The sequence below is a fragment of the Planococcus chinensis genome, assembly GCF_042681545.1.
GTDB classification, from domain to species: Bacteria; Bacillota; Bacilli; order Bacillales_A; family Planococcaceae; genus Planococcus; species Planococcus chinensis.
The window spans coordinates 804,212-860,051 of sequence record NZ_JBHUFW010000004.1 but is presented as its reverse complement, the minus strand read 5'-3'; the positions used below and the strand labels follow the sequence as shown (position 1 = coordinate 860,051).

The following is a 55,840-nucleotide window of genomic DNA, read 5'->3' as shown; positions in this document are numbered from 1 at the left end:
TCTCCTCTGACCTTTTCATTTTAGGCTTTTTAGACAGTGCCTTTTTTTGAATGGGTTACTTCCGACAATCGCATGATATGCCGACTAATTTTATGAATACTTTTCTTACACTTTAAGTGCCCTTTTAGAAGGTAACCTGTTTTCTGAAGAATTCAAGTTTCTCACGAACTTTTTCATTACCTTTATCGTTCATATTGACCAACTTTCGAGAAAAAGGAAAAGACGAGTTATTTCACCATAGCTTCTGTTCTTAATTCCCGATGCAAAACTTCTCCGATGCGCTTCATGCCTTCAACAATTCGTTCTTCTGAAGAGTTTGAGAAGTTTAACCGAAGCGCATTTTGTTGTGAGCCGGTTGCGAAAAAGGCGTCTCCCGGCAATACAGCGACGCCGTTTTCAAGACAGGCAATCGAGACCTTTCTCGCGTTTAAATTGGCGGGAAGTTCAACCCAAATAAACAATCCCCCTTCGGGTCTCACACAGGAAACCGCCTCGGGAAAGTATTGATTGACGCAGGCAAGCATCGTGTTGCATCTGTCGTGATAAGCGGCATTGATCTTTTCAATATGCAAATCGATATCATTTTGTTCCATGTATTTAGTAGTGATCCGCTGCGCAAAGCCATCGGAATGCATATCCGCGGATTCCTTGAATCCCATGTATTTTTCGATGATCACTTCGTCGGCACAAATCCAGCCAAGCCGAAGCCCGGGTGCGAATATTTTTGAGAAAGAACTCATGTAGATGACACGGCCTTCTCTATCAAAATGCTTGATCGGCGGAATTGGAGTTCCCGAAAAGCGGATGGCACCGTAAGGATTATCTTCCAGAATCAATACATCATATTGTTGAGCCAGCTCGAGCATCCGCTTTCTTCTATCCAGGCTCAGCGTGCGGCCCGTGGGATTTTGGAAATCAGGAATCGTATAGATGAATTTTGCATGGGGATTTTCTTGAAGCCTTTTTTCCAATTGTTCCATAAGCATGCCGTTCTCATCCATCTCAACGTCTACAATATTGGCATTACAGATGTTGAAAACGTTAAGCGCCGCCAGATAGGTTGGGCTTTCGCAGATGACTGTATCCCCCTCATCCAGAAAAAGGCGTCCCGTTAGGTCAATCGCCTGCTGGGAACCGGACGTGATCATGACTTGGTTCAAATTCGCCTGGATGCCGATTGCTTTCATTCGGTCAAGCGTTTTTCGGCGGAGAGGGGCATGCCCCTCGGTCGGGCTGTATTGAAGGGAAACCGGTCCGTCTTCATTAAGAACAGCTTCACTTGCTTTTTTCAGGGCCTCCATAGGAAACAGTTCTGGTGCTGGAAGTCCACCGGCAAAAGAAATCAATTCGGGTTGTTCTGAAGCGGTTAAGATGATCCGCATATCCGAAGGTTTCATCGCGTTGGCTCTCTTGGTGAATTTATGAATCATAATGTGGTCCTCCTATATTCTGTGAAATGAAAAAAGCAACTTTAGCATATGAAAAAAACACCTGCCTTAGGCTTCTAAGAAAAAGAAAAAGGCAGGCGTTTTTCAAAACTTAATTGTAATACAGGTTCTCAGTTGGATATACCGGATCATTGGTGATATCGATTCCAAGCTTCTTAAAAGTTTGTTCGTTTTCTCTATTCAATATGACCGTGGAATGAGCTTGAGTGTCTTTTAAATTTGGCAATTGCTTATAAGCCAGCTCAGAAGTCGGATTGGTGACCGCACTGATTGCCAGTGCAATGAGCACTTCATTGGCGCTTAATGTCGGGACGCGGCTATTCAAGTCATCGGTTTTCAACCGTTGAATCGTCTGCAGAATTACCGGCGACAACAAATCAATTTCATCGGAAATATTGGTCAATTTCTTCAACCCATTCAGAATCGCGGCTGCCGAAGCATCCATCAAAGTGGTCGTTCGACCGGTAATCATCTCGCCATTCGGCAGTTCTAACGCAATTACGGCTTGTAAATTCGTGCTATCCATTTGCGCTTGGATTGATTTCGCATACTTACGGGCCGGCAATACAGGTGCCCGGTCCTCTTTCTTTAAACCGGTCTCTTCCAGAATCACTTGCATGTGGCGTACACTATCTTCATCAGCAAGCCCTTTTTTATAGTCGTTCTCTACGATGAAGCTGCGCCGAATGATTTCCTGCTTGGCAGCTTCCTGGACAACGCTATCGTCCGTGATGCCCGATTTCAGACGATTAACCCCCATATCAGTCGGTGAGCTGTAAACAGAGTCTTTGCCGGTAATCCGTTCAATAATCCGTTTGATGACAGGAAACGTCTCAATATCACGATTGTAATTAATCGCTACTTTCCCGTATGCTTCATAGTGATAATTATCAATCATATTTACGTCTTTTAAATCGACGGTAGCCGCTTCATAAGCGATGTTTACCGGGTGCTTTAACGGCAAGTTCCAAACTGGAAAAGTCTCAAACTTGGCATAGCCGACTTTATTCCCCAGTTTATTCTCATGGTACATTTGGTTAAGGCAAGTCGCAAGCTTCCCGCTGCCTGGGCCAGGGGCCGTTACTACCACGATTGGCTTTGTCGTTTTAATATAGGGATTCGTCGCAAATCCTTCTTCTCCAAGGACCGCGTCTACGTTTGTCGGATAACCTTCGATTTCGCGGTGAATACAGACGCTAATTCCGCTTCTCTCAAGCTTTGTCATAAATACTTTGACTGTTGGTTGCCCTTGATAACGAGTGATCAAGACACTATTGACAGAAATACCATATGCCCGGTATTCATCGATTAAGCGCAAGACATCTTGGTCATAAGTGATGCCATAATCTTCACGGACTTTGTTTCGTTCGATGTCTCCAGCGTACACACAGATGATGATTTCCGCTTTTTCTTTCAATGTATGCAATAGTTTGATCTTGGCATCTTCATCAAATCCAGGCAAGACACGCTTGGCATGTTTGTCGCCTATCAATTTTCCGCCAAATTCCAAGTAAAGTTTATCGTACTGCTGTACCCGTTCTAGGATGTAGGCTGATTGTTCTTGCAAATATTTCTCTGAATCAAATCCAATTTTTTTCATTAATGTAAGTCCCGCTTTCTATGCTTCAAGCTTTCTCTTAACCCAGTATTTAAAAATGCCTTAAGAGAAAAACCCAAATAAAAATTCATCTTTTATCATTATAAAGCTTTGAAAAAAAAAGACAAAGGAAACTCGGCCCAATCATTTCAATGATTGGGTTTTTCTAATATATACAGTGGCCATATCATGAATGTATTCAACCAAAATAACAAAATCTGCTCCAGAGTTTAGCAGATCCAAATCACAAACCCCTATTTACTTTGGATAGGTTTTAATAACTGAGTTAATTTTATTTATCGTCGTTAAAAACATTAGAATTTGATTTAATAACTGTGTATTTTTAGTTTTTGCCCAAAACATGCATTAGTTAGAGTTATTAAATAATATCAACCTCATTTACTTATGGTATGGTTCTCCTTCTTGTTATATCGATAACGTTCTAAAAAGCACACCTATGTAGACAAAAGAGAAAAAGCAGTGCCGACAGCACTGCTCTTCCCCTCTTTATATTTAGCTAGTAGAAATACTGCTACTTCTGATAATCCCTCATATGTAAACCACAGAAACTTATTTAGCCTCGTGGCGCCCATAACATTATAGAGACTCCAATTAAGCAAATACTTGCTCCAATCCAGTCGTATAGATCCGGGGTCTTTTTATCAACTCCCCATCCCCATAAAACGGAGAGGATGATGAACACTCCGCCATAAGAAGCATATATCCGGCCAAATGAAGAAAACGATTGGAAAGTGGCAATCACTCCGTATAAAGCTAATGCGATACCGCCGAAAATCCCTAAATACAAAGGCTTTCCTTCCCGTAGCCACAACCAAATTAAATAGCCCCCACCAATTTCAGCTATTCCTGCAATAATAAATAAGAAAATGGTATAGATCATTGCTATTACTCTCCTTACTCCATTACCTAATAAATTCTCTTTCTATTTTAATCGTAACAATAACAAATAGAGAATACTAATTGTTGCATTGGAATTAACTAGAATAACCTGATGGAATAAACTTATAAAACGTATGTAAAATTATAATTTCAAAGATGAAAAGGGAAAGAAGATGGGCTTCGACCAGCCTCTGCTTTCCCTTTTTATTTAAACAGCTTCTAAAAAACGACTATATCTTAACTATTACTTGAGACCACAAGAAAATGAAGCCCTTAATAACCCGTTCTACCAATTCTTTATTTTCAATTCGGTAAGTTTACCTTCTTTTATTCTCCTGCATCGTCCATTGCCTTACAACATATACCCTAGATCCGAAGCTGCCGTTGGATAAGCATAAATCATCTGCTTCAGGTCCTTTGTCGCCAAATCAAATTGAATCGCTGTCGCAAAATGATTGATTAATTCATCTGCTTCGTGGCTGATCAAGTGGGCCCCCAGTATTCTGTCGGTTTGTTCATCAATGATGACTTTCACCATCGCATATTTTTCGTTTGTGCGCTTGTAAGTGTACCAGTCTGATGTATCCATTTTTTTCACTTTGATTTGCTGGCCTTTGTCCCTCGCCTGTTCTTCGGTTAATCCTACAGAAGCCAGTTTCGGAAGTGTGAATACCACTGTCGGCATCACTTTGTAATTAGGCGACCGGTGATTTCCTTTGAGCAGATTCGATGCCACCACATGCGACTCCATCGATGCAATCGGGGTTAACGGAAGGCCCGCCGTTGCAGCTGCATCCCCGGCTGCGTATACTTTGGGGTTGCTGCTGCTTTGAAGGTATTCATTGACGGAAACGCCTCTTTTTTCGCGTTCCACATTGCCTTTTTCCAGCTGCAGATCTTCTAGGTCAGGCATTCGTCCTGCGCCATGCAGAACCAGGTCACCTTCCCAGTAAACCGGCTGGCCGTTATTCAACCCGGTTACGATGTAAGAGGAACCCTTCTTTTCAATCGACTTTACCTCCGTATTGAGATGCAGATGAATACCAATCTCTTTTGATTTCTCCATCAGCAACCCGACCAGTTCAGAATCAAATTGCTCAAGTGGGCGATCTCCCCGGTGGATGATATGCACTTCTGACCCTGCCCTGGCAGCGATATGGGCAAACTCAAAGGAGATGTATCCGCCGCCGATAAACACCATTTTCGCTGGAAGCTCGTCCAATTCCAGGAATTCGTCGCTATACGTGAGATGTTCCGTCCCTTCAATAGGCAATGGGGCCAGTTTGGCTCCATTCGCAATCAGAATATGCTTTCCGGTTAAGACATCTTCGCCTACTTGAATTTTCTCTTCATTCAAAAAGGAAGCTCGCCCATGAAAAGTGTGAATCCCTGCTTTTTGAAAGTTCTCCACTCGGTTATCCGGCACGGGTTCGGTAAAGGTGCGTTTAAAAGCCATCAATTCCGACCAATTGATGCTGGAACCGGAGATAATGCCGTTTCCTTTCATTCTGTCGATGCCATCAATCATTTCAGCAGCTCCCACCAGCACTTTTTTCGGATCACATCCCCTAAGTGCACAGGTGCCGCCGAAAGGCCGTGAATCAATTATTGCGACTTTCCATCCCGCATTATTGCACTTAGAAGCTGCAGCGGAACCGCCTGAACCGGTTCCTATGACAATCAAATCGAATTCTTCTTCCATTTCTCTCATCCTCTCCATGTAAAAAAAGAAATCGCTTTTCCTTTTTCCCTTCTATAGTGCTAGTCCTACTATTCCACTGCCCGTCCTGTCAAAAACCATGTGCCTTGTTTATGGTTGAATATTTTTTCCATTCTTCTGAAAACTTTTTAGAAGAATGGCAAGTTTACGGGTGCCCATTCCTCTAACCAATCGAAAAAAATAATAAATCTTCCCCAAAAAAAGAGACAAATCAAAAGCGATTTGTCCTTAAGCCCCTATTAATTCAATCTCCGTTCGATTGAATTTCATTAATCTTCTCAGTTAATTTTTTCTGTCCCATCTCTCATTTGAGACCCGTCCCTTATCTCTTTTCTGGCGATATTATCCTTGCCGATTCATTAGCCGGCACAGCAAGACAGTTTGCTGACATCCTTGTCCAACGTGATGGCGGCCAGTTTCAACCCTTCAGCCATTGTCAAATACGGTGCCATCGTATTTTTCAGATCGTCTGCGGTCAAGCCGAACTGTACGGCTAATGTGGCTCCGTAAATTACCTCTCCCGCATTTTCGGCCACGACATGTGCCCCGAGAATTTTTCTTGTTTGCTGATCGACCACCAACTTGAAGACACCGCTTGTTTCACGGTTCACCAGTGCTCTTGGTACGTTTTCAAGCGGCAGCACGGAAGTTAGCACTTCGTACCCTTCATTTCGGGCTTGTTGTTCAGTCAGTCCGATTGTTGCAATGGCTGGGGTAGTAAACGTCACGCCCGGAACAAACCGCAAATCCACTTTCTTATCTGCCGAACCCAGTGTGTTCTCAACTACAATTCCACCTTCATACGCAGCCACATAGACAAACTGCGGCCCTAAGGTCACATCTCCCGCTGCATAGATGTCGGCGTTGCTGGTCTGCAGATACTCATTGACCGCTACTTCCCCTTGCGGGCCAATCTCAACCCCGGCCTTTTCTAAATGGAGGGAATCCGTATTTGGCCGTCTTCCAGTGGCAACCAGCACTTGATCCGCTTCAATTACCTGTTCCTGACCGTTCACTTCAATATGGATTTTTTTCATATCACCGCTCTGTTCGACCTTCTTGTAGGTGACTCCCTTGATGAATTTTAGGCCATGCTTGGTTAAGGCTTCATCGGCGGCTTCCGAGATTTCCGGATCGTATTCTTTCAGCAGCCGTTCACTCCGCTGCATCATCGTCACATCGGACCCTAAGTTGTGAAACAGCTGGCCCAGTTCCATCGCAATATAACCTGAACCGATAACGGCCAATTTTTTCGGCACTTCTGTTAACTCCAAAGCGGTGGTACTTGTTAAAAATTCCACTTCGCTAAGTCCCGGAATATCCGGAATGGATGGGGCTGCCCCTGTCGAAATCAAAAATTTCGCTGCGGTATAGGCCTGGCCATTCACTTCGACTGTTTTTTCGTCTGTAAAGGCGGCTTCTCCGCGGATTAGCTCAAATCCGTATTCCTCAATCAGACCGATGTATTTTTGCTGTCTCATCCCGTCGACAAGCTCGTCTTTTTGCCCGGTCAACGCAGCCAAATCAACCGGTCCGGCGTTTGTCTTCAAACCGGCAAATGGGTTGTTGCTGGCCAAGTGATTGATTTCCCCCGCACGAAGCATCGTTTTGGAAGGAACGCAGCCAATGTTGACGCAAGTGCCGCCAACGATGCCTCGTTCGACGACCGCCACTTTTGCTCCTTTTTCAACGGCTTTGATGGCAGCAGAAAAGGCAGCTCCACCCGAACCAATAATTAGCAAGTCATAATCAAGGGACGAATTGTCCGAAATAAATTCGTTTTCTTCGGCTTCCACTGTCGCTTCCCCTGCTCGATACCCCGACTCGTTGATCGCCTGTTTCGCCTTCTCCAATTTCTCTTCAGCGATTTCAAACGTCGCCTGATTGCGGCGGTAATCGACTTCAATCCCTTTTGCTCCTGCATTTTCTAGAGCAACCGCAACATGTTCTTCACAACTTGTGCAGGTCATTCCCTGGACGTTTACGTGAACTTTTTTCATGTGAAAATTCCTCCTTTTATTCGACGGGCAGCCCTATGTCTGCAACCGCCGTCTTAATGGCATCCAAACTCGTTTTCGTCTCATCAAAAGTGACCGTCACTTCCGCCGTGCTTCCGTCAACGTGAATATCCGTTTTACCGGCACCTTCTACTTCGGCGATGGCATCTTCCACGACAGATGGCGGGCAGCAATCCATAAAAGCCGTAACCATGAATACACCTGTCCCTTCGGCTGCCGCATCCGCGTTTCCATCTTTCTGTGCGGCCGCAACACCCATTTCCACTTCATTCTCCGATTCTTCCGTTGGCGGTTGTTGAACTTCTTGCCCGTTACTGCATGCACTTATCACCAACAAAAGAGATACCATCATCATAATCCCAATTAGCTGTTTTTTCATGTAAAACCCTCCTCTTTTATATTCCACCCTCAACTATGAATAAAAACAGAAACATGCCGAAAACAAGAAACGACGTAATCCATAAACCAATGACCGAACTTTTCCTTTTCCCTTTTCTTCCATACACCTTATAAAAGGAGTAAGCAAGGAGAAAAAGCGTTAAGACGCTGAACAACAACCGGTACTTTAATGAATAGAAGGCTAATGCTCCTGCAAGACCTGTCAGTCCAAGGGGAAGAAAAATCAGCGGACCCAGGCAACAGGCAGCCATAGCAAAAGCCGAGAATACGGCAGCTAACTGCGGCACTTTTTCCTTCATGATTTTATCCTCTCCAAGCTGCAGCAATCATGTATTGGCGCGCTTTCTTTCTTTGTTTCCTTTTTTGATTCTGGATCAATTTTCCGCCAGCCCTTGAAAAGAGCAAAAACGAATAACAAACCCATCAAGATGAAAATAACATCTTTAAATTCCATGATGTACGACCCCAGTGCGGTTCATGCAAACAAGGGAAGCAGTAAAACCAAGTGGCAGGGACATGTGATTAATGCGACAAAAAACCAGCCTGAACTTTTCAATGTTTTTTTCATTCTGTTTCACCTCTTATTTCTTCATCAATGTTTCAATAATGGGGCATTCGTAGATATCCTTGTTTTCGGGACACCTTTCTTTAAGATCACTTAACATCCGTTCAATTCGCTGCAAATCTTCAATTTTCCGTTGAATGTCTTCTATCTTGAGCACCGTAAAATCATACATATCCCGACACTTTGCTTCATCGCGATCGACGACTCCAAGCAACTTATCAATCTCCTGTAGAGTAAATCCTAGTTCCTGCATCCGTTTAATGAAACTCAATCGATCGACTGTTTCCAAACCGTACATCCGATAGCCTTTTTCAGTGCGATCAGGCTCTGGAAATAAGCCGAGACGTTCATAATATCGAATGGTCTCCTTGTTCACACCGCATTTGTCAGCCAGTTCTCCGATACGCATTTGCATGCCTCTCACCTCACTTGTCATATTCCCCTCTAGTCGAGTACAGGATCTACACTTGCTTGAATACATTCCTGTCTCTTTTGAGTTGCAACGTTATGTGCAGGATTTTCCTCGATATATACAGAATAAACCCTGTACCACGGTACAAGGTCAAGTATATTGATTCTTTTTAATTTTAATTCTTCAACAAAGTGAACCTAAATGGTCCGTGTGTAAAAAAATAAAGGAAGAGAAAATGTCTCTCGGCCATCTTCTTTTTTTATCTTCTAATAACTGATCGTTATGGGAAGTATATTTATTTCAAAAAGAATGAGCTTCTTAATAGATGAAAGAGGCGATTAGGGAAGAACTGTAGAAAAAGCTGAATCTCCAATTTTTTCCGTAAGATCAGAGTTTTCTTTTTTTACACTCGTATAGTCTGAACGAAGTTTAGTAGTAGTGAAAATAAAAGCGTTCGTAAAAGTACACCTTTACGAACAAAAAGGGAGAAAAGAGGAGCTTTGATTGGCCTCTTTTCTCCCTGTGTATTCAAGCAACTTCTCATAATCCATCACATGTAAATAAATTTTGAAAAAGAAAAATTTCTCCCTCAAAGAGATAATCACGGAATAATTACTAACGAAACCGTGCGGTCAGTCCCTTCTTCCGTATCTTTCATATTATAATATTTTTCCATTAGTGTACTTAGCTCCGATTGAAAATCGTTAAAGGAATCATTTGTTAAGTTCAGTTTCACTAAGGAAAATGTGGATCGATCTGGTGACTGATTTTCAACACTGCTTTCATGATAGTTTTTATAGTTTTGTAAAATGTACATGAAAAAGTAGGTCACAAATTTTATTTTCTCGCTATAAGTAGCCGACAGCCAATCATCTTCGCTGATCTTGTAAGCTTGCGTATTCAAAGCATATAGCTTTTCTTCAACTTTTCCAATACGATTTATGCCAACGATTTTTAATAAATCATCCCCAACCATTGAATTTACGTGTCTGTATAATGTCGCTTGCGATACATCTTTTAATAATTTATTTAACTGCATAATCGACATTCCTTCATCGACATCTATTAATTCCAACGCTATTTTAAACCTGACTTGGTTTTTGAATAAATCAAATTCCATTTTATATTATCCCCTTTTTCTTTAAGCTTAGTTAGCTATTATATATTCTTTCTTCTAATTTACCAACTTCTCTTAAAATTCCAACTTGGTCTCTTCTTCAAAAAGCCATTAAAATAAAGTTCTTTCTAAATTTCTTACTAAATCATTTTTTAAATAAAATAGACTAGTTGACTTTTCAATTATCATTATCGATAATGATAATTGAAGGAGGGATTCATTTGAATACAGATATGACTGCTCTACTGGAAATTGATTGGGCACAGATTCTCCCTTTCGCCTTGCCAATTATTTTATTAAACCTATTACTGATTGGGGTCGCGCTCTATGATTGGTTCAAAAGAAAAAATCTGATTTCCTCACCGTATATTTGGTTGGTCGCCATTATATTGCTCCAATTGCTCGGACCGATATTGTATTTAGTGATTGGAAGGAGAATGATTCGAAATGATTACAGTGGTGAAGCTTCATAAGACGATCAAAAAAAGAAAAATTTTGAGTGATGTCACCTTCTCGATTGCAGAAGGCGAGTGTGTTGGTTTGTTGGGACCGAATGGCGCTGGCAAAACGACGCTCATCAAATGCATGACCGGCATTCTGCAGCATGAACAAGGGGACATTACGTTCAATTCCAACCCTATCGTGCAACATAAGAAAAATATTGGCTATCTGTCCCAACATACGGACTTCAAACCTTGGATGACCTGTGAGGAATCGCTCTTTTTCTTCGGAAAATTGTCGGGCTTGGACAAGACATTTTTAAAGGGGAATATTTCAGCGGTTTTAGAAGAAGTTGGGCTTAAGGATAAGGAAAACTACAAAGTGGAACAATTATCCGGCGGCATGAAACAGCGGCTCGGGATCGCCCAGGCCATTTTGCACCAACCGCTGTTGCTGATTTTGGATGAACCGGTTTCAGCGTTGGATCCGATTGGCAGAAATGAAGTAAAAAAGTTGATCGCTCGCTTAAAGAAGCAAACGACCATCATCATTTCGACGCATATATTGGACGACGCCAGCGAATTTTGCGACCGGTACATTATCATTAAAAATGGAATGATTGTCGGAAACATAAACGATGTACTTCAGAAATCATACCGCAAACAAATTCTAGTTAAGACGGGGAATGTCCCGCAAACAAGTGAAGCATTGAAAAGTTCTGAGGTCGAACACGTTGAATGGTTATCACCAAACACCTTTCTTTTAACGGGAGCTGAGGAATTGGATTTAAAGAAAGTCGTAAACGATTTCGCTGCAAAAGAAATGGATATTACGTCCATTGCGTTTTATGAAAGAGGGATAGAAGAAATTTTCCTGGAGATGGTATCGGACACATGACAAACTTTTATACATTAACGCGCACTGAACTAGTAGAAGCCGCAAAAGAATTTAAGTTCATCTGGTTAACGCTGTTTTTCGTGATCTTGGGCCTTACCCAACCGCTAATCACTAAATACATGGACGTTATCCTCGAAAACGTTGGCGGTGCCGACGGCATCACCATCGATCCGAACCGGCCGGTACCAAGTTCTGCCGAAGTTCTTTTGTCGACCATTTCCGGCCAATTCAATCAAATCGGACTCATCATCTTAATTATTAGTTTCATGGGGCTGATTGCAGCCGACCGCAACAGCGGCATGCAAGATTTCATATTGACCCGCCCCGTCTCCCTGCGCTCCTACCTATTGTCGAAGCTGGCGGGCCATTGGGCAGTCAGCATGTTCAGCATCTCCATTGGAGCAGCCGTTTCTTATGGTTACACCATTTTCTTATTCGGTTCTTTCTCTTTTTCAAGCTTTGGACTGTTTCTGCTGTTGTACAGTTTATGGATCCTCTTCGTGGTGAGTCTGGCCATCTTGATCAGCACCTTTGTTAAGAGCCCCATCCTTATCGCTGTCACAACAATCGCCGTTTCTATTTTCTTTATTCTGATCAAGGGGTTCAACCATTTCTTGTTCCAGCTGTCACCAGGCGGTATCTTAAACCTGGCGGAGAACCAGTTGCTGTCGGTCCGGGACTTGAATTACTTCAGTATCGCAACCTGTTTGGCATTTATTTTACTGAACCTTGCATGGGCCAGTAGGAATCTGAAAAAGTTTTAATTGAAGGAGAATCGTCTAAATGTTATTAATAAACAACCTAACCAAGTTATACAAAGGATCTGAAAAAGGCATTAGGAACTTAACTTTAGATTTGACGGAAGGCGATATTTGCGCCTTCATCGGCATGAACGGAGCTGGAAAAACAACTGCCATCAAATCCATCGTGGGCATTCACAGTTTTGATCAAGGCGCTATTGAATTTGATGGCGTGAGCATAGAGAAAAACCCACGAGAATTTAAACAGATGGTCGGTTACTCACCCGACACTCCTGTGCTCTACGGGAATATGACGGGGTATTCGTACCTTGAAATAATCGGAAGCATCTATCAGATTGATAATGCGACGATAAACGAGCAATTGAACACCTTGCTGAAAAAGCTCAATTTCGGCAGTGCTATCCATGAGTTGATTTCTACCTATTCGCATGGCATGAAACAAAGACTCGTGCTTATTTCCATCCTGATGCACAATCCAAAGCTGATCATATTGGATGAACCCTTTGTCGGACTGGATCCGAACGCCACTTATTTTTTACAGGAAGAAATGAAAAAACGGGCTGCTGAAGGATCCATTGTGTTGTATTCGACCCACGTTTTAGAAGTAGCGGAAAAGCTCTGCAACAAAGTGGTCATGATCCACAACGGCGAAGTGGTCGTCAATGATACGATGATCAATCTATTGTCCGAAAGTAGCTTAGGTGAAAAATTCAGGAGCATCACAGCACATGAGTAAGCTCATCCAATTGCAAAAGTATATCTTAGCAAATGATTTTCAATTTTCCAGATTGGGATTATCCACTAACCAGGACGACCGAAAGCACGCTGTTCTTACGTTGGCAGGCTATTGTGCCGCTGTTGTCATGGCCATCGGCTATATTGTCTATATCGCTTTTGATTTGTACAGCAACGAAGAATCTACGTTGTTTTTTCCGATTCTTTCGTCCATTTTGTTTTGGACCCTGGGATTCTGGACCATCTTAAGCGGCATTAAGAAAATGATTGTTTCGTCAGATACTGAATTTATTTTCAGCCTGCCCATTCCATTGTGGCAAGCCAAGCTCTTTAATGTAATCAAACTCCTGATCCTTTATTTCTTCATTGCTGCAACTGCCATTTTTGTTGGCATCTTGTTGCATATGTTCATTATTCCCAACTTCTGGTTCGTACTATTATCCAGTCTTCTTCTTGTGGTGATACTTCCTCTACTAGTTATCACAACAACGTTCATCATTTCATTAACAGTAAAAATTCTTCTTAATTTTTTAACCATCCATAGTAATGTAATCGAAGCTTTGCTTACAATCTTTTTATTCCTTTCACCTCTTTTGTATATCACGTACAGCACTTCTTCATTGGATTACAAAGATATTTTTTCTATTAGTTCCCCACTCTACTTGTTCGGCATCATTAGCAACTCTACACCAGAATTCGGATTCTTTAACTCAGTGAGCTTACTAACAATAACCCTCGTTCTTGTTTTCATAACAGGATACATATTTACTAAAAGGCATGCTTTCTTAGCTGCAAGCTACTCTACTTCGTCAAAAAGAAAAGCACGTGATTCCAGCACGTTTTCTTCCAATAGTTTATTTAAAAATCTATTCTCAAAAGAGCTGAAACTATATCTATCATCTATCACCTATGTCAGCAATACAGTGCTTACACCTGCGCTATTACTAATGGGCAGCCTGGCTTATTTGTTCAATATTTCCTCTCTTTTGTATGACTACACCTTGGAACTGTCCTTCATCACGATGTCAAGCAAGTATATCTTCATTCTATTTACGACTGTATGTATTCTTTTGACCACAACCACGTCTTCAAGCCTATCTTTTGAAGGCCAAAGCATCTGGATTTTGTTGACGTCTCCGCTCTCTTTGATGGAACTTGCAAAAGCCAAGATGGCATTAAACGTGCTGCTTTTTGTACCAGGATTAGCTTGTGCTATTTTGGTCTATACTCAAAATTTCAGTTCATCGCTATTGGATTCACTGCTCTTCATTTCTTTTACACTCACTAGTTTACTGCTTATTAGCATGTTAGGCTTCTTTGTCAATTTGAAATTCCCTAATTACAACTGGTCCAGTGAGATGGAAGTAATCAAGCAGGGTAAATCCACTATAATCACCGCTATTATCAGTTCATTTCTTATCTCAATCACGGCGATTTTGATTCTACTAGATTTCAATTTCACATTCCAACTTCTCGTATTGGTCAATGTCTGTATAATTATAGTTTTAATTTACAAGCTAAGGGAAAGCTCGTTACTTATGGAATAAAGCAATTGGCACCAGAACCTTCGGAGTCCCTTCTCTCTTAATGTGGCTTTTGGGAGATGTACTTGGTATTCTTGCTTCTTCCCTTTACTCGGACTGTTTGGGCAGTAGGTAACCTCATTGTAAGTACTTATAATTATAGAAGGGAGATATTCAGTGGTTTTCTGAATGTCTCCCTTCTATATGTGCAGCTTCCGATAATCTGATGATATGTAAACCTAGTATTATAAAGATTTAAAAATTATTGAGATCCACCTTATTCAGTTTATTTTTAAGAAACAGTTTCTGTTTTTATACGAACTTTGAACGTTTTAGGTTGAGATGAATCCAATGAACTCACTTCCTCCTACTTTTTATGGTATCCTCTTACTAACTAAAAGGAAAAGGTTCATTCCTCCCTTTAATCGAATTCACATAAACCAACAGGAATAGGAGGAAAAAAATGCATTCGTTAGACCATGTACTGTGTGAAAAGAGATCTTATACGCGAGAGTTTGCTTCCCACCATCATGAGTTCGGGCAGTTTCTTTTTCCATTGCAGGGTTCTTTAGACATCAAGACGTTGGGGCAAGAGATCAATCTTAACTCAGATCATTGTTTCTTCCTGCCACCTCGGTTAGAACATGACTACCGGTCCAGAGACCGGAATGAATTTTTAATCTTGGATGTCCCAGTACATTACCTACCAGAGCATACTTCTAATATGCATGTTGAATTAGACACTCAGTGGTCGGCTATCCGTTATTTGTTGTTAGAAGAGGCAAATATTCCGGACAACACCACTTCCTTGATGAATTTAGCCCGCTATGTTGTCGGGAAACTCCAAACCTCGAATCCTGCATCAATTGACTATATCCATAACCACTTTAAAGAACCGATTACGCTGGAGACTTTAGCGGCAATCGAACATTACCACCCTGTTTATTATTCGTCCTGGTTCAAGAAAAGAACCGGAAAAAGCGTGAAACATTATATAGCCGAACTGCGGCTACACGAAGCAAAAAACTTATTGATATCCACCAGCTGGTCCATGTCAAAAATCAGTGAAGAACTGGGCTTCGAGAATTCTTCCTCATTCACCAGATGGTTCGGAAATAGCGAAGGCATAGCGCCACAGAAGTACCGCATTCTTAATAATGGATAAAAAGGACCTTAAACTTGGCAAAGAAGATTCTTAGGTATTCTTCTAAAATGAGTTTAATGTCCTTTTATCTTTAGAGTGAGGTGAGCAAATGAAGGTGAATTCGTCAATCATTATGATTTTACTGGCTGCCATGCTTTGGGGAACCACAGGAACAACGCAGGCGCTTGCGCCAGAAACAGCCCATCCGATTGCAATCGGTGCTACTCGCTTGGCTGTCGGTGGTCTCTTTTTGCTGAGTCTTGTTCTTGCAGCAGGAAAATTGAATTTCAAGAATTGGCCGATCAAGACGACGATACTGGCTTCTTTGAGCATGGCGTTGTATCAACCGTTGTTCTTTTCGGCTGTTCTCATGACAGGGGTGGCCATCGGAACCGTGGTCACCATAGGGAGCGCACCGATTTTCTCCGGCTTCATTGAATGGGTTTTTCTGAAAAAAAGACCCACTGCCATTTGGTGGGTTTCCACCTTTCTCTCCATTTTAGGTTGTCTGTTGTTGTTGATGAATCAGGAATCGGTCTATATCAATCCCGTGGGCATCGTATTGGCTTTGGGGGCTGGGATATCGTTTGCCAGTTACACGCTTGTAAGCAGAGAATTGGTTGAAGCCTATTCTCCCTTATCGGTAGTAGCTGTGGTTTTCACGCTCAGTGCACTGCTGTTATCTCCCCTACTCTTTGTCTTTGATATGTCTTGGATAACGAGTGTGCGGGGTGCGGGGATAAGCCTTCACCTTGGAATCGTTGCCACCGGGATTGCCTATTTCTTATTTGCCAAAGGTCTTTCCCGTGTTTCTTCATCAACAGCCGTTACCCTTTCGCTGGCAGAACCATTAACCGCAGCCTTATTGGGCGTTTTTGTAGTCGGAGAGCGCTTAAACGCCTTTTCATGGTTGGGAATATCCCTCTTGCTTCTTGGTATTGGACTGTTGATCTGGTCGTCCAAGAATACCAGTGGCCAACAAGCACTTGAAGCGGTTCAGAAATGAGAGGCATTAAAAATGATAGAGAGGTTGTTCGTTTACTATGACTAAAATTGAGGATTTTTTCAAATTGGATATGCGTGTTGGGACGGTAATTGACGCTACCCCTTTTCTGGAAGCAAGAAAACCGGCGATAAAACTGCAAATTGATTTTGGCGAAGAGATCGGCATCAAACATTCTTCTGCCCAAATTACAAAGCGATATTCTCCCGAGCATCTTTGTGGACGTCAGGTAGTTGGGGTTGTGAACCTTCCTCCTATGCGTGTAGCCGGATTCAAATCGGAGGTACTGGTAATAGGCGGTGTCCCGGAAGAAGGCGACGTCATTTTGTTAAAGCCCGATGAGCCAATCACAAATGGAACACGCATCTCCTGATTGGTGATTTTGAAATAAGGTTGGGTTATCCATAACCTGTAACAGACAATCCTATACGGTAATCAAAGAGCGCGATTCCAAATGGAATTGCGCTCTTTGATTTAAAGTTTAAAACTCATTCTTAAATATGCCTATCAAGAATAATAGCGTTCGTAAAAGTACACGTTTATGAACGCTTTGGAAAGGGTTGAAAATGGACAAAAAGAGCGTTCGTAGATGTGTCAAATCACTTTACGAACGTCCGCGAATTTACATGCACTTTTCCGGACACTTTTCGCGTATAGTTAAGAATATAAACGTCGTTCTACCTATTCCATTTATCGATACGGCGCAATGCAGGGAACTTGGAATTTCAATAAAAAATAAATACCATACTTGCTATAAAATATAAACTCACTAAAAGATATGATAAAGAGTCTTAGGAGGCCTTTAATGACGGAAATATTCATCACGCTTCTGGAATTCTTGCTGCTTCTTGCCGCAAACATATTGATCGGGGCACTCGGATTTATTCCAAGTTTTATCATGACCGCTGTGAACATTAAAAGTTTTGGCCTCCAAGGCGGCGCCGCACTAACCCTGCTCGGGGAAATCTTTGGGGCTTTGGCCGGTTTCCATTTGTACCGCTATGGATTCTCCAAGGCAGCGCCCTCTTGGCAGCGCCATCGCTTCTGGAACTTCTGGCACGGGCAGCCTGACAGCAGAGTGTTTAAAGCCGTTATCCTGATGCGGCTCTTGCCATTTGTGCCGTCCGGCCTTGTGACAGCCGGGGCAGCGCTGACGAACATCCGCGCCTGGCCGTTTATGGCCGCGAGCACCATCGGCAAGGTTCCGGCGGTCTTTCTTGAACTGGCTGCTGTCTACGGCTTTGTTCAGGTGGCCCCTCCCGTTCTCCAGTATGCCGCTTTTGGCGCTGTGCTTGTTTTTATCGCATGGACGTGGAACAAGCGCCGGCTGGAAACGAGTGAAACTGAATAAAAAACAAAAAATCCTCCGGGGCTTTTACAAGCCCCGGAGGATTTTTCTCTCGTTCTAATGGTGTTCATGGTAGTGAGCTTCTTCCAACTGCCCGCTGTTCTGGCAGATCGCCGCTTCGGAATGGGGATGTTCTTGGTTTTCCAATTGAATAGTGACATGCCCGATTTTCTGTTCTGCCATAGCTTCTTCAATCTGCCTTAGCAGAGGCTGGCATTCATCGAACGAGATGCCTTTTTCCACCACGACGTGACCCGACATCGCGTTCTGGCCGCTCGTGATGCTCCAGATATGCAAGTCATGGACATTCGCGATTCCCGGAATCGCTTCGATTGCCCCAATCACCTGATCGATTTCCACGTTTCGGGGCGTGCCTTCCATCAAGACATGGATGGCTTCCTTAGTGACTCGCCAGCCGCTTAGGAGCACCAGAACAGCAACGGCGATGCTCGCTAGCGGGTCTGCCAGGCTCCAGCCGAAAAATAAGATCAGCAACGCTGCTATAATCGCACCGACAGATCCGAGCATATCGCTCAGGACATGTAGAAAAGCTGCCCGGAGGTTCAAATTCTCCCGGGTGTCTCCTCCCCTCATCAAAATCCAAGCCACCAGCAGGTTGACTGCTAATCCCGCAACCGCTATGGCCAGCATCCCTTCTGACGCCACTTCCGGCGGATCCCAAAAACGCTGGAACGCTTCGTAGAAGATATAAAGCGAGATGAGCACCAGCGTTGCACCGTTAAAAACAGCTGCCAGGATTTCAAAGCGTTTATAGCCATATGTTTTTGAATAATCCGCCGCCCGTTCCCCGAGCGTGAAAGCGAGGACGCCTACTCCTAAGGAGACCGAATCGCTCAGCATATGGCCGGCATCTGCCAGAAGCGCAAGACTATTGGTCAACCAGCCGCCGATTGCTTCGACTGCCATGAAAAGCGTTGTAATGAGAAACGCGATTTTCAAAGTTCTTTTATTCTTGCCATGTGAATGATTGTGTCCGTTTCCCAAAGGGTTCCCCTCCATGGCTTTTATTCAAATTTTACCACGGGAACAGCTTTTTTTAATAGAAAAAGGCAAAGGAGAAACTGCCCTTTGCCTTCGCAACGTTATGAAGCGGCCGCCTGGAAAATGGTCACCCGGTTTCTGCCTTGCCGTTTGGATTGGTACAGCGCATTGTCTGCTTCTTCAATCAGGTGGTCGAGCGGTTTGTGGCCATCCGAGAAGCTGATTCCCATGGAGACGGTCAATTTCCCTTCCGGCTGCAAGGCTTCCCCTTCAAAATGGAAGTCCTCGATGTTCTGGCGGACGGACTCGGCCATCCGGAGAGCTTCGTGTGCATTTTCCGGATCAGCGAGGCAAATGATGAACTCTTCTCCCCCGTACCGTGCGACAAAGTCTGTTTTCCGCGTCGAATCTTTCATGATCTGTGCGATGGACCGCAAGACCGCGTCCCCTTTTTGGTGCCCGTGCGTATCGTTATAAACCTTGAAATAATCCACGTCGAGCATGACGATCGCCAGCGGTTCTTTTTGTGCCACTAAGCGGTTAATGTTGTTTTTGAAAAAGCGGATATTCGGCAAATGTGTCATCGGATCCTGATTGGAGTAGAACTCCAGCTCTTTCCGCAGGATCAAATTGCGGTTTTCGCCGTTTAGGATGAGCGCCATCGAGAGGACCGCGATTGTCGCAAACAGGAACATCGCAAGAATGATCAACGGCGTCGCCGGTGTTGTCACCAGCATCCAGACCGACTTGATGGTCTCAAAGACGAAGAAGCCGAGCATCATCCGCCGCAGGTTCAACAGGATGATGGGCTTTCCAATCGTTTTGCGGTCATGAAAAAGCGAGCCGATAATTATCGGCAGAATGATGGCTTGGATGATGCCGAGCATGACGGTCGGCCCGCCCATATATCCCCGGTAGGCGATCGGGAAAATGGCTGACAGGATGCCGAATTGCCAGCCGCCTGCAAAACTGATGAAATAAATCGGCACTTCCCGCAAATCGAGCCTCATGCCCTCAAAAGGAAATGCATTATACATGATCGAAAAAGTCAAAAAGCTAACGAATAAGGCAATCATCCACATATCGCGGATTGGGTTCGTCAAGTCGATCAAAAGGGCTTCTTTTGCTCTCAAGCCCAAATACATAAGCGCGATAATCAAAGCCATGTTTTCCAAAAAGAAAAAAAGTAACGCGTCCATCCTTACAACTCCAATGCAATCTCTTCTTCAACAGTTTATCAGGAAATCAAAAAAAAGGAATCTCATTTTACTAATAAATGGATGTTATGCAGGAGATTCTTCTTCTGATGTTGAAGACTCTGGCAAGGCCACAGAAACGCGTCTTATTTTGCCTTGAAGCACGACTGGCTGTTCACTTTGCATTGATGCACTCGATTTTCTGAAAAAGCCCTTTATAAAGAGGGGTGACTTCGACAACCGCCAACCCTGATTCCCGGATCAGCTTTAGGGCATTCCGGTTCAGCTGGCAGCCCCCTGCCACTTTTTCCCATAAGGGAGTCAGCGCATCCTGCAGCAGCGCTCCCTGCTTATTGTCGACCCGGACATGTTCAAAGAAATGGATGCACGCACCGGGCTTACTGACCCGCCGGATCTCCTGCAGCGCTTTTTCCGGTTCGGGGATCGTACAGAAAACAAGGGTCGCCACCACCTCATCAAACACATTATCCGCAAACGGCAGCCCTTCTGCTTTTGCTTCATACGTCTGAATTGGGATTTTCGCTCCTTTGGCACGCAAGATCGACGCTTCCCGCATAGCAGGATCGGGCTCAATGGCGTGGACAACATCTGCCCTTTCGTATAGCGGGAAGTTGGCGCCCGTGCCCGAGCCAATTTCCAAGACAACGCCGGAGGCCTTTCCGGCAATCGATCTCCGGATCCGCTGGATGCGGGATTTTTCCAAAGGTTTCATTCCCAAGTCATACAAGCGCGGCTTCAATCCGGCCATGTTTTCCACCTCTTTCCGAATTTTCTATAGGTATTGTTCATGAAGCGCCATCTGAAATTTCGGCTTGAATGAACATGCAAGCGTATGGATGTAACTTTCCGACCGGCCGTGATGAATACGGATCATCGCCGCCTCTTGCGGTTCTTCCGCGATTTCAATTTTCTCCACAGATCGGAGCTTTAATTGCAGCACGGACTGCTGTTCTTTTATAGCTGCTACTTCCAGCACAAACTCATTGTAAAAAGGGGATATGACCACTTTGAACGATTCGATGCCGTTATCGAACCGGAATGTGGCGGTGTCCAAGGCAAACTCGATAGTTTCGTCTTTCCGTTCAGGCGGTGCACCAAAATATTCGGCTAACTCTGTTTCATTCGGCGTTTCCATATGATCTCTCCTAGCCCTAGATATATATTAGCAGTGTTGAACAACTCTTGATTAGCTGGCGGCAGACCCCTCAAAGGCTGCCTATTCATAAGTCCTGCAGGCATACTTATGTTTCGAATAAAGTCCCTTCAAGGGCAGCCACATACCGGTCAGCAGATTTCTGCACAGCTTTGTCCGCACGGTCCGGGATCCTCCGGTTAAAGGCATCATACATCCGGTTGAACGGCACACCTTGCATGTAGGCGGCGATCCGCTGGACCGTTTGGGACGGGAGCGGGATGAAATTGGGGTAGCTGTACATGAATGTTACCCATTTTGGATCGCCCACGACACGGATGATGTCGCCGGCAAACACCACGCCTTTTCCGCTGTCCCCGTTCTGCCAATGCGCGATTGCAGCTCCTTTGAAGTGGCCGCCGATCCGGTGGAGCGTGACGCCTTCATGGAGTTCCAAACGGTCTCCTGACCAAAAGACGATGTGCTCACTCATCCTCACCACCCACCGCCGGTCGTCTTCATGGATATAGATTTTGGCATCGAACGCTTCCGCCCACTCCACCTGCGTGGAATAATAATGCGGATGGGACAAGGCGATCGCATCCACCCCGCCCATGGCTTTGATTTCTTCAATCGTTGCCGGATCCAGATACGTGACGCAATCCCATAATAGATTGAACCCTTCCGCTTTTGCCAAATAAGCCGTCTGTCCAATGGCAAATTTTGGAGTGGTACGGATGCTGTATAGTCCTTCCTCTTCGGGATGGATGGCATTGATCCAATTGCCGTTTTCGAGCATCTCTTCCAACGTGGTCCAGGTTTGGCCTCCGGGATTGACGTATTGGCGCTCCTCGTTGCAGATTGAGCATTCTGGAAGAGCTTTCTCGGACAAGCCATACTGTACTCCGCATGTTTCACAGACAAAATATTCCATTGCATTCTCTCCTTTATCTGGATTTATTTTCGCATGTTCTTGCTCTCGGGAAACCGGTGTTATGCTTTTGTGTAAAATCGTGCAAAAAAATTGTAATGAAAAGAAAAAGTTCATCTATAATATTATGTATCTAAAGGAGGTGTGCCGTTATGATTACAAGGAAAACCGTTGTGCTCCTGGGTTTTTCGCAGCTGATCTGCTGGGGGATATCCTATTATCTGATCGCCGCTTTCGGAGAAAGGATTGCAGAAGACCTCGGCTGGAGCGGCACGCTCGTATATGGCGGTTTTTCTGCAGCACTGGTTGTCATGGCCATCACGTCGCCGGCAACCGGCAGGCTGATTGATGTTCATGGCGGCCGTTTGGTCATGGCTTCTGGATCCGTATTAATGGCGGCGGGTTGCCTCGGCATCGCCTTTTCGCATTCGATTGCCGCCTATTATGTTTCATGGGTTATTCTCGGGATCGCGATGCGCCTGACTCTCTACGATGCAGCTTTTGCAGCCTTGGCCCGGATCGGCGGTGCAGGCGCGAAGCGGCCGATTTCCCAGATTACGCTCCTTGGCGGACTCGCCTCTACCGTCTTTTGGCCAATCGGCTTTTTTCTGGCCGGTGCTTTCGGCTGGCGGCAGGCCCTTTTGGTGTACGCCCTTTTTGCGCTATTGACCGTGCCGCTCCATTTGGCAATCCCTCAAGCTAAATTTGCGGAACCTCGGCATGAAGGCGGTGCAGCTCCGTCGCCCCGTCACGCCCCAGCAAAAGAAGGGCGTGAGCTGGCAATTGCCGGTGCTGTCTACGCATTCATTTTCATGGTGCTGAACTTCCTCAATTCCGGCATGTCTGCCCATATGATCAATATTTTGGCAGGCCTTGGCATTGCTGCAGCCGTCTCTGTCTGGGCATCGACTTTACGCGGCATCGGCCAGTCTTTGGCCCGGGTATGCGAAGTGCTTTTCGGTGCGCGGATCCATCCGTTCACCTTGACCATCTTTGCTTCTGCCATTTTGCCGTTTTGCTTCATCCTCGGCATCGCCAGCGGAAAAGCGGTCCTGGCGGCATTCATCTTCGCTTTTTTGTTCGGTGCAGGCAACGGATTGCTGACCATTTCCCGCGGCACCTTGCCGCTCGTGCTTTTCGACCATCAAACTTACGGGGTGTTCGTCGGCAAATTGCTGATTCCGAGTTTTCTATTGTCGGCCGCCTCCCCGATTGTCTACACCATGATCATCGAAAAATGGGGCGAGGCCGCTTCCTTAGGGTTCTCTGCATTGCTGGCTCTTCTGGTTTTTGCCGCTTCGGTCTATCTGAAAAGAAGGTTTCCTATCGCAGATTGAACGAAGCCTTTCCCCTCCTGAAGAGTCAGCTTACTTCACTCATTATAATCAAAAACACGGCCGCTATCACAGCGGAACCGAGCAGTTCATAATAATACGCTTTGGCTTTCCGGTTGGTTATCCACTCCTCGGCCGCATGGACAATCCCAAGCAGGAAAAACAAACCGAATAAAGGCGTAGCTGGATTCAATGCAGCCACCTTTTCCGTTCCTTCCACAGCACTTATATCAAACATTGCAGCTATAAAAAGGATCAGGATCATGCCGTCTATCAATATGAACCCTTTTTTCCGGTCCTGGTGGAACATGCCGATCCTTCTGGGCTTGATGCCCAGCTTTTTGTTCAAATAGAAATAGCTGATTGCTGCATAAATGATCAGCATAAAGAGCAGCCCAGTGATTGTGAATACACTCAATTCATCCCTCCGTTGTTCTTTTCCTTCTTCTTACTTTATTCCCCCATCTGCCTCTTTATTCCTGCCAAATGAAAAAAGCCCGGGGAAAGATCCCTGGGCTGAGCTTAATCCAGCTGTTAGTCAATGGATCGCGCCATTAACAGCAAGCAGTTGCTGCAGGGCTCCGGCTTATGCTGCAGACGCCGGTTTCCGGCAGTTCCAGCTCCACTTTTTGTGAAGCTTCGAGGTCGCCTGAGAGATAAGCAACGATTGAACGGACTTGTTCGTAGCCGGTTGCCATCAGGAATGTCGGTGCACGCCCATAGCTTTTCATGCCGGCAATGTAGAAGTTCTTTTCCGGTTGCCGCAGCTCGCGTTCCCCATGCGGGCGGACCGTACCGCAACTATGCAGGTTCGGGTCGATCAGCGGCGCGAGCGCTGCAGTGCTTTCTGTCACCGGGTCGATGTCCAGACGGATTTCACTCAATATCGAGAAGTCCGGCCGGCTCCCTGCATTGACAAAGAGTTTGTCGATTGCAGGGATCACAAAGCGTTCGCCTTTCCATTCTCCTTCGATGGAAATCCCTTCCCCGCTTCTTTGGACCTGTTCGATCCGGAACGGGGTATAGACGTCCACTTCCCCTGAATCCACAAGCTCGTGGATGCGTGCGCCGAGCTGCCCACGCGCTTCCAGCGCATCTTTTTCTTCTCCGCCATAGGCTTCTTCAACTCGTTTTTTCCGCAGAATCCAGCTGATTTTAACCCCTTCCAGTTCCGAAAGCTCCAAAATCGTGTTTATTCCGGAATGGCCGCCTCCGGCGACAACGATGTGCTTGCCGCTGAATCTCTCCCCTGAGAAGGTTTGATTGTCCGCTATATTGTAGACGATTTTGTCTTGCAGCTCTTTTTCCTGCTGCGTCCAGATTCCCGAAGCGTTTGCCGGATTCGGCTGGTTCCATGTCCCGCTTGTGTCGATTACCGCTTTCGCTTCGATGCGCTCCACCAAGCCATCTTCCCCTTCAAACAGGACAATAAACGGCATGCTGCTGCGTTCGCCATTCTTCATTTTGTCATGGCCTTTTTTGCCGACGCCCACCACCTTGGCATTGGTCCGGATGAACGGTTTGAGTTCAGGCACTCCTGCCAACGGGAGGAGATACGATTCAACCAGTTCATTCCCGGTCGGCAGCCTGTCTGCCTCCGGCGCCGTCCATCCTGACTTTTCGAGCAGTGCTTGTGCAGCTTTATCAATGTTGAATCGCCAAGGCGAGAACAGCCTGACGTGGCCCCATTGGCTGACGTTGTGGCCGATGGCCGGCCCGGCTTCCAGAACCATGAAGCGCTGCCCCGCTTTGGCCAAATGGGCAGCTGCCGCCAGCCCTACCGGACCTCCGCCAATGACAATGACCGGCAGATTCGATTCCGCTTTTTTCGGCAATTCGAAATGAACTGGTACAGAAACCGTTGAACAGCAAGAAGTTTGATTTTCCATTTTAATTCCCTCCTGTTTGATTACTTGATAATTGCAACTATTAATTGAATGGATTTAAAAGATCGGTTTGCAGCAAACGCTCGATTTGGCCATCGCTTCATTGAGCAGCTTTAAGGAACGCATGACCGTTTCCTGTTCGAATGCATTCATCCCTGAAAAGATCTCTTCCAGGTGCGCTTCCATTTCCCCGCCGATTTTACGGGCTGTTGCCTGGCCCGTTTCGGTCAGCGCCAAAATATAAATCCGGCGGTCTGCAGCAGAAGGCGTTTTTGTCACCAGCTTCATCTTAATTAGGGTTTGCACTTGCCGGCTGAATGTCGAGATATCCGTGCCGAGCGATTCAGCAATTTCCTGCATCGAAGGCGACTCCCTCTTTTCAATTTCATAGAGGATCTGGCTTTGGTTCATGCTGATGTCCAACTCGTCCGCTTCACAACAATTGCGGTTCAGCAATCCGAACCGCTTGAACAAACTTTGGAACACTTCTCTTTTTTCATTCATGTCGATCACCTCAAAAACAGTGTATCCTCATTACTTGCAAAATGCAACTAATAATTTGAATGTTTATTATTTTTTATTCTAATCCTACTTTCATATGTATAAGCACAGCCATTTCCCTCTGTTTCTCCGCGAAGTATACTAGCGTTAAGCAATCATTTTAGAAAAAGGAGTGGTAGAACATGAACTTGCTGAATCTTTTCCGGAAGCCGGCCGGATTAAAGGAAATAAAACCTGCAGCGCTCCTGCAAAAAATAGATGGTGCACAGAAGCCCGTCCTCATTGATGTCCGGACAGGGATGGAATATACTGCCGGGCATATCCAGGGTGCACGGTCCTTTCCGCTCGGCAAAGAAACGGTCGCCGTTGAGGGGCTAAACCCGGACACCCCCGTCGTTTTGATCTGCAAAACTGGCCACCGGAGCCAAGCTGCGGCGCACAGCCTTGCCAAGATGGGGTTCCGTGACCTCTCGCATCTTTCAGGCGGGATGGACCGGTGGAAAAAAGATAAGCTTCCGCTCGAAAAGTGAGGGGAGCTACTCGATCATTTTGATGATCCGTGCTGGATTTCCGCCAACCAAGGCATTATCTGGCACGTTTTTGGTGACAACTGCGCCAGCGGCCACCACCACGTTATGCCCGATGGTCACACCGGGAGCAATGACGCAGTTTCCTCCGAGCCAGACATTGTCCCCGATCACCACCGGTTTGCCATATTCCAGTCCGGAATTGCGGATATCTGCGTCCAAGGGATGCGTTGCTGTATAAATGCAGACGCGCGGCCCCATCATGCAATTGTCTCCGATGGTCACCTTGCAGACGTCCAAAATGATGCAATCGTAATTCGCAAAGAAGTTTTCGCCGACTTCGATATTGAAGCCGTAATCGCAATTGAAGGTCGGCTTGATTGTGAAGTTTTCACCCGTTCCCGCAAACAACCCCTTCAACAGAACACTTCTGTCCTCCACCAGCTCCCGGTTGAACTCAGACAGCACCTGACGAGCGTGCCGGTGCAGGGCTGTGAGTTCTTCGTCCTTTGCATCATACAGGCGGCCATCCAGCATTTTCTCCTTTTCTGTCATCCCTGATCCACTTCCTTTCTTTGTCCGGTTCCCTTCAAAATCTTCCGATTCAATTTGCCGATGTCTGTGTAAGGGAGTTCGCTGACGAATTCCACCGACCGCGGCAGCTGGTATGTCGCGAGCATCGGCCGCAGCCATTCTACTACCGCACGCTGATCCAGCGTGGACCCTTCGGTTTTTTGGATGAACGCTTTCACAATTGCACCGTACCGCTCTTCAGGGACACCGACCACAGCCGCATCTTTAATGGATGGATGGGCAAGGAGAGCCTGCTCGATTTCTGCCGGATAGATGTTGACGCCTCCCGAAATGATCAGGTCATCCGTTCTTCCGGCTAAATAATAAAAGCCCTTTCCGTCACGCCAGCCAAGATCGCCCGTTTGGATCCAGCCGCTTTTGCGGTTGTTCATCGACCAGCTATTTCGCACGCATAATTGGCCGATTTCACCAGGCTTTTTGGCCATTCCATTTTCAAGGACCGCCATTTGGGTCCCCCGGATGCTTTTGCCGACAGTGGCAGGGTTATTGGCCAAGTCTTGCGGACCGGCAATAAGATTCAATCCCGCTTCCGATGTTCCGTATAAATTGAACAGCACGTCCCCAAGCGAATCTGCCACTCCTTTGGCGAGTCGTGGATTCAGAACCGCCCCTCCGGAAGCGATGCATTTTAATGTCTCCAATTTTTCCGGTCCTCCCTCCAGCATTTTTCCTATCATCACCGGCACTACCGTAATGACGTCCACAGCATGCCGGTGGACCAATGTGCAGGCTGTCGCTGCGTCGAAGCGCTCAGCGATAACCACTTTTTTCCCGAGCGCCAGCATCGTGAGCAGGATGGCGATGCCGTATCCGTGGAAAATCGGCGTGGCAATATAAGCGGCTCCCCTTTTTTGGAGCTCAAGTTTTGCCATCAATTCAGAGAAAGGATTCAAGTAATGGAACAGTGACGGCCGGTGCACTGCTTCCTTCGGTTTTCCGGTTGTGCCGCCCGTCAACAGGACAATGCGGCTTGCCGATGCCCTTTTCAAGCGCGCAGAGCCTTTCCGTTCTTCCTTCGCCAATCCTTCCGCTGACAGCAGATCGGGATGCCTGCTCACCAATGTCTTTTTCCCATAAGGCGACCCGTGGACAAGTGATTGGAATTCCGCATCGTAGATCAACAGGTCAAACGCATGTTCAGCCGCCAGCGCATCGAACTGCCGCTGGCTCATATCCGGATTCAATAAATAGAGGCTTGAGCCGGTCCGTGAAGCAGCAAAAAGCGCTTGGATCATCACTGCATGGTTGCGGCAAAGAAAAGCCGTTTTGGCTCCCTTGCCCAACCCGAATGTTTCACTAAGTCCGTAGGCCAAGGTTTCACTGCGCCGCTTTAATTGGCTGTACGTCAGGCTTTCTCCTCCGGCGATCAAAGCGGTTTTGTTTCCGTAAACAAGAGCGGCCATTGTCAATAACAGCATGATATTGATGCCGTCCCGCCCTACCGAAACGATAAACCGCATGAAGCCTTTTGGCGACAGAAAACCGATTTTGCGCATCACTTTCAGGAGATCAATCGCGGCCATGGGCATTCCCTCCTTGTGCCGATGTCGGCGCATGCCGAACAAAAACCGATGCCGCTCCGGCAGCAAGCATCCACCACGGCCGGACCGTGCGCTTCTGCGTATACAGTGTTCTAGCAATGAGACCGGCCGCATGGTTGACAGTTAATGCCGGTGCGTTCCGGTAGTTCCGGGTCGGTTCGATCATCGGCGTCCGGACCAGCGGCAAATAAACGCTCGAAATTGAAATGCCCCGTTGCTTCAGTTCCGGTGCAGCTGACCTGAGCCATGTGTCAAACGCCGCTTTCGACGCCTGGTATGCCGCCCAGTCGGGCATGGGGGTCATCAACGCGTTGATCGTCGATACATTGAGGATGTGTCCGTTGTTTTTCTCCAGTAGCGGAATAGCTGATAGAAGCAGCCGGACCGGCGCAAAATAATTGATTGCCATCGTCCGGCTGAAGTCATGCGGCCGGTCCAGCGATTGGAAGATGTTGCGGTTGATCGAAAGTCCCGCATTGCTGACCATAACATCGAGGCCTTCAGGCAGCGCATGGAGCCCGGCTGACACTTTTTCAAGCCCCGCATCTTCCCGCAAATCGGCCGGGATCACCGTCACTTTCGCAGCTTTAGGGGCTATTTCTTTCTGAAGGTCCGTTAGCAGCGCTTCCCGGCGGGCCGTCAAGACAAGATGGACATCCGCATCCGCCAGCAAAAGCGCCAGTTCTTTGCCGATGCCCGAGCTTGCACCGGTGATCAGAATCGTTTTCCCATGCAGATGTTTATAAAGGCGTTCCAGATTACAGGGGATTGCGGGAAACATTGCGGCATCCAGCCATTTGCCCGATTTCATATCAACCATTCCTTTTTGGCAATTCCGCCATTTTTCAATGGAACTTTTTACAATATCTTACTGATACCAGTGTAACATTCATTCAAATGCGGTTGGTTCATTATCTTTATTGGGATAACCGCTTTTTTCGCTATTCATTTCTTCCCGGTCAAAATTTAAAAAGGAATGAAGGCTGCCTTTGGCGTCCTCATTCCTCCGTTTTATGTTTTTGCAGCATGCGCTGGTAATGGATGTAATCGAAAAAATGGGATTTTTCCAGCAGGTCATTCGTAGCCAGTTTCTCTGCGTACCTGAATACTTCATCTGCCGGTCCCGTTTCGCCGATTGCATGAAAATAGTCGTACAAGTAAGAATAGACCGCCAGCGATTCATACTCCACAGCCGGTTCGGCTGATTTGCGGTTATACCTGCCGTAAAGCTTTTTCTCCGACTTCCACTCGGCGGCGAGCCATCTGTCAAACTCCGCTGACTTCACACCGATTTTTGCCCGATTAAGCGCGATCAGCAATTGATCGATCATATGGATCTCTGCCGCTTCTATAAAGGAGCTCTTTTTATAATCGTAGTATTCCGGGAAAAAAACAGGCTCGCCGTCAGCCTGGCGCAATAGGTCCAGGGTTTCTTCCGGGACGGCTTTCCCATCGATCAAATAACTGAGTGTTATGCGTTCTGCCGGCAGTTCCAATTTCCAATCGTAGAAATCATGCAGATAGCCATCCCTTGTCTGCTTTCGCGCTATCGACTCCTCAAGCCTTTTAGCAGTCAAGGCATAGTCCTCGTTTCCAAACTTTTCACTAGCGGCTTCCAATGCACTGATGATCCGCAAGTCATCGATCAGCGCATTGACCTGCGTGCCTTCAGCCAATTGCCAGCGGATAAAAACATCGCCTTCTTTCTTAGCTGCAAAATGACGTTCAAGCTTTTCCGCTTGCTCCCTGAATGAATCTTCCTCTTCAGCTCCAACCAAGTATTCCATATAAAGCCCGATACTTTCGGATAAATGCCCGGAGCCTTCATCGTGAGCATAAGAGCGGATCAGTCCTTTTTCGTCCATAAAATCTTTTACGGTTGTCTTATATGTGGGTTCGATGCCGCACCCTCCTAACAGAACGAGCAATGCCGACAGGCAAAGCATGCTTTTCTTCATCAGCCTACGCCTTTAAAGCGCTTTGTTTTATCCCAGCTGATGGCCTGCCCTTTGAACCGGCTCCAAAGATAAAGCGCAAAACTCCGCAGCAGCAGGACGATGAACAATTGGGCATAGGTGAAATACATTATGAATACAAGCATAACATTCTTCGGCGAGACGTTTTTGTCCACGACGAGCGCGCTTAATAATTGGGTCGTGTAGACAAAATAGCTCATAAACCAAAGCATCAGCATCGGCACTTCCGCTTGCGGCAGCTTCTGCCCCGTAAGGCCCATGATGAAGAAGATATCCGAAAACAGCAGGACGACGACAAATACCAAGTAAGTCAGAACATGCTGCAACGACAGGAAAAACGTCTTGCCTTTCCAATGGCCAAATTCGCTCAGTGATTTCTCAAGCAGATAGATATTGCCCGTCAGCCACCGCGTGCGTTGTTTGATGAACGTCCGGAACTGTTCCGGCTCCTGTTCCCAAGTGCGGGATTCTGGCACGACCGGCAGAACATAGCCTGCTGCCGACAGCCGCACCGTCAATTCTGCGTCTTCCGCGAGCGCATGTTCATCGTAGCCGCCCAGCTCTTCGATGATGGATCTTTTCAACAGCATATTGGTGCCTGCCAATGACCCGAGCTTCAAGAAAGCCCACCTGCCGCATTGCATCAGCAATTGAAACACTTGAAATTCCAAAGCGATCATGCTGGTCAATAAATTGGCATCTGCATTTTTCGTCTTGACATATCCCACCGCTCCTGCAGCATTTTTCACCGCGACAGCGGCTTCCACCAATTTTTCTACCGCGTCCGGTTCTGGTTCGTTGTCTGCGTCGTAGACGACAAAATACTCCGAATCGGAAATGCCGAGCCCGTAATTCAGGACACGCGATTTGCCGGACAGTTTTCCCGGCGGCACAGGAATGTAATGGATCTTTGAAAACACCTCTGCGAATTCTTTGGCGATCGCTGCCGTACCGTCCCGTGAATTATCATCAAGCAAAAAGACTTCCATCTTTCCTTTATAGCGAAGCCGTCCCATGGCGCGGAGCGTATCCTCGAGGACGATCTCCTCATTACGCGCCGGCACCAGAACAGCAACGCTCGGGTAATTTTCCAGAGCCTGGGCTGGCTTAGAAGAAACCCGGTACCAGACACCGGAAACGGTCAGTACCGAATAAAATAAAAGAAGCAGCCAGAAGAAACCCATGATGAACATCATGAGGGCCATCATCACGCTTCACCCATCAGTCGGGCCAATTGTTTCACATCGGCCACACGTCCCGTTTCTGTGGTAAATGGCGGCTCTTGGAATGCCACATCCTTCTGCGCTTTTTCCCAAAACCGTTCCAATACTCTTTCCACGCCCTGGGCATGGGTGTTTTTCAGCAGCAAAAAGATGCTTCCGCTGTCGCTGGTGACCAGATCGAATTTATGACGGATGGTCCGGAGAGCGGCTGTTTCGAACATTTCCATCAGGTTTGTTTTGGTCCGGCGATTCGGATAGGCTAAATTGATTTTCAAAAGCCAGGCTTCCTCTCCGTTCCGTTCACTCGCTTTCAGGAGCCAAGTCGCTTGTTCTTTGAATTCGGCAACCGTAAGGACCTGAGTCTTCCCGTTGTATTTTTGCAGCAATTGCACTTGGGCCTTCAATTCACTGTTTTCATAACCGGTATTTTTAAGGATGTTCAACAGGATCCAGAACAACAGAAGAAAAGCTGTGAATAGCAAGTGGCTGTACATATACTGAACCTGTGTGGCCGATTCAAGATTCTGGTTGAATGCCTCCGCCGTCAAAAACGCACCCAAAGCCAACGCTACGATGACCGCATATAAAAAGACGAACCGTTCATGCAGCAGCGTCATCAAGAGCAGCGATAATGCGCCCACCGCCAAGGTGATTTGGTAATATGGAAACTGAAAATACATAATCGCCCATCCGCTTGCCAGCAGCCCTAAAAGAATCAAAGAAAAAACGACGTTTTTAGCCATCAAAAGAGCCCCCTTTTGTTGTTCAAATTTTTATCCATTATAAAACAAATATTTATTGTAAATATACTATAACCATGCCAACATGACTAGATAAATATTCACATATTTTAATTCTTCTTTTCTCGATATGACATTACGCCCAACCCGCACCTCTTAAATTGTATTTTTAGCAAGCAAAAAGCAGGCGTAGCCCAGTTTTGGCCAGCCTGCTCTGTAATTATCACCGTTCCAACTCAATGTCTGCTTCTCCTTTTATATAGGAAGGATAAGCAAAAAGTTTCATTTTTATCGGATTTTTATACTGAACATTCTCAAGTTCAATCAACCATTCGCGGTCATTGTTTTCCTTGAAAGCCATGGATTCAGAAGATACGTGAATCTTCTTGCCATCGGCATCAACAATTTCTGAAATCAACCCATAATTGAATTCCTTCTCCGGCAACCCATTCAGGACAAATCGGATGGTGTTCTTGTCCGCTTCCGCCAATTTCAGCTGTCCGTCCCCGGGGCTCTGCAGCAGCTGCTGTTTTTCCATGTCGACAAGCAATGAGGCCTCTCCGTTATCGACAGCCTGCAGTTCGTTGAAGCGGAGGTGCAGTTCTTCCGGCTTTTTAAAATAATTGCTCTGCAGATAGTAGACCATCTTTTCGCCAGGCTCGCCGTGGCTGCTCCTGCCATTCCTTGCCGTACCCCAGATTTCCCCATTCTCATCTTCCAGGCGCAGATCTTCGAAATGAAGAATCTTTTTTGAATTGGCTGGATCGAAAGAGATCAGCACTTCTGTCCGGAGCGGGTGGATTGTCACTTCATGGATGGTCATTTTTTGCGCTTCGATTTCGACGTTTTCATTCAACACGAATTTCTGGCCATGTTGGACATTTTCACCAAGCTTGAATGGCACCGCAAACTGTACACTTTTTCCTTCGACGCCTACATCCAATTTGAAGGTGAAGTCCAGCTCCTCAAATCGGATCGGTTCCTCGAAATGGAACGCGACATAATCGCTGTATTCGCTTCCTACCGCTTCGCCTGCGCCCATGGAAATGCTGCTGGGCGGAATGGGCATCTTGTTTTCGATTTCGGTCTTGCCGAGGGCCAATCCCTCCAAGGGTTCAACGGAACTGATTTTGTAGTAGATGTTCATTCCCGATTCATCCAAAATCGCCCCTTTGATGGCGAGCGTCAGCCCGTCTACGGTTTGTGAAGCTTCGATTTCCTGATAGTAGTCGTTCTCGATAAGGGAGGCAAGACCTTTATCGTTCCGGATCATCTCAACAAGTCCGGCAATGCCCGGAATCTCAGAAACCGTCTGTGCAAATGCGGGCGATGCCCGTATTGTTGAAACGAGCACGATCAAGGCAATGGCTGCAGTTGCCAGACTCCAAAAACTGCGCTTTGCCAATACCCGTTTTTTTTGCTCCTTTTTGGCTTTTTGGATTCCCGAAGCTATGGCGTCGTCTGCACCATCCAACGGCAAATGGATCTTTTCAATTTCCTTCCGGTAGGCTGCCAGCTGTTGTTCTTCCCGCTCAAACATGGTCCGCCGCCTCCTTTTCAGTAAAATGGCCGCGCAAAGTCCGCAGCGTTTTATGGAGCCGCGATTTTACGGTTCCTTCCGGAATGTTTTCCATGGCTGCAATGTCTTTGATTTTGACGTCCTGGAAATACTTCAGGTGAATCAGCTGCTGTTCAGCTAATGGCAGGCAGCTGAGCGCCTCCGCAATCTCAAGCCCGTCAGGCATATTGCTTCCAGCCTCTTTGTCCGCTTCACCGAACACCAGCCGCCTGTTTTTTTTCAAATGATCGTTACAGTAATTCATCATGATGCGGATCAGCCAGGTCTTCAGGTAATCCGGCTGTTTGACTGTATGTATTTTCTTATACGCCCGGTATGTCACTTCCTGGAGCGCTTCGAGCGCATCATGCTCATTTTTCAAAAAAGCCAACGCCATCCGCAGCAGCGCTTCTTTATGCAAGTGCATCAATGCCAGGAAAGCTTCATCATTTCCAGCAATTGCCCTTCGGTTCAGCTCATGTTCATCCATTCTGACACCTCAATTTCCCAGTTCTTATACATTAGACCCTCGGCTTCCGAAAAAGTTCAACTCACTTTGGCAATAAATTAAAAAAGTACGCAGCTTTATTTAAATAGCCCTTTCATTGTACATTTCGGAACCAGCAGGAGCAGAAGATCTGCAATAAAATTTTTAAACTGACCTGTCAAAATCGTTTTTCTATATATTACCAATAACACCTGTATAGAGCCATGCTTTATTTCTGCTGCCTTCGATAACGCAAAAAAAGCAAGAAAAGGAAAGCACCGGATTACCGGCGCCTTCCTTTCCTTGCTGTTATTCTGAAATTTTAACGGATGGTCTTCAATGCCTTAGACCACGGAATCACCTGGTCCAGCATTTGATTGACTGAATCAGCCTGTACAGCTGCCGGTTTGAATTCCGCTCCGTTCACGAAGTCCGTGAACAGCGACAATGCCGGATGTACGCGGACGTCTGCGACTGACAGTTCCCCAAGGATGCCGCGCAGGTGTTCAGCTGCACGCGCTCCGCCGACAGAACCGTAAGATACGATGCCGGCTGCCTTGTTGTTCCATTCCGCACGCAAATAGTCGAGTGCGTTTTTCAGCGACCCCGTGATGGAGTGGTTGTATTCCTGTGTGATGAAGACAAAGCCGTCCTGTGAAGCGACCGCTTTCGACCAATCGGCAGCACCGCTTGCATCAACGCCGTTTTCGCCCAGAAGGGGCAATTTGTAATCAGCGATGTCAATGACCGTGTAGTTTGCGTCGCCGCGCTGATCTGCCAATTCCTTGACCCATTCGCCGACTTGCGGGCTAAGGCGCCCTTCGCGTGTTGATCCCAAGATGATGCCGATGTTCAATTTTGTCATATGTGTTTCCTCCTCTTGTTGTGGCTGTTGCTGTGTATCGAATAATTTACCGAAAAACCCCATTTTGACTATCTCCTTTTTACAAATATTCTTTTTCGAATGTCCGTGTGCTTCGCACAGTATCGATCGGGCGTACCATGCCTTCGATCTGTGCGCGTTTGGATTCCAAGAATGGCGGAAGTGATAATTTCTCGCCGACTGTTTCGTAAGGTTCGTCTCCCATGAAGCCCGGACCGTCCGTAGCCCATTCAAACAAGATCCCCGGTGCCACCCGTGCGTAAAGCGATTCGAAGAAGAAGCGGTCCACATAGCCGGAAGTTCCGAAACCGGCTGCCTGCATATGGTTGATCCATTCGTTCAAAGCATCTGTGTCTGCCACACGGAATGCCGCATGGTGGACAGTGCCGAACCCTTGGCGGCCAGCCGGCAACACCGTATTGTATTCTACGATCACTTGAGCGCCGTTGCCGCCTTCGCCGACTTCAAATAGATGCAGCGAGCCTTCTTTTGCCGTTTCGCGCATCATCATCACTTTTTCCAACACTTCTTTCAAGTAATCGAATTGAGCGATGCGGATATGGATCGGGCCAAGGCCGGTAATTGCAAATTCCAAAGGAACCGGCCCGTTTTGCCAAGGGGTGCCCGATGCCACGCCTTGGTTGAATTCATCCGACACCAGCATGTATTGCTGATCATCAAAATCGGTGAAGGACAGGGTCTTCTTGCCGAACAGCTCCTGAATGCCTTTGTGCTTCACTTCGTATTTATCGAATCGCTTGACCCAATAATCCAATGCTGCATCTGTCGGCACCCGGAACGCCGTTTTGTAAATTTCATTCGTTCCGTGCACCCCTTTCTGGATGCCCGGAAAGTCGAAGAATGTCATATCGGTTCCGGCCGATCCCTTGTCGTCTGCAAAAAACAGATGGTACGTCTGGATATCGTCCTGATTGACCGTTTTCTTGACAAGCCGCATTCCCAGGACGTAAGTGAAAAACTCATAGTTTTTTTCTGCACTGCTGGTGATGGCAGTAACGTGGTGGATCCCTTTGATTTCGTTCATTGAAATTCGCTCCTTTAATCGGCAATTTATATCTCGAATTCGAGATATATAGTTAAAAAATTTTAAGTCTTGCATTTGTTTTCTCTTCTAAATAATATCTTTAATTCGAGATAATCATATCATAAGGTTTTTAATGAAGTCAACCCTTCTGCTTTTCTCTTTTCGTACATCTTGTGAGCTGGAGGATAGGACAGGCGAAGCGCTACTTCCAGCTTTGCCTCTCCTCCGTTCTATTCCTTCAGCGTTAAATTATTATAGGACGTTTCATCTGTCAGGATGTAAAGGCGGGCATCAGGTGGAATCGGGTCATCCAGCCTGCGGATGATGGTAAAATCTGAGCCGTCGGCAATCAGGTTGGCGCCTTGCTCGCGCAAGGCATCGAATGCTTCCCTGTATGTTCTCCAGGAAGAAACCGGCTTGATTTCCCAGATGTTTTCCCCGTACGTGTGGTTCAACATTTCCATAAACAGACGAGTCGATCCGTGGTGAAGCAATGCTTTGGCCATCAAATGCGGAAAGGCTTCATTGGAAAGAACAAACTCATTCACGCCGGCATGCTGGAACATGCCGATATGGTCCTGATGCGATATTTCCGCGATTGTGTAGATCTTTTTCTGATGTTCGATGGCATAGCGTTCAATAGCAGAAGCGATGAGCAGCGTCCGCCCGTCTTTTAACACATCGCTTGAGTTGTCGAGCGCAAAAACCGACACTGAGCGGGCAGTGTCTATGCCGGCTTTCCGGAGCACTTTCTGGTCCGTCGGGTTGCCCTGGACATAATGGAACCGGTCATGCCGGAACGGCGCCTCCTGCACATGGTCGATCAGCACAACGTCCGTTTCGATATCCCGGCTCAATAAAATTTCTTCAATGGTTTTTTGGACGCTCTTCGACCAGCCGATGATGATGAAGTGGTCTTTTCCTGTGTAATCCAGTTTCCCTTCCATTTTAAGCCTCCCGAAATAAGTATAGAAATCCACGATTTTCCCAAGTATGATCCCGATCAATCCGATGCCGATCAGATACAGGACCATGCCATATACCATGCCTGGCACCGTCCTCGGGACATAGTCCCCGTAGCCGATTGTGGTCACCGTTGTCATGACCCACCAAAACGCATTAAATGGCGTTTGGAAATTATCGGGCTCCAAAAAGTACATGATGAATGCACTGGCGAGGTAAAACAGAAACGTGAACAGCACCAATTTCGGGGTGTTGATCTTCACGATCTTTTTCATGATTTCAAACATGGCCCGTTCACCCCCTCTATTCAAGGCCGTTTTTTTCTATCTATATCCATGCCCCTTGCATCCCCTGGTTTAAACGTTGGATTTTAATTATGCTTAAGAAATGGAGCTTGCTGGATCGCAGCTATTTGAACCTGCCCATTATGACCGTATGATGGAATTGTCCATCCGCTAGTTGCTTGTCATTTTCAAGAAGGCCTTCTTTTCTGAATCCTAGTTTCTCGTAAAGTGCAATCGCTTTTGAATTTTGTTGGAGCACTTTCAAAGTGATTTTCCGGATGCCGGATGCTTCACTCCAGGCGATGGTTTCATTCAATAGATTTTTTCCGATGCCGTATCCCCAATATTCCTTTGTAATCCCCACGCCGAATTCCGCCTTGTGGGCAAACCGTTTTAACGAGTTTCCTTCGCACCTTGAAAATCCCACGATTCTGCCATCAGCCAGCGCTACTAAGAACAGATTTTTTTCATTTTCCGAATCCAGGGCAATCAATTCCTCAAAACCCGATTCATCGATAAACGCCTCACCCTGTTCCCGATCCAGGTATTGCGTTTCGCCGTCGATTTGAAGCCGGACCTCGGATAATTCTTTCGCGTCTTGATGCTCGGCTGTCCTGATCCGGTATGTTTTTCCGTTTTCCGTAAATTCCTGTATGATTGTATGCATTTTCGCTCCTCCTCTTCTTGGGCATTCCGAAAATAGAATATTTTAGTACGCTCATTGTATGGCATTTGGCACTTTTTTAACCAGTAGTTTTTTATAAAACATCTGTAACTTTTCCTTCTTTTTTCCAGTCTACTTTTATAAAGGGGTGGAATTTCGTGAAAAAAATAGCAAAGCTCTTTATCCTTCTCACCTTGCTCATTGTTTCAGCCTGCGGTTCTTCATCCAGCAATGGCAATCCCGGCATGGCAATAGCTGACGGCGTGGAATACAGCAAACACGATTACGAAAAAATATCCGGACCCATCAACCGGCTTGGCTTCAGGCTGATGGACGACCTCAGCCAAACCGAAGACGGCAATAAATTCATTTCGCCTCTCAGTTTGTATATGGCCCTTTCGATGGTTTATAACGGAGCGGCTGGCCCCACAAAAGATGAGCTTGCCAATGTGCTCGGCGCCGAAGGGATCTCCCCGGAAGAGATGAACCGGGCGAACGCTTCGCTTTCCATGCAATTTGCGGACCGTCCGGAAGGGATTGAATTGAATATCGCCAATTCGATCTGGGCCAAAGAGGAATACCGCTTTCTGGACAGCTTTTCAAAAAGCAGCAGGGATTATTACAATGCCCAAATCGAAGAAATCGATATTTCAGATCCGGCTTCTGCGGATCGGATCAACGAATGGGTGAGTGACGCAACAAACGGCAAAATCAAAAAAATGGCGGCCAAGCCGCTCAGTCCGAATTTGGCAGCAATGCTTTTGAACGCTATCTACTTCAAAGGGGATTGGCAGTACCCGTTTCCTGAAGGAGAAACAACGGAACAGCCTTTTACACGAATCGACGGTTCAACAACGGACGTGCCGCTCATGAACTTGCAGAGTCGGCTCCCTTATTTGAAAACGGATGACTTCCAGGCAGTGTCGCTGCCGTATGGAGACGGCGAAATGAGCATGAACATCTTCCTGCCAGCCCCGGGCACCGAACTTGATGAACTGGCGTCTGGCCTGACGGAAGAAAAATGGAATCAATGGATGAAAGGCTTCGAACCGAAGGACGGAACGCTGATGATCCCGAAATTCAAGATGGAATACGAAGTGATTTTAAACGAGGCGTTATCCCGCCTTGGAATGGAAACAGCTTTCCGGAGTGCCGACCTGTCAAATATGTTTGAAACTTCGAGCGGCCTCTACATCAGTGAAGTCAAACAAAAAACGTTCATTGATGTTAATGAAAAAGGGACTGAAGCGGCCGCTGCCACTTCGGTTTCAATCGCAGAATCAGAATCCGCTGACTCTTTCCGGATGATCGCCAACCGGCCGTTCATTTTCACCATCACGGATTCAGAAACAGGCGTCATCCTTTTCATGGGGAGAGTGGAAAACCCGGCTTCATGACGGGGCAAAAAGGCTGCCTTCGCCGGCAGCCTTTTTTTGTTTGTTCTAAGTCATAGTTTTTATCGGCCGCCATTTTGCGGATATTGCTGATCTCAATTCCACCTAAGACTTCATGAATTCTTCTACTGCTTTCCAGGCTTTGCGGCAATTTAATGGCTCATAGTGAGGTGATTGAGCATCTGCAAAGCCGTGTCGAGCCGCCAATAGCACAGATTTCACCTTATCTTGATCCAACCTTGCGGCCATCTTTCTTACGTCGAAGGATTTTTCAGTTTCTCCATAGATCAATAAGGTACGGCAACGGGGATCGATGTCCAGAAAGTCACGGATGCGCGATCCATAAAAGCCGATCATGCTTTCGACGTCTGCTGATCCGCTGCACAGCCACGCGACTGTCGCTCCCACACTGAAGCCCACCAGATGGATTTCCTCATATTCCTTGCGCAATTGTAAAATGGTACCCTCTATGTTTTCAGCTGCTGATTCAAAGCCAATTTCTTCCATGAAATATTGGTACGCCCTTTTTTCTTGTTCATATGGAAAAGGGCCAGTTCCACCTAACAAGTCAGGAACGACCGCATCATATCCAAGGTCCGCAAACCGGGCGGCATAGCTTTTCATGTGCCCGTTAATGCCGTATATTTCGTGCAATAGCAGCACGAGGCGCTTAGAGCCTTGTCTGATTGCATACATTTTCACACGCCCTCTCCAAGGATACGGTCTTTTGAATCTATTTGATTCATAGGATAACTCCTGCAAAATGGCCGTTCAGCACTTCTTTTCCATGTTGATTTCTACATGTGAAGGACGCAGCAATAGTTGTCCGCTGGTTCTCTTGCTTTTCGTATTGTTCAATCTTCACTTCACACACTATTGTGTCTTCGGTGTATACAGGACGCAAAAAGACGAAATCCATCTGTCGGGCAAGTACGTTATGCTCCCCTCCCACTTTTGTCGGCAAGGTCGCCGTCAACAGGCCTTGCACAACCAATCTTCCTTTTTCATCGGGCGTCATGTGATGGATTCCTTCATCGCCCGAGACCTTCGTGAACAACTCGACTTCTTCGTTAGTGAATGTCCGTTCAAAAGAAATGATTTCTCCAACTCTTAAAGACAAAAGACTTCCTCCTCCAAGTTCAGTCCAAACGCCGTCATAGCAAGAAATGGGACTGCATTTCATTTTTTAAATAGATATAGAGTCGCTTATTTTATTGTGTGGTCCTTCTTTTAGTAACGCTGCTTTCTAATCCATCTTATTATATGGTACTCCTAAGAGCTGGAATAATTCAACGTTCTCTCTATGAAGATTTTCAGGTAAGTTTGGCATCAAGAATAAATAGAAGGATGTAGGTTTTATTTGGTTTTAATGCTTTTCAGATTCTAATTGACAACCGTTCTCATCTCATCTAGTATAAAAGATGCATTCAATTGAAAATGATTATCAATATCGATAATCCAGAAGGAGACATTCATGATGAAAAACGTAATATTGCCATTCCTGCTTATATTGTCGCTCGTGCTTGCCGGCTGTGGAAACGGTGAGGCGGCTCCGAAAGAAGCAGCAGCAGAAACAAATGAAACGATTACATACCAGTCCGAATCCGGGCCTGTCGAGGTTCCTGCAGACCCGCAGCGGATCATCGCACTAACTAACGGTCCGAATGTCTTGGCTTTGGATGGCCAGGTAGTCGGCATTGATGAATGGACGAATACCAACCCTCTTTTCGAAGAAAAGCTGGCTGGTGTAGAAGTTGTATCTGAAGACAACCTTGAAGCGATCATTGAATTGGACCCTGACTTGATCATCGCGGGTACACATATGAAGAACCTTGAGAAATTGAATGAAATAGCACCGACAGTCGCTTTCACATGGGGAAAGCTGGATTACTTGGACCAGCAGGTTGAAATCGGCAAATTATTGAACAAAGAAAAAGAAGCAACGGATTGGGTTGCAAGCTTTACGGAAAAAGCGGAAGCTACCGGTGAAGCGATCCGTGCAAAAATCGGCGAAGATGCCACTGTATCTGTCATCGAAAGCGGCAACAAGGAATTTTACGTGTTCGGCGATAATTACGCCCGCGGCACAGAAATCCTCTATCAGGCCATGGGCTTGAAAATGCCCGAAAAAGTGAAGGAATTGGCATTGGAAGCGGGCGTCTATACGTTCTCCGCTGAAACGCTTCCGGAATTTGCCGGGGACTATATCGTCTTCAGCAAAAACCCGGATGTAGATAACTCTTTCACGGAAACAGCTGTATGGAACAATATACCGGCCGTGGAAAAAGGGCAGGTCATCGAAATCAACACCAAGGCTTCCACATACAGCGATCCGATCACACTGGAACACTTACTTTCCGTTTTTGAAGAGTCGTTTCTAAAATAATGAAGTGATGAGCAAAGGACAAGCTGCCGCTTCAGGCTGCTTGTCCTTTTCATGTTAAGTATGAGATAAATTCCTTTTAAATAGTAAGCCGATATTCCGCAAAACTGCTTCGTAAAACCGTATGCTCCTGCGCGCTATGCGCTCGTCGCAAAGAGATGGCTCAAACTTCCTTAGAGCCATCTCTTTGCTGCGGGCGTCTCCGCCGTTTTGCTTCATATCTCAGATAGCAGTACGAAAACGGATATAGTTATCAGCTTTTTAAGAACGAAACCAGCACCGGCGCGTCCAAGGGCTAGGCGGAGCAATGAGACGGGTGTTCTTCCCGGCTCATTGGATGAGCCATGCCCATAGCGCCCGAAGCGGTGTATTTAGTTTTTTTATTAAGTGTATCTTTATAGTAGGTTTTTTGACATCCTGAGGACAACCTCCAGCGTCAATAAAGTTCGCTTTTGACGTAGACATTCTTCAGTTTATAGACGAGCAGAACCCCCAACACAGCACCTGTAGCACTTGATACCAGAAACGGCGGCATGAAGAAAAACGCGGCGCTTTCTGTGCCCATCAAAAATTTTGCATACGGTACAGCCACAAGCGAAGCAAGGATTCCCGTGCCGATGATTTCCCCTGCTGCGGCAAACCAGAGTTTCCCGGTACCCATATAGAACAAACCGGCCAGAAGAGCGCCGATCATTCCGCCGGGAAATGCCAGCAAGGAGCCGGTCCCGGTCAACACGCGGACCACCCCTGTCACGAAAGCGATGACGACCGCCGGAATGGGCCCGAAAAGGACCGCCGCCATCACGTTGATCGCATGCTGTACTGGATAAGCCCGGGCAATTCCGGCAGGAAACGATACAAATGCGGATCCTGCTACTGCAATCGCCACGAACATTGCCATCAGGACGAGCTTTTTCGTTTTCATATCATCTGCCCTCTTTCATATGAATCTCGCAGCCGGCCAATTTCTGCGGAAACGTCCCTCGCTTGGGCTATCGCTGATATAACGGCTATGCCGGCTGCACCCGCTTGCCAAACTTCGTTTGCGTTTTCCGATGTGATTCCGCCGATGCCAACGATTGGAACCTGGGGATATTTCCTGGTCACTTCTATGATTTTCCTGACTCCTGCCGGCTCTTTCGCATCATTTTTTGAAATCGTAGCGAATACCGGCCCCATGCCAAGATAATCAGCGCCGCCTGCAATAGCCTGTGCGGCTTCTTCCTCGGAATGGACCGATACTCCCAGCACTTTCTCTGCGCCGATCAGTGCGCGCACATCGCCGCAATGCATATCCTCTTGCCCGACATGGACGCCGTCCGCTCCGATTGCAAGCGCCAGTTCTACATCGTCGTTGATGATGAACGGCACGCCATACTGTGTGCAGAGAGCCTGGCATTCCCTGGCGAATTTCTCCAACGCTTCCCCCCGCAAAGCGGTCTCCCCTTTTTCACGCAGCTGAAAATGGGTAATCCCGGCTGCCAAAGCTTCATTAAGCAAAAAATGCGGCTCTTTTTCCTTTGCATTCGACGTACCCATGATGAAATAAATTGATGGTCTGCTAAACAAGCTGAACTTCCCCCTTTCCGCTGAAGTTTCTGAAGGCTGCGTGATTGGTCGGTCCATGGCCTGATCCAATATTCAAAGGATGGCCAAGTGCTGCTTGGACAAATTGCTTGGCAGTGAAAAGCGCTTCGTTCATTGGCGCGCCTTTTGCCATTTCAGCTGTCAGGGCTGCTGCGAATGTGCAGCCGGTGCCATGAGTCTGACGGGTGCTGATCCGGTTTGAGCGCAGCATTAGCGATGCGCCGCCGGTGTGGAGATAGAAGTCCTCGGTAAAGTCCGGATCGTTGCCATGGCCACCTTTGATGACGACCGACTCCGCTCCGTAATCCAGAATACGTTTTGCTGCCAGGAGCCGTGTTTCCGGATCCCGGATTTCAATGCCGCTCAACACTTCCGCCTCCGGGATGTTCGGTGTAATAACCGTGGCGAGAGGCAAAAGTTGGGCTTTCATCGCCTCCACCGCCTCTTCCTGCAAAAGTGCAGCCCCTCCTTTTGCAATCATGACCGGATCGACAATGACATACTTCCATCCATATCTCCGGATTCCTTTAGCCGTTTCCTCAATGATCGAGGCATCAAACAGCATGCCGGTTTTGACTGCTGCAATTTCAAAGTCGCTGCCCACCGCATCTATCTGCTGCCGGACTGTTCCCCTTTCCATCGGGAAAATGCCGCTGACGCCTTGGGTATTTTGAGCCGTTACCGCTGTAATGGCAGAAGTTCCAAACACACCGAGCTCCTGAAATGTTTTGATGTCCGCCTGAATCCCGGCGCCTCCGCCGGAATCAGAACCGGCAATCGTTAGCACTTCCTTAATCGCGCCCATACAACATCCCTCCCATTTTGCTTGCTTCATCTATGTCCTGCTGTTCCGTGCTTGCAAGAAGGTCCAAAAATCGGGCGCTGAAATTCCCCGGCCCCGGTGTTTCGGCAGCTGCGTTTTCGCCGGCAATGCCGTAATAACGGAGCGCTTCTGCGGCTATCGTCATGGGCGGACCTTCCACTGATGCAAGGAAAGCAGCTGCGACTGCGCTTAATAGGCACCCCATGCCCGTTATCTCCGCCATTTTCGGACTGCCATGGGGGATGTACTCCACGGTTTGGCCATCCGTCACGAGGTCCGTTTCGCCTGTTACCGCTACGGCCAATCGATAGCGGCGTGCCACTTCCATTGCCAAGGGTTCTATATCGGCATCGCCAGCTCCGGCATCCACACCCTTTGCCTGCCAATCGGCTCCGGCAATCGCAGCCAGCTCCCCGGCATTGCAGCGCAGCAACGTGATTTCCACATGTTGAAGCAATTGGTTTACTGCCGAAAGCCGGAAACGTGTCGCGCCTGCACCGACCGGATCCAGCACGACCGGTATCCCTTTCCGGTTCGCTGTTTTCCCCGATATCAGCATGCTGTCGAGGGAACGCTGTGAAAGTGTCCCGATATTCAGCGATAACGCATCTGCCAAAAGGGTCAGTTCTTCTGCCTCTTCCACTGCATCTCCCATGATCGGTGATGCACCTAATGCGAGCAGCCCGTTTGCCTGGAAATTTGCGGCGACCTGGTTGGTGATGCAATGGATGATCGGCTCCTTTGACTGTACCTCATTCAACATAAGCAGTCTCCTCTCCCACTTGCGGCGCAACTTCCCAGCTTTCCATCGTCCACGCCTGCTGCCAGAAATTCCATTCGTAATAGCTGCTCCGGCGGAACCGGTCTTTCAACTGTTTAAGCCGTTTTCCAGAAAGCCCTTCTGCCAACCGGTCCATGCGATCTTTCTGCTCATTGACCAGCTCGCCGAACCACTCGGAACCGTATGTGCCAATCCACCGGTCGTAGATGGGATGTCCAGGTGCGGCATCTTTCAAGCGCTCCCCGATTTCAAAATAAAGCCAATAGCATGGCAGAATGGCAGCCAGTACATCCGCCAAGTCGCCTTCAGCAGAACGGTACATATGCGAAACGTAGGCATAGGCACTCGGCGAAGGTTCGAACAACTCCCAATCGCTCTTTGTGACACCGAGTAAATCCATGAATGATTCGTGGAGCGCCATTTCTGCGGCACAGGTCTGTTCTGCATGATGCGCGAAGCTTCTCGTCGTCTCGAGGTCCGCCGCCTTAACCGCTCCGATTGCCTGTACTTTGGCAAAATGGGTTAAATAATAGGCGTCCTGCATGACGTAATACTTGAATACATCCAGCGGCAACGTGCCGTCCGCGATTCCTCTTACAAACGGATGCTCAAAACTTGCCTGCCATAATCCATCACATTCCAACCGTACCTCTTTGCAAAAAGCCATTTCTCCATCTCCTTTTTTGGGCAAATAAAATACCGCTTTCCAGTAAAGGAAAGCGGCGATTGTCAGCTGCACAAAAAAAGAGAGGAGCATCCATTCGCCCACTTCCCTCCGCTGGTATGATCCAGATCAGGTTCAAAGGGTCCGAGCGTTGCTCGTCTCAGCCGGTAACCGGCTCCCCTAGTGGATTGCGATATTCATGTTGTCGGCATCACTATACCATAGATAAAATAATAATTCAAAATTTCTTTTTATTTCAAGTTTCCGTCAGAGTCAGACAAGGCTGTTTTAGCGGATGCTCCATGGCTATACGCAAAAAAGCCGAAGACTGCGGGATTGTCCCAGTCTCCGGCCTCATCGGCATCGATTGGCACTCTAGAATTTATTGCCTTTGTCGCCGTGCCGCTCAAGCAACTCAGCAAACGACAAGTTCTTCTCGCGTTCTTTGCGTTCGAACAATTCCTTGGCGTGCTTTTCCTCAGCGCGCTGCTGCTCTTCTTTCAGCAGTTCCGCTTTCGTCGCCTGCAGTTTTGCAAGGATATCCTGCGGCAGATTGCTTTCGGTTTCCTGTTTTTTCTTGCTCATCGCTCTCTCTCCTTACGGGCGTTTTACGATCGTTGCCACGCCTTGGCCTCCGCCGATGCAAAGTGTTGCAAGTCCGGTTTTGACATCGCGTTTTTGCATTTCATGCAGAAGCGTGACGAAAACACGGGCGCCGCTTGCGCCGATCGGATGGCCAAGTGCGATTGCACCGCCATTAACGTTCAATATATCGTGATTGAATCCTAATTCACGGTCCACAGCGATTGATTGGGCTGCGAATGCTTCGTTGGCTTCGATCAATTCGATATCAGCCATCGCCATTCCCGCTTTGTTCAATACGTTCTTGACCGCTTGCACCGGACCGATGCCCATAACCGCCGGGTCTACGCCAGCGTGTCCGTTCGCGATGACGGTAGCAATCGGCGTCAAACCCAGTTCTTCGGCTTTCGCTTTGGACATCACGACAACAGCGGCCGCTCCGTCGTTGATTCCAGAAGCGTTGCCGGCCGTTACGCTGCCTTCTTTTTTAAATGCTGGGCGCAATTTGCCAAGTTTATCGGCAGTGGAATCGCGCTTTACGTATTCGTCCGTACTGAAGATCACCGGCTCGCCTTTGCGCTGCGGAATTTCAACTGGAACGATTTCATCATCAAAGCGGCCGGAATCGATTGCCGCTGCCGCGCGTGCCTGTGAACGCGCAGCAAATTCGTCCTGCTCTTCGCGGGTGATTTCATAGCGGTCGCAGAGGTTCTCTGCAGTGACGCCCATATGATAATTATTGAATGCACACATCAGGCCGTCCTGCAGCATGCTGTCGACCACAGTCTGGTCGCCCATGCGGTAGCCGGTCCGTGCTTTTGGCATCAAGTATGGCGCCAAGCTCATGTTCTCCATGCCGCCTGCCACGACGATATCAGCGTCTCCTGCAAAAATTGCCTGGAAAGCCAGGTGTACCGATTTCAAGCCGGAACCACAGAGTTTATTGATGGTCATTGCCGGAACGGTCTCCGGAAGCCCTGCTTCGATCGCTGACTGGCGGGCCGGGTTCTGCCCAAGCCCTGCCTGAAGCACATTCCCCATGATGACTTCAGATACCTGCTCAGGTTTGATCCCTGCGCGCTGGACAGCTTCTTTGATGACGATCGCCCCTAATTTTGTTGCAGGAACATCCTTGAGCGCTCCTCCGAAAGAACCGATTGCTGTACGGACAGCGCTTACAATTACGACTTCTTGTGACACAATGATTTCCCCCTTGTTTGGTTGTTTGCAAGTTGCTCTTTTCTCCTACTCCTGGATACAATGGTATTGGGAGGGATACTATGTTAAGTTTACCAAAGAATGCAACAATAATCGAGGTCGGCCCGCGGGACGGCCTTCAAAACGAAGGAAAAACCGTTTCCACGGAAGCGAAACTCGAATTCATCAAAGGGCTTCAAGCAGCAGGGGTGCAAGAAATGGAGCTGACGTCCTTTGTGTCGCCGAAGTGGGTGCCGCAAATGGCCGACGCCAAAGAAATCATGGCGAATGTCGAGAAAACCGGACGCCAGTTTGTCCTGACGCCAAATGAAAAAGGCATCAATGCCGCAATCGAATCCGGTGCGAAAGCTGTCGCAGTTTTTGTCGGCGTGTCCGATTCGTTCAACCAGAAAAACATCAACAAGACCACTAAGGAAAGCATGGATGCGCTCCAACCGCTCATCCTTCAATTAAAAGAAGACGGCATTTTCGTCCGCGCCTGCATTTCCACCGCGTTCTATTGCCCGTTCGAAGGTGCCATCAATCCGGAAGACACCTTGGCGCTTTGCCGTACTTTCGCCGGCTGGGGAGTCGACGAGTTGAGCGTCGCTGATACGATCGGCATGGCGACACCGCTTGAGAGTTATGAACTGTTCAAAAAATTAAAAGATGCATTTCCTGATATGCTGATGACCGCGCATTTTCATGACACACGAAAAATGGCGCTGGCCAATATCTTCGCGGCGCTCCAGGCAGGAGTCGACCGGTTTGACGCGTCCGCTGGCGGTTTGGGCGGCTGTCCGTTCGCACCGGGTGCCACCGGCAACGTCGCGACGGAAGACGTCGTCAACATGTTGCACCGCATGGACATCAGCACCGGAATCGACCTGGATCTTCTGTGCCAAGCTGTCGCGTCGATTGAACCCCATGTCTCAAACCCGGTTCAGACAGGCATGTACCGCCTTTATAAGAACCGAGGATAAGGAGGCTCTCCTTTGAAAAAACGCATTTTCCAAATTTCCGCTGTCGTTTCCAGCGCTTTTTCCCTTTTGGCTGCAGCGGTCGGCATTGCTGCCAGCAACCGGCTGATGTATGTGAAGAAAAAAGACGAAGCTTTGATTTTGGAGCGCGAAACATCCGCCAAACGGTATGACGAAGTCTGGTATGCCAACGTGAAAAAAAGCGAACAGTGGATCCGGTCGGAAAACGGCTATGACGTCAAGGCCATTTTCCTGGAACCGCATAATACAAGCCGTTATGTCGTCATTTGCCACGGAGTGACCGAAACGAAAGTCAATTCCTTTAAATATGCCCGCATGTTCGAGCACCTCGGCTTTAATTCGGTCGTTTACGACCATCGGCGCCACGGTGATTCCGGCGGCAATACGACCAGCTTCGGCCATTACGAGAAATGGGATCTGAAAGCGGTCATCGAAGCGCTCAAGCAGCATGTTGGCCCTGACTTGCGGTTCGGCATCCACGGCGAATCGATGGGGGCTGCTACGACGCTCTTGTATGCTGGCATGCGCGACGATGCCGATTTCTATATTTCCGACTGCGGCTATTCAGACATTTCGGAGCAGATCCGGCATGTCATGAAAACCACGACGCCGCTCAAAACGCCGATTGCGCTGAAACTGGCTCAAGTGTTCATGAAATGGCGGGACGGCTATGCGATGAAAACTGTATCGCCCCGGAATGCGCTCCCTTGGATCCGCAAACCGGTCCTGTTCATCCACAGCCTCGAAGACACATTTGTCCTTCCAAAAATGAGCATCGAGATGCATGACCTGAAAAAGGGGCCGAAAGCTTTGAAGCTGTTCGAAACCGGCGCGCATGCACAGTCCTATAATTTGTTCCCGGAAGAATACGAAGGAGCGGTGGCGGATTTCCTGAAAGAAAACGATTTGCTGCCACAGTAAGCGCCGCTGGCTGAATCCATTAATTAAGAAGGCGCCGGTCCTAATAGGACGGCGCCTTCTTTTTACAATTCACTTTTCAGCCTTTCCACTTCCTTCTCCAAATCAGCGATCCGTTTGTGAATCCGATAGAATATCGGTATGTAAGCAACCACAACCAGTATCATCCACCCCACAGCCCCAGCTCCTTTCCTAGAAGATCGAACCTGCCAAACTTTTACCATTACGTTTATATTCTTTTAAATTAGAGGAAATTCCTCCTCGCCGTTTAAGAACGACCATTTTAACTTTAATATTTTTATTATGTAAACAAATAGACAAAGAAAAAAAGCACTCATCATGAGCGCTTTTATTTTTTAGTTGGTGGTTTAGTTGATGCTTTATTCATTTGTGTCATCATTTGATTGATTTTCTTCTGAGACGGTTTTTGTCCCATTTGCATCATCATGATACGCAGCATATCTTCGTTGATCGGTGGATTGTCTTTCAAATACTTCATCATATATTGACGAGCGATGAAAAAGCCAAGCGCAACACCCGCGATTAAAGCCACGATAACGATTACGATCCAGATCCATGTAGCCATTCTTGTTACCCCCCTCGTGTTGCATAAATAAGTAGTGCACCACAATGGATTATACTATAAATTTCAGCATGTGACCATATGCACAAAATAATAAAAGGCGGAAGCTGTCTAGCGCTTCCGCCTCTTCTCAAATTATTGTTCGTTGATCAGATTCTTGACTCTCGCCACGACGTTCTCTGGCGTAAAGCCGAATTCTTGCATGATCCGTTCGCCTGGTGCGCTGGCGCCGAATCGGTCGATTGCCAAGATATCGCCTTCGTCGCCTGTGTAGCGTTCCCAGCCGAATGGAGAGCCCATTTCGATGGCCAAACGTTTTTTGACGGTCTTCGGAATGACCGATTGCTTGTATTCTTTATCCTGTTTTTCGAAGCGGTCCCATGACGGCATGGAAACGACCGACACGGAAATGCCTTCTTCCGCCAATTGTTTCTGGGCTGCAACTGCTAGACTCACTTCAGAACCGGTTGCCAAAAGGAGCGCTTGCGGGTTTTCAGCAGGCGAAACGACGTATGCGCCTTTTTCCACTCCGCTGTCAGCCAATTCGCCGCTCTGTTCAAGCACCGGCAAATCCTGGCGTGAAAGCACTAGCAAAGTCGGGTGAGACTTGGCAGTCAATGCCAATTTCCAAGCGGCTTTGGTTTCGTTGGCATCCGCTGGGCGTACAACGCTCAAATTCGGCATTGCGCGAAGCGAAGCCAAATGCTCAACCGGTTCGTGGGTCGGACCGTCTTCCCCGACAGCCACACTGTCATGTGTGAACACATATGTGACCGGAAGGCCCATCAATGCTGACAGACGGATAGCCGGGCGCACATAATCGCTGAAGACAAAGAATGTTCCCCCGAATACATGAAGGCCGCCATGAAGCGCCATACCATTTAACGCAGCACCCATTGCGAATTCACGCACACCGAACCAGATATTGCGTCCGGCCGGGTTTTCAGCGTCGAAATCGCCGCCGCCTTTGATGTTTGTTTTATTCGATCCTGCCAAATCAGCGCTGCCGCCGAAGAAAGAAGGAACCGCTTTGGCGATGGCATTGACCATATCGCCTGAAGAAGCGCGCGTCGCCTGTTTTTTGCCTACTTCATATTGCGGGAAGTCAGCATCAAAATCTGCTGGCAACTCGCCTTTGATCGCTTTTTGAAGCTGTTCTGCAAGTTCCGGATGTGCAGCTTGGTATTGATCGAACAATTCGTTCCAAGCTTTCTCGGCATTTCCGCCCAGCTCTTCTGTCGCTTGCTTGAACGTTTCATATACTTCGTCCGGCACATGGAAGTCCTGTTCGAATGTCCACTTGTAATATTCTTTCGCCAATTTCATTTCATCTTCGCCAAGCGGCGCGCCGTGGGCATCCGCTTTACCGGATTTGTTCGGTGCACCATAGCCGATGACCGTCTTGACTTCGATCAATGTCGGCTTGTCCGCAGACTGTTTCGCTTGCGCGATTTTTTCAGACAGATCGTCCAATTCATTGCCGTTATCAACGCGCAAATAATTCCAGCCGTAAGATTCAAAGCGCTTTTTGATGTCTTCAGAGAAACTCATCGAAAGGTCGCCATCCAATGAAATGTCATTGCTATCGTACAAGATGACCAATTTGTTCAATTGAAGATGGCCTGCAAGTGAAATGGCTTCCCCTGCAACGCCTTCCATCAAATCGCCGTCTCCGCAAAGTGCGAATGTGTGATGGTCGACCACATTCAAGTTCTCTTTATTGTAAGTAGCGGCTAAATGGCGTTCTGCCATTGCCATGCCGACAGCCATGCCGATCCCTTGTCCAAGAGGGCCTGTTGTCGCTTCAACACCCACTGTGTGGTGGTATTCAGGGTGGCCCGGAGTTTTGGAATCCCACTGGCGGAAGTTTTTGATTTCCTCCAATGATAAGCCATATCCGCTCAAATGAAGCAGGCTGTATAAAAGCATTGAACCATGTCCAGCTGAAAGCACGAAACGGTCGCGGTTGAACCAGTTCGGGTTCTTCGGATTGTGGTTCATATGTTTTGTCCACAAGGTATATGCCATAGGCGCTGCGCCCATCGGCAAGCCAGGATGTCCGGAATTCGCTTTCTCGATTGCATCGATTGAAAGCGTGCGAATCGTTGTTACTGCAAGTTGATCTGCGTGGTTTGACATAATAACATCCTCTCACTATCTTTTTTAATCCTATTCTAGTGTAGTCAACAATAGAAAAGAATACAACTAGAAAAGCGCCAGCTGGCTACTCAATCCGGAATGTGCCGGAAGAATGGCGCTAAACTTTGGCGCATCAAAAAAAGAGAATAAGCATTAATTCAAATACTTATTCTCCCGGATATTTTTGATTTTCTCCGGTGTCACATCTGTGCCTTCCGGATCGATCACTTTTACATTTTCAATCGTGCCGCGCATACTCGTGCGGAACGTCTGCAAGTATTCCTGCCGAAGCGCTGATTGCTCTTTGGCTTCTTCAATTGATAAACCGGCCGTTTTGGATTTGCGCGCCAGCTCGTTGATGCGTCTGATTTTTTCTGGAGATAACAAATAGAACCCCGCCTTTCTCTTTCATATCGTACAAAAGAAGCGGAATTTCTGCAATGATTTAGCCCTGTTTCATGCCTTGGAACTCTTTGTAGCGGCGATGGACTGTCGCTTTGCTGGCCTGGTAGCCGAAGCCTTGAAGAGTCACGGCGATTTCATGGAACGTCAACCCGTTCTCCTTCAGGCTGACAATCTGGTCGATCGGCAAATCCAGGCGCTCCCGCCCTTCCGGATTGCCTTTCCCTTTCAGGTTACGCTCAGGTTTGTAGCCGTTCTCCACTGCACGTTTCATGCCGCGCTTGATTTTGGCGTTATGTATTTTGCGTTGGTATTCTTCGACGATCGCCAAGATTTCCAACACCATATCGTCCATGTCATTGAGCGCAATCGGCCCTCCATCAGACAGTGTAAAAACTTCGACGCCGTACTTTTTCATGACATGCAGCAAGGCAATGCGGGCATGCCCGCGGCCAAGGCGGGTTTCATCCTGGATAAAAACCGCCGCAATTTTGTCCCGCTTGATGCTGTTGAGCATTTCCAACAGGCCTTCACGGTCCATTTCATAGCCGCTGTGCTGGTCTGAGAAGACCTGGTCGACCATATAGCCTTGTTCAAATGCGAATTTCAGCAGTTCTTCCTCCTGGCGTTCGAGCGAACTTTCCTGGGTGTCTTTCGTGGTGCTGACGCGGCAATAAACCAATGCAGTCTTCTTCATTCTGCATCACCTGCCAGCTTTATGGTTTCATCTGGGGCGAATTTCAGTTGTTCGCTGGGAATCTTGATCGACTGTCCTGCGACGATTTTCGGAGTGTGTAGATTATTCTCTTCCATGATAGCTTCTATCCACTCCTGATGCGGTGTATTGCCGCTGAATGATTCTGCCAGCGTCCACAGCGTGTCGCCTTCTTCAATCTGGACAAGGCTCATCTGTGGTTCCTGGTTCTTATGGGTGAAGACCGAGTAGAACGAAAATGAAAGGATAAGGGCAAATAATAGAGTTAGATAAGAATTTCTGCGGATGAATGTCATATAAAACGCCTCCTAAGAATGTGTGTTCGGAATATATGTTCTTACTTTAATGCGAACAAGTGTTTTTGTCAACAAATAAATTCGAACCTATGTTTGCATTTCATAGCCCAAGTTGGTATACTATGGGTAGAAAAACATACTGAACAACTAAAAAGAGGTGAAACTGTTGAAAAAAGTATCGAAGCGCCAAGAAGATATTTTAACTTTTATAAAAGACGAAGTCCGGGCTAAAGGCTATCCGCCATCCGTCCGCGAAATCGGGGAAGCAGTTGGCTTGGCATCAAGTTCGACTGTCCATGGCCATCTTGCCCGTCTCGAAAGCAAAGGCCTGATCCGACGGGATCCGACCAAACCGAGAGCTATCGAAATCATCTCTACAGATGAAGCGTTGATCGAAAAAAGCCCGGTTCTGCATGTACCTTTGATCGGTAAAGTAACAGCCGGTGTTCCGATTACAGCGATCGAAAATGTTGAAGAGTATTTCCCGCTTCCCCAGTCCTACGGTACAGAAGACGACCATATTTTCATGCTCGAAATCATGGGTGAAAGTATGATCGAAGCCGGGATTTTCAACGGTGACTACGTTGTGGTGAAACAACAGCAGACTGCGAACAATGGAGATATCGTCGTGGCCATGACGGCAGAAGATGAAGCGACAGTAAAACGCTTTTTCCGCGAAAACAATTATTTCCGCCTGCAGCCTGAAAACTCATCAATGGACCCGATCATCGTTGACCAGGTCACCATCCTGGGCAAAGTGGTAGGCGTTTACCGCCAATTGCATTAATAGCTCGAACAAATAGGAAAACGCTGAGAACAAGCTTCTCAGCGTTTTTTGTTTTCTCTATTCTTTCACCCCTGAAAAAATCAGCATCAGCGGAATGCGCTGCCGCCGGTTAAACTCTTGTTCACTGCTAAAATTGGCACGGACCGGCATGCCTTCCCGCAATGCCGCTACGTTGAATCCGGCTCCCATCAATGCAGTGAAGTAGCTTTCAGTGGTCCGGTGGTGCTTGATGACGGTTTTGTTGATCCAAGGCTCCCGGCGCTCCCCTTCGATGAAATAATCATCGACCCGCCAATCGCCGCGCCTGTCTCCCAGTTCTTTGCTTCCGAACGAGGATGTCGTCAATGGATGCTGGACGGTGAAAACGAATTTCCCGCCCGGCTTCAATGCTTTGTGAATTTCCTGGAATAATGCATTGATATCGGCTATGTAATGGATGACAAAGCGTGAAGCCACTATGTCATAAGCAGCTTCCGGATAAGGGAAGGATGCGATGTCCCTGTGAAAAATCTGGCTGTTGGTTCCTGCCAGGATTGCTTCCGCCTTCTGCTTCATTTGAACTGAAGCTTCAATGCCGGTATAGGATCTTGCACCTCCTCCGAGCAGCTCCCTTCCAAAATAGCCGTCTCCGCAGCCGAGGTCAAGGATTTCCGCACCCGCGAAGTCCCCGAGCAACTCCAAAAAGATCGGCCTTTCGATGGCGTTGTTCGGGCTTTCGTTCCGGTTCCGCCTTGACAGGTATGCCGCTAAAAAATCTTCTTCCTCATAAACGCTCGAACCCCTGTATTCCATTTTTATACCGCCCCTTTTTTATCGATTTCTCTCATTCCTCAAAAAAAAGCATCCACAAGTTGCGGATGCAGCCTATCGCAGTTGATAGACGGTGATGTATTTGATTTGGCTGATGGTGATTCGGTAAATCGTATCATTTTGATCATCTGTAATTTCATAGGTGCCGTGTGTCGGAATATTGGCCAGTGCCGCTTCTTTGCTTTCCGCTTGGGCAGTCAGTATAACCGTATTGCCTTGGTCGAAGAAAAATTCAATCTGAAATGTTTTCATTCGCGGGCCT

General features: G+C 47.3%; 62 protein-coding genes and 1 riboswitch. Of the genes, 16 read left to right on the top strand and 46 right to left on the bottom strand.

The annotated features are described in order from the left end of the window. Positions 1–227 precede the first annotated feature (227 nt). The 10 genes from ACFSDB_RS06550 to ACFSDB_RS06505 form a co-directional block, all read right to left on the bottom strand. The gene (locus ACFSDB_RS06550) at positions 228–1,430 is read right to left on the bottom strand and encodes an aminotransferase-like domain-containing protein (RefSeq protein ID WP_204892380.1); all 1,203 of its coding nucleotides are present in this window, start codon (positions 1,428–1,430) and stop codon (positions 228–230) included. 109 nt (positions 1,431–1,539) lie between these two features. Next, positions 1,540–3,048, bottom strand: a complete 1,509-nt coding sequence (locus ACFSDB_RS06545; RefSeq protein ID WP_204892381.1) for a DUF1846 domain-containing protein — start codon at positions 3,046–3,048, stop codon at positions 1,540–1,542. Positions 3,049–3,619: 571 nt separating this feature from the next. Beyond that, a complete protein-coding gene (locus tag ACFSDB_RS06540) occupies positions 3,620–3,946 on the bottom strand; it encodes a YnfA family protein (protein WP_204892382.1) in 327 nt (108 codons plus the stop codon). A gap of 351 nt (positions 3,947–4,297) precedes the next feature. Next, positions 4,298–5,647 (bottom strand): dihydrolipoyl dehydrogenase family protein, encoded by a 1,350-nt coding sequence (locus ACFSDB_RS06535; protein ID WP_204892383.1) that lies wholly within the window; start codon positions 5,645–5,647, stop codon positions 4,298–4,300. 377 nt (positions 5,648–6,024) lie between these two features. Then, on the bottom strand, positions 6,025–7,665 hold the full coding sequence (gene merA / locus ACFSDB_RS06530; RefSeq protein WP_204892384.1) for a mercury(II) reductase: 1,641 nt from the start codon (positions 7,663–7,665) through the stop codon (positions 6,025–6,027). Between the two features lie 16 nt (positions 7,666–7,681). Then, the gene (gene merP, locus ACFSDB_RS06525) at positions 7,682–8,062 is read right to left on the bottom strand and encodes a mercury resistance system substrate-binding protein MerP (RefSeq protein ID WP_204892385.1); all 381 of its coding nucleotides are present in this window, start codon (positions 8,060–8,062) and stop codon (positions 7,682–7,684) included. 16 nt (positions 8,063–8,078) lie between these two features. Then, a complete protein-coding gene (gene merT, locus ACFSDB_RS06520) occupies positions 8,079–8,381 on the bottom strand; it encodes a mercuric transport protein MerT (RefSeq protein ID WP_034781975.1) in 303 nt (100 codons plus the stop codon). Then, positions 8,378–8,536: a hypothetical protein gene (locus tag ACFSDB_RS06515; RefSeq protein WP_204892386.1), complete on the bottom strand. Its 159-nt coding sequence runs from the start codon at positions 8,534–8,536 to the stop codon at positions 8,378–8,380. The genes merT and ACFSDB_RS06515 overlap by 4 nt, the downstream gene beginning before the upstream one ends. A gap of 127 nt (positions 8,537–8,663) precedes the next feature. Beyond that, positions 8,664–9,062 carry a mercury resistance transcriptional regulator MerR1 gene (gene merR1 / locus ACFSDB_RS06510; RefSeq protein ID WP_204892387.1) on the bottom strand — a complete coding sequence of 133 codons (399 nt, stop codon included), beginning with the start codon at positions 9,060–9,062 and terminating at the stop codon, positions 8,664–8,666. Positions 9,063–9,660: 598 nt separating this feature from the next. Further along, a complete protein-coding gene (locus ACFSDB_RS06505) occupies positions 9,661–10,179 on the bottom strand; it encodes a transcriptional regulator (protein ID WP_204892388.1) in 519 nt (172 codons plus the stop codon). Positions 10,180–10,397: 218 nt separating this feature from the next. On the opposite strand from ACFSDB_RS06505, the gene ACFSDB_RS06500 reads away from it, so the two are divergent. From ACFSDB_RS06500 to ACFSDB_RS06460, 9 genes are all read left to right on the top strand, one after another. Further along, the gene (locus ACFSDB_RS06500) at positions 10,398–10,649 is read left to right on the top strand and encodes a PLD nuclease N-terminal domain-containing protein (protein WP_204892389.1); all 252 of its coding nucleotides are present in this window, start codon (positions 10,398–10,400) and stop codon (positions 10,647–10,649) included. Then, positions 10,624–11,514 (top strand): ABC transporter ATP-binding protein, encoded by an 891-nt coding sequence (locus tag ACFSDB_RS06495; RefSeq protein WP_204892390.1) that lies wholly within the window; start codon positions 10,624–10,626, stop codon positions 11,512–11,514. The genes ACFSDB_RS06500 and ACFSDB_RS06495 overlap by 26 nt, the downstream gene beginning before the upstream one ends. Continuing rightward, the gene (locus ACFSDB_RS06490; RefSeq protein WP_204892391.1) at positions 11,511–12,278 is read left to right on the top strand and encodes an ABC transporter permease; all 768 of its coding nucleotides are present in this window, start codon (positions 11,511–11,513) and stop codon (positions 12,276–12,278) included. The genes ACFSDB_RS06495 and ACFSDB_RS06490 overlap by 4 nt, the downstream gene beginning before the upstream one ends. A gap of 19 nt (positions 12,279–12,297) precedes the next feature. Continuing rightward, entirely contained in the window at positions 12,298–13,011 is a 714-nt protein-coding gene (locus ACFSDB_RS06485; protein WP_204892392.1) for an ABC transporter ATP-binding protein, read from the top strand. Then, positions 13,004–14,557, top strand: a complete 1,554-nt coding sequence (locus tag ACFSDB_RS06480; protein WP_204892393.1) for a hypothetical protein — start codon at positions 13,004–13,006, stop codon at positions 14,555–14,557. The genes ACFSDB_RS06485 and ACFSDB_RS06480 overlap by 8 nt, the downstream gene beginning before the upstream one ends. Before the next feature lie 439 nt (positions 14,558–14,996). After that, positions 14,997–15,698, top strand: coding sequence for a helix-turn-helix transcriptional regulator (locus ACFSDB_RS06475; protein ID WP_204892394.1), 702 nt, complete (start codon positions 14,997–14,999; stop codon positions 15,696–15,698). Between the two features lie 88 nt (positions 15,699–15,786). Then, positions 15,787–16,683: an EamA family transporter gene (locus ACFSDB_RS06470; protein WP_204892395.1), complete on the top strand. Its 897-nt coding sequence runs from the start codon at positions 15,787–15,789 to the stop codon at positions 16,681–16,683. Positions 16,684–16,720: 37 nt separating this feature from the next. Beyond that, the gene (gene csaA, locus ACFSDB_RS06465) at positions 16,721–17,053 is read left to right on the top strand and encodes a chaperone CsaA (protein ID WP_204892396.1); all 333 of its coding nucleotides are present in this window, start codon (positions 16,721–16,723) and stop codon (positions 17,051–17,053) included. 432 nt (positions 17,054–17,485) lie between these two features. Then, positions 17,486–18,031: a TVP38/TMEM64 family protein gene (locus ACFSDB_RS06460; protein WP_377339458.1), complete on the top strand. Its 546-nt coding sequence runs from the start codon at positions 17,486–17,488 to the stop codon at positions 18,029–18,031. Positions 18,032–18,085: 54 nt separating this feature from the next. Here ACFSDB_RS06460 and ACFSDB_RS06455 read toward each other — a convergent pair whose 3' ends face one another. The 5 genes from ACFSDB_RS06455 to ACFSDB_RS06435 all read right to left on the bottom strand — a co-directional run bounded on the left by ACFSDB_RS06455 (position 18,086) and on the right by ACFSDB_RS06435 (position 22,313). Next, on the bottom strand, positions 18,086–19,033 hold the full coding sequence (locus ACFSDB_RS06455; RefSeq protein WP_377339456.1) for a cation diffusion facilitator family transporter: 948 nt from the start codon (positions 19,031–19,033) through the stop codon (positions 18,086–18,088). Positions 19,034–19,131: 98 nt separating this feature from the next. Continuing rightward, positions 19,132–20,229 (bottom strand): diguanylate cyclase, encoded by a 1,098-nt coding sequence (locus tag ACFSDB_RS06450; RefSeq protein WP_204892399.1) that lies wholly within the window; start codon positions 20,227–20,229, stop codon positions 19,132–19,134. Positions 20,230–20,401: 172 nt separating this feature from the next. Further along, positions 20,402–20,995, bottom strand: a complete 594-nt coding sequence (locus tag ACFSDB_RS06445) for a class I SAM-dependent methyltransferase (protein WP_204892400.1) — start codon at positions 20,993–20,995, stop codon at positions 20,402–20,404. Positions 20,996–21,019: 24 nt separating this feature from the next. Next, the gene (locus ACFSDB_RS06440; protein ID WP_204892401.1) at positions 21,020–21,382 is read right to left on the bottom strand and encodes a hypothetical protein; all 363 of its coding nucleotides are present in this window, start codon (positions 21,380–21,382) and stop codon (positions 21,020–21,022) included. A 106-nt stretch (positions 21,383–21,488) separates the two neighbouring features. Next, the gene (locus ACFSDB_RS06435) at positions 21,489–22,313 is read right to left on the bottom strand and encodes an MBL fold metallo-hydrolase (RefSeq protein ID WP_204892402.1); all 825 of its coding nucleotides are present in this window, start codon (positions 22,311–22,313) and stop codon (positions 21,489–21,491) included. Positions 22,314–22,462: 149 nt separating this feature from the next. On the opposite strand from ACFSDB_RS06435, the gene ACFSDB_RS06430 reads away from it, so the two are divergent. Then, positions 22,463–23,647 (top strand): MFS transporter, encoded by a 1,185-nt coding sequence (locus ACFSDB_RS06430; RefSeq protein ID WP_204892403.1) that lies wholly within the window; start codon positions 22,463–22,465, stop codon positions 23,645–23,647. Between the two features lie 25 nt (positions 23,648–23,672). On the opposite strand, the gene ACFSDB_RS06425 is transcribed toward ACFSDB_RS06430, so the two are convergent. The 3 genes from ACFSDB_RS06425 to ACFSDB_RS06415 all read right to left on the bottom strand — a co-directional run bounded on the left by ACFSDB_RS06425 (position 23,673) and on the right by ACFSDB_RS06415 (position 26,034). Continuing rightward, positions 23,673–24,062 carry a DUF4181 domain-containing protein gene (locus tag ACFSDB_RS06425; RefSeq protein ID WP_204892404.1) on the bottom strand — a complete coding sequence of 130 codons (390 nt, stop codon included), beginning with the start codon at positions 24,060–24,062 and terminating at the stop codon, positions 23,673–23,675. A 136-nt stretch (positions 24,063–24,198) separates the two neighbouring features. Continuing rightward, entirely contained in the window at positions 24,199–25,533 is a 1,335-nt protein-coding gene (locus ACFSDB_RS06420) for an FAD-dependent oxidoreductase (protein ID WP_204892405.1), read from the bottom strand. 54 nt (positions 25,534–25,587) lie between these two features. Next, positions 25,588–26,034, bottom strand: coding sequence for a MarR family winged helix-turn-helix transcriptional regulator (locus tag ACFSDB_RS06415; RefSeq protein ID WP_204892406.1), 447 nt, complete (start codon positions 26,032–26,034; stop codon positions 25,588–25,590). Between the two features lie 179 nt (positions 26,035–26,213). Between ACFSDB_RS06415 and ACFSDB_RS06410 the strand changes: the two genes are divergently transcribed. Next, positions 26,214–26,561 carry a rhodanese-like domain-containing protein gene (locus ACFSDB_RS06410; protein ID WP_204892407.1) on the top strand — a complete coding sequence of 116 codons (348 nt, stop codon included), beginning with the start codon at positions 26,214–26,216 and terminating at the stop codon, positions 26,559–26,561. A 6-nt stretch (positions 26,562–26,567) separates the two neighbouring features. Here ACFSDB_RS06410 and ACFSDB_RS06405 read toward each other — a convergent pair whose 3' ends face one another. The 12 genes from ACFSDB_RS06405 to ACFSDB_RS06350 all read right to left on the bottom strand — a co-directional run bounded on the left by ACFSDB_RS06405 (position 26,568) and on the right by ACFSDB_RS06350 (position 38,519). Further along, on the bottom strand, positions 26,568–27,113 hold the full coding sequence (locus tag ACFSDB_RS06405) for a sugar O-acetyltransferase (RefSeq protein WP_204892408.1): 546 nt from the start codon (positions 27,111–27,113) through the stop codon (positions 26,568–26,570). After that, positions 27,110–28,675 carry an AMP-binding protein gene (locus tag ACFSDB_RS06400; protein WP_204892409.1) on the bottom strand — a complete coding sequence of 522 codons (1,566 nt, stop codon included), beginning with the start codon at positions 28,673–28,675 and terminating at the stop codon, positions 27,110–27,112. Before ACFSDB_RS06400 ends, ACFSDB_RS06405 begins: the two co-directional genes overlap by 4 nt. Beyond that, positions 28,662–29,504: an SDR family NAD(P)-dependent oxidoreductase gene (locus tag ACFSDB_RS06395; protein WP_204892410.1), complete on the bottom strand. Its 843-nt coding sequence runs from the start codon at positions 29,502–29,504 to the stop codon at positions 28,662–28,664. Before ACFSDB_RS06395 ends, ACFSDB_RS06400 begins: the two co-directional genes overlap by 14 nt. 187 nt (positions 29,505–29,691) lie before the next feature. Continuing rightward, positions 29,692–30,651, bottom strand: a complete 960-nt coding sequence (locus tag ACFSDB_RS06390; protein ID WP_204892411.1) for a hypothetical protein — start codon at positions 30,649–30,651, stop codon at positions 29,692–29,694. Further along, positions 30,651–31,877 carry a glycosyltransferase family 2 protein gene (locus tag ACFSDB_RS06385; protein ID WP_204892412.1) on the bottom strand — a complete coding sequence of 409 codons (1,227 nt, stop codon included), beginning with the start codon at positions 31,875–31,877 and terminating at the stop codon, positions 30,651–30,653. The genes ACFSDB_RS06390 and ACFSDB_RS06385 overlap by 1 nt, the downstream gene beginning before the upstream one ends. Next, positions 31,877–32,635, bottom strand: a complete 759-nt coding sequence (locus tag ACFSDB_RS06380; protein WP_204892413.1) for a hypothetical protein — start codon at positions 32,633–32,635, stop codon at positions 31,877–31,879. Before ACFSDB_RS06380 ends, ACFSDB_RS06385 begins: the two co-directional genes overlap by 1 nt. Before the next feature lie 220 nt (positions 32,636–32,855). Beyond that, on the bottom strand, positions 32,856–34,172 hold the full coding sequence (locus ACFSDB_RS06375; protein WP_204892414.1) for a DUF4179 domain-containing protein: 1,317 nt from the start codon (positions 34,170–34,172) through the stop codon (positions 32,856–32,858). Further along, a complete protein-coding gene (locus tag ACFSDB_RS06370) occupies positions 34,165–34,680 on the bottom strand; it encodes a sigma-70 family RNA polymerase sigma factor (RefSeq protein WP_204892415.1) in 516 nt (171 codons plus the stop codon). Before ACFSDB_RS06370 ends, ACFSDB_RS06375 begins: the two co-directional genes overlap by 8 nt. A 319-nt stretch (positions 34,681–34,999) precedes the next feature. After that, positions 35,000–35,605, bottom strand: a complete 606-nt coding sequence (locus ACFSDB_RS06365) for an NADPH-dependent FMN reductase (RefSeq protein WP_204892416.1) — start codon at positions 35,603–35,605, stop codon at positions 35,000–35,002. 16 nt (positions 35,606–35,621) lie between these two features. Continuing rightward, positions 35,622–36,605, bottom strand: coding sequence for a ring-cleaving dioxygenase (locus ACFSDB_RS06360; RefSeq protein WP_204892417.1), 984 nt, complete (start codon positions 36,603–36,605; stop codon positions 35,622–35,624). A 230-nt stretch (positions 36,606–36,835) separates the two neighbouring features. Next, a complete protein-coding gene (locus ACFSDB_RS06355) occupies positions 36,836–37,855 on the bottom strand; it encodes a potassium channel family protein (RefSeq protein WP_204892418.1) in 1,020 nt (339 codons plus the stop codon). Positions 37,856–37,976: 121 nt separating this feature from the next. After that, a complete protein-coding gene (locus ACFSDB_RS06350; protein ID WP_204892419.1) occupies positions 37,977–38,519 on the bottom strand; it encodes a GNAT family N-acetyltransferase in 543 nt (180 codons plus the stop codon). Positions 38,520–38,674: 155 nt separating this feature from the next. Here ACFSDB_RS06350 and ACFSDB_RS06345 point away from each other — a divergent pair, with 155 nt between their 5' ends. Further along, positions 38,675–39,913 (top strand): serpin family protein, encoded by a 1,239-nt coding sequence (locus tag ACFSDB_RS06345; protein WP_204892420.1) that lies wholly within the window; start codon positions 38,675–38,677, stop codon positions 39,911–39,913. A 102-nt stretch (positions 39,914–40,015) separates the two neighbouring features. Here ACFSDB_RS06345 and ACFSDB_RS06340 read toward each other — a convergent pair whose 3' ends face one another. Together ACFSDB_RS06340 and ACFSDB_RS06335 are read right to left on the bottom strand one after the other, a co-directional pair. Further along, positions 40,016–40,606 carry a dienelactone hydrolase family protein gene (locus ACFSDB_RS06340; protein ID WP_204892421.1) on the bottom strand — a complete coding sequence of 197 codons (591 nt, stop codon included), beginning with the start codon at positions 40,604–40,606 and terminating at the stop codon, positions 40,016–40,018. A gap of 46 nt (positions 40,607–40,652) precedes the next feature. Beyond that, a complete protein-coding gene (locus ACFSDB_RS06335; protein WP_204892422.1) occupies positions 40,653–41,030 on the bottom strand; it encodes a hotdog family protein in 378 nt (125 codons plus the stop codon). A gap of 357 nt (positions 41,031–41,387) precedes the next feature. Between ACFSDB_RS06335 and ACFSDB_RS06330 the strand changes: the two genes are divergently transcribed. Beyond that, positions 41,388–42,296, top strand: a complete 909-nt coding sequence (locus ACFSDB_RS06330) for an iron-hydroxamate ABC transporter substrate-binding protein (RefSeq protein WP_204892423.1) — start codon at positions 41,388–41,390, stop codon at positions 42,294–42,296. Between the two features lie 433 nt (positions 42,297–42,729). Here ACFSDB_RS06330 and thiW read toward each other — a convergent pair whose 3' ends face one another. The 7 genes from thiW to ACFSDB_RS06295 form a co-directional block, all read right to left on the bottom strand. After that, positions 42,730–43,218, bottom strand: a complete 489-nt coding sequence (gene thiW, locus ACFSDB_RS06325) for an energy coupling factor transporter S component ThiW (RefSeq protein WP_204892424.1) — start codon at positions 43,216–43,218, stop codon at positions 42,730–42,732. Continuing rightward, positions 43,215–43,862, bottom strand: coding sequence for a thiamine phosphate synthase (gene thiE / locus ACFSDB_RS06320; RefSeq protein WP_377339441.1), 648 nt, complete (start codon positions 43,860–43,862; stop codon positions 43,215–43,217). The genes thiW and thiE overlap by 4 nt, the downstream gene beginning before the upstream one ends. Continuing rightward, positions 43,855–44,685 (bottom strand): bifunctional hydroxymethylpyrimidine kinase/phosphomethylpyrimidine kinase, encoded by an 831-nt coding sequence (thiD, locus tag ACFSDB_RS06315; RefSeq protein WP_204892426.1) that lies wholly within the window; start codon positions 44,683–44,685, stop codon positions 43,855–43,857. Before thiD ends, thiE begins: the two co-directional genes overlap by 8 nt. Beyond that, positions 44,672–45,466 (bottom strand): hydroxyethylthiazole kinase, encoded by a 795-nt coding sequence (thiM, locus tag ACFSDB_RS06310; protein ID WP_204892427.1) that lies wholly within the window; start codon positions 45,464–45,466, stop codon positions 44,672–44,674. The genes thiD and thiM overlap by 14 nt, the downstream gene beginning before the upstream one ends. Next, positions 45,456–46,151 (bottom strand): thiaminase II, encoded by a 696-nt coding sequence (gene tenA / locus ACFSDB_RS06305; protein WP_204892428.1) that lies wholly within the window; start codon positions 46,149–46,151, stop codon positions 45,456–45,458. Before tenA ends, thiM begins: the two co-directional genes overlap by 11 nt. An 86-nt stretch (positions 46,152–46,237) precedes the next feature. Continuing rightward, positions 46,238–46,340, bottom strand: a riboswitch (TPP riboswitch). Positions 46,341–46,523: 183 nt separating this feature from the next. After that, complete coding sequence (locus ACFSDB_RS06300) at positions 46,524–46,733, bottom strand: YqkE family protein (protein ID WP_204892429.1); 210 nt, start codon at positions 46,731–46,733, stop codon at positions 46,524–46,526. A gap of 12 nt (positions 46,734–46,745) precedes the next feature. Beyond that, positions 46,746–47,930: an acetyl-CoA C-acetyltransferase gene (locus tag ACFSDB_RS06295; RefSeq protein WP_204892430.1), complete on the bottom strand. Its 1,185-nt coding sequence runs from the start codon at positions 47,928–47,930 to the stop codon at positions 46,746–46,748. 80 nt (positions 47,931–48,010) lie between these two features. On the opposite strand from ACFSDB_RS06295, the gene ACFSDB_RS06290 reads away from it, so the two are divergent. Both ACFSDB_RS06290 and ACFSDB_RS06285 read left to right on the top strand, forming a co-directional pair. Then, entirely contained in the window at positions 48,011–48,910 is a 900-nt protein-coding gene (locus tag ACFSDB_RS06290) for a hydroxymethylglutaryl-CoA lyase (RefSeq protein WP_204892431.1), read from the top strand. Between the two features lie 12 nt (positions 48,911–48,922). Then, the gene (locus tag ACFSDB_RS06285; RefSeq protein WP_204892432.1) at positions 48,923–49,849 is read left to right on the top strand and encodes an alpha/beta hydrolase; all 927 of its coding nucleotides are present in this window, start codon (positions 48,923–48,925) and stop codon (positions 49,847–49,849) included. 346 nt (positions 49,850–50,195) lie between these two features. Here ACFSDB_RS06285 and ACFSDB_RS06280 read toward each other — a convergent pair whose 3' ends face one another. From ACFSDB_RS06280 to yneA, 5 genes are all read right to left on the bottom strand, one after another. Next, the gene (locus ACFSDB_RS06280; protein ID WP_204892433.1) at positions 50,196–50,432 is read right to left on the bottom strand and encodes a YneF family protein; all 237 of its coding nucleotides are present in this window, start codon (positions 50,430–50,432) and stop codon (positions 50,196–50,198) included. A gap of 132 nt (positions 50,433–50,564) precedes the next feature. Further along, positions 50,565–52,568, bottom strand: coding sequence for a transketolase (tkt, locus tag ACFSDB_RS06275; protein ID WP_204892434.1), 2,004 nt, complete (start codon positions 52,566–52,568; stop codon positions 50,565–50,567). 153 nt (positions 52,569–52,721) lie between these two features. Beyond that, positions 52,722–52,955, bottom strand: coding sequence for a DUF896 domain-containing protein (locus tag ACFSDB_RS06270; RefSeq protein ID WP_204892435.1), 234 nt, complete (start codon positions 52,953–52,955; stop codon positions 52,722–52,724). 58 nt (positions 52,956–53,013) lie between these two features. Further along, the gene (locus ACFSDB_RS06265) at positions 53,014–53,667 is read right to left on the bottom strand and encodes a YneB family resolvase-like protein (protein ID WP_204892436.1); all 654 of its coding nucleotides are present in this window, start codon (positions 53,665–53,667) and stop codon (positions 53,014–53,016) included. Beyond that, a complete protein-coding gene (gene yneA / locus ACFSDB_RS06260) occupies positions 53,664–53,981 on the bottom strand; it encodes a cell division suppressor protein YneA (RefSeq protein WP_204892437.1) in 318 nt (105 codons plus the stop codon). Before yneA ends, ACFSDB_RS06265 begins: the two co-directional genes overlap by 4 nt. Positions 53,982–54,147: 166 nt before the next feature. Between yneA and lexA the strand changes: the two genes are divergently transcribed. After that, positions 54,148–54,768, top strand: a complete 621-nt coding sequence (gene lexA, locus ACFSDB_RS06255; RefSeq protein ID WP_204892438.1) for a transcriptional repressor LexA — start codon at positions 54,148–54,150, stop codon at positions 54,766–54,768. A 57-nt stretch (positions 54,769–54,825) separates the two neighbouring features. Here the strand turns inward: lexA and ACFSDB_RS06250 are convergent, their stop codons facing one another. Further along, positions 54,826–55,560 (bottom strand): class I SAM-dependent methyltransferase, encoded by a 735-nt coding sequence (locus ACFSDB_RS06250; protein WP_204892439.1) that lies wholly within the window; start codon positions 55,558–55,560, stop codon positions 54,826–54,828. A gap of 72 nt (positions 55,561–55,632) precedes the next feature. Continuing rightward, positions 55,633–55,830, bottom strand: a complete 198-nt coding sequence (locus ACFSDB_RS06245; protein ID WP_204892440.1) for a hypothetical protein — start codon at positions 55,828–55,830, stop codon at positions 55,633–55,635. Positions 55,831–55,840 lie beyond the last annotated feature (10 nt).

Coding starts and splice junctions, on each gene's coding strand:
- ACFSDB_RS06550 (WP_204892380.1), bottom strand. CDS start 1,430: ATGATTCATAAATTCACCAAGAGAGCCAACGCGATGAAACCTTCGGAT.
- ACFSDB_RS06545 (WP_204892381.1), bottom strand. CDS start 3,048: ATGAAAAAAATTGGATTTGATTCAGAGAAATATTTGCAAGAACAATCA.
- ACFSDB_RS06540 (WP_204892382.1), bottom strand. CDS start 3,946: ATGATCTATACCATTTTCTTATTTATTATTGCAGGAATAGCTGAAATT.
- ACFSDB_RS06535 (WP_204892383.1), bottom strand. CDS start 5,647: ATGGAAGAAGAATTCGATTTGATTGTCATAGGAACCGGTTCAGGCGGT.
- merA (WP_204892384.1), bottom strand. CDS start 7,665: ATGAAAAAAGTTCACGTAAACGTCCAGGGAATGACCTGCACAAGTTGT.
- merP (WP_204892385.1), bottom strand. CDS start 8,062: ATGAAAAAACAGCTAATTGGGATTATGATGATGGTATCTCTTTTGTTG.
- merT (WP_034781975.1), bottom strand. CDS start 8,381: ATGAAGGAAAAAGTGCCGCAGTTAGCTGCCGTATTCTCGGCTTTTGCT.
- ACFSDB_RS06515 (WP_204892386.1), bottom strand. CDS start 8,536: ATGGAATTTAAAGATGTTATTTTCATCTTGATGGGTTTGTTATTCGTT.
- merR1 (WP_204892387.1), bottom strand. CDS start 9,062: ATGCAAATGCGTATCGGAGAACTGGCTGACAAATGCGGTGTGAACAAG.
- ACFSDB_RS06505 (WP_204892388.1), bottom strand. CDS start 10,179: ATGGAATTTGATTTATTCAAAAACCAAGTCAGGTTTAAAATAGCGTTG.
- ACFSDB_RS06495 (WP_204892390.1), top strand. CDS start 10,624: ATGATTACAGTGGTGAAGCTTCATAAGACGATCAAAAAAAGAAAAATT.
- ACFSDB_RS06490 (WP_204892391.1), top strand. CDS start 11,511: ATGACAAACTTTTATACATTAACGCGCACTGAACTAGTAGAAGCCGCA.
- ACFSDB_RS06485 (WP_204892392.1), top strand. CDS start 12,298: ATGTTATTAATAAACAACCTAACCAAGTTATACAAAGGATCTGAAAAA.
- ACFSDB_RS06480 (WP_204892393.1), top strand. CDS start 13,004: ATGAGTAAGCTCATCCAATTGCAAAAGTATATCTTAGCAAATGATTTT.
- ACFSDB_RS06475 (WP_204892394.1), top strand. CDS start 14,997: ATGCATTCGTTAGACCATGTACTGTGTGAAAAGAGATCTTATACGCGA.
- ACFSDB_RS06470 (WP_204892395.1), top strand. CDS start 15,787: ATGAAGGTGAATTCGTCAATCATTATGATTTTACTGGCTGCCATGCTT.
- csaA (WP_204892396.1), top strand. CDS start 16,721: ATGACTAAAATTGAGGATTTTTTCAAATTGGATATGCGTGTTGGGACG.
- ACFSDB_RS06460 (WP_377339458.1), top strand. CDS start 17,486: ATGACGGAAATATTCATCACGCTTCTGGAATTCTTGCTGCTTCTTGCC.
- ACFSDB_RS06450 (WP_204892399.1), bottom strand. CDS start 20,229: ATGGACGCGTTACTTTTTTTCTTTTTGGAAAACATGGCTTTGATTATC.
- ACFSDB_RS06445 (WP_204892400.1), bottom strand. CDS start 20,995: ATGGCCGGATTGAAGCCGCGCTTGTATGACTTGGGAATGAAACCTTTG.
- ACFSDB_RS06440 (WP_204892401.1), bottom strand. CDS start 21,382: ATGGAAACGCCGAATGAAACAGAGTTAGCCGAATATTTTGGTGCACCG.
- ACFSDB_RS06435 (WP_204892402.1), bottom strand. CDS start 22,313: ATGGAATATTTTGTCTGTGAAACATGCGGAGTACAGTATGGCTTGTCC.
- ACFSDB_RS06430 (WP_204892403.1), top strand. CDS start 22,463: ATGATTACAAGGAAAACCGTTGTGCTCCTGGGTTTTTCGCAGCTGATC.
- ACFSDB_RS06420 (WP_204892405.1), bottom strand. CDS start 25,533: ATGGAAAATCAAACTTCTTGCTGTTCAACGGTTTCTGTACCAGTTCAT.
- ACFSDB_RS06415 (WP_204892406.1), bottom strand. CDS start 26,034: ATGAATGAAAAAAGAGAAGTGTTCCAAAGTTTGTTCAAGCGGTTCGGA.
- ACFSDB_RS06410 (WP_204892407.1), top strand. CDS start 26,214: ATGAACTTGCTGAATCTTTTCCGGAAGCCGGCCGGATTAAAGGAAATA.
- ACFSDB_RS06405 (WP_204892408.1), bottom strand. CDS start 27,113: ATGACAGAAAAGGAGAAAATGCTGGATGGCCGCCTGTATGATGCAAAG.
- ACFSDB_RS06400 (WP_204892409.1), bottom strand. CDS start 28,675: ATGGCCGCGATTGATCTCCTGAAAGTGATGCGCAAAATCGGTTTTCTG.
- ACFSDB_RS06395 (WP_204892410.1), bottom strand. CDS start 29,504: ATGAAATCGGGCAAATGGCTGGATGCCGCAATGTTTCCCGCAATCCCC.
- ACFSDB_RS06390 (WP_204892411.1), bottom strand. CDS start 30,651: ATGAAGAAAAGCATGCTTTGCCTGTCGGCATTGCTCGTTCTGTTAGGA.
- ACFSDB_RS06385 (WP_204892412.1), bottom strand. CDS start 31,877: ATGATGGCCCTCATGATGTTCATCATGGGTTTCTTCTGGCTGCTTCTT.
- ACFSDB_RS06380 (WP_204892413.1), bottom strand. CDS start 32,635: ATGGCTAAAAACGTCGTTTTTTCTTTGATTCTTTTAGGGCTGCTGGCA.
- ACFSDB_RS06375 (WP_204892414.1), bottom strand. CDS start 34,172: ATGTTTGAGCGGGAAGAACAACAGCTGGCAGCCTACCGGAAGGAAATT.
- ACFSDB_RS06370 (WP_204892415.1), bottom strand. CDS start 34,680: ATGGATGAACATGAGCTGAACCGAAGGGCAATTGCTGGAAATGATGAA.
- ACFSDB_RS06365 (WP_204892416.1), bottom strand. CDS start 35,605: ATGGGGTTTTTCGGTAAATTATTCGATACACAGCAACAGCCACAACAA.
- ACFSDB_RS06360 (WP_204892417.1), bottom strand. CDS start 36,605: ATGAACGAAATCAAAGGGATCCACCACGTTACTGCCATCACCAGCAGT.
- ACFSDB_RS06355 (WP_204892418.1), bottom strand. CDS start 37,855: ATGTTTGAAATCATGAAAAAGATCGTGAAGATCAACACCCCGAAATTG.
- ACFSDB_RS06350 (WP_204892419.1), bottom strand. CDS start 38,519: ATGCATACAATCATACAGGAATTTACGGAAAACGGAAAAACATACCGG.
- ACFSDB_RS06340 (WP_204892421.1), bottom strand. CDS start 40,606: ATGTATGCAATCAGACAAGGCTCTAAGCGCCTCGTGCTGCTATTGCAC.
- ACFSDB_RS06330 (WP_204892423.1), top strand. CDS start 41,388: ATGAAAAACGTAATATTGCCATTCCTGCTTATATTGTCGCTCGTGCTT.
- thiW (WP_204892424.1), bottom strand. CDS start 43,218: ATGAAAACGAAAAAGCTCGTCCTGATGGCAATGTTCGTGGCGATTGCA.
- thiD (WP_204892426.1), bottom strand. CDS start 44,685: ATGGGCGCGATTAAGGAAGTGCTAACGATTGCCGGTTCTGATTCCGGC.
- thiM (WP_204892427.1), bottom strand. CDS start 45,466: ATGTTGAATGAGGTACAGTCAAAGGAGCCGATCATCCATTGCATCACC.
- tenA (WP_204892428.1), bottom strand. CDS start 46,151: ATGGCTTTTTGCAAAGAGGTACGGTTGGAATGTGATGGATTATGGCAG.
- ACFSDB_RS06300 (WP_204892429.1), bottom strand. CDS start 46,733: ATGAGCAAGAAAAAACAGGAAACCGAAAGCAATCTGCCGCAGGATATC.
- ACFSDB_RS06290 (WP_204892431.1), top strand. CDS start 48,011: ATGTTAAGTTTACCAAAGAATGCAACAATAATCGAGGTCGGCCCGCGG.
- ACFSDB_RS06280 (WP_204892433.1), bottom strand. CDS start 50,432: ATGGCTACATGGATCTGGATCGTAATCGTTATCGTGGCTTTAATCGCG.
- tkt (WP_204892434.1), bottom strand. CDS start 52,568: ATGTCAAACCACGCAGATCAACTTGCAGTAACAACGATTCGCACGCTT.
- ACFSDB_RS06265 (WP_204892436.1), bottom strand. CDS start 53,667: ATGAAGAAGACTGCATTGGTTTATTGCCGCGTCAGCACCACGAAAGAC.
- yneA (WP_204892437.1), bottom strand. CDS start 53,981: ATGACATTCATCCGCAGAAATTCTTATCTAACTCTATTATTTGCCCTT.
- ACFSDB_RS06250 (WP_204892439.1), bottom strand. CDS start 55,560: ATGGAATACAGGGGTTCGAGCGTTTATGAGGAAGAAGATTTTTTAGCG.
- ACFSDB_RS06245 (WP_204892440.1), bottom strand. CDS start 55,830: ATGAAAACATTTCAGATTGAATTTTTCTTCGACCAAGGCAATACGGTT.